A 53,012-nucleotide genomic window follows, 5' to 3' on the forward strand; every position below is an offset into this window, starting at 1 on the left:
GTCGTGACCCGAGTCCCGCAGGTCCCGCACCAGCGGAAGGAGCCTGGCCTGTTGGTTCAGCGGTTCACCGCCGGACACGACGATCAGGGGGACCCCGTAGGCGACCAGGCGGTCACGGACCTGCGGGTAGGGGACCGCTCTCAGCTCCTTCTTGGGGTCGTAGGCGACCTTGCCGTCCCCCAGACCGGTCCAGTCCCAGGTGTAGGGGGTGTCGCACCAACGGCAGGAGAGGTTGCACCCGCCCAGCCGTACGAAGGCGCAACGGCGCCCGAGTGAAGGCCCTTCTCCCTGGATGGTTCAAGTAGGACCGAATATCTCGTTCACTACAAGACTCGGCGTTCCCACGGCCTCACCTCCTTTCGCGTCGCATCCCGCAGCCCCGCTCGCGACCGACGCCCCGCCCCGCCGAGAGCCCGCCTGCGGCGGGAGGGCGCCGGTTCCGCGACGCACCCGTGGTCGTGCGGGCGGTGGGGCCGACGGGCGGGGTCGGGACGGTCGATGCGGTGACTCGTCGAGGGAGCGGACTGTTTCGGGATGTCCGGGGTCAATCGGTTGGCCCCCTTGCTCCCAGGTTCGCCCAGGCGCGCACGGAGCGCATCACGGTGGTCACCGAGAGATCCGGGATCAGGGTGCCGAGAAGCGTGTGACGCCGTCGAGGTACTCGGTGGGGTCGGGGAGGCCGGCCTCCTGGAAGGCCTCGCGGCGCTCGTAACAGGTCCCGCACGTACCGCAGTGGATGTCGCCTCCCTTGTAGCAGGACCAGCTGTGTTCCAGGGGCGCTCCGAGGCGCACGCCGTGCCGCGCGATGTCGGCCTTGGACCATGCCATGAAGGGGGCCTCGACGCGCGGCGCGGCGAACCCCTCGTTGGCCACCCCCACCAGGTGGCGCAGCGCGTCGACGAAGGCGGGACGGCAGTCCGGATACACGAAGTGATCGCCGGAGTGCATGCCCAGGGCCACGGTGCCCGCCCGTCTGGCCACCGCCACCGAAGCCGCGAGGTTGGCCAGCACGGCGTTCCGGTTCGGGACGACGGTGTCGCGCATGGACTCCTCCGCGTAGTGCCCGTCGGGCACGTCCACCCGGGCGTCGGTGAGGGCCGAGCCCCTGAGCAGGGGCCCGAACCCCGCGATGCCCAGGATGTGGTGTTCCGCGCCGTAGTGGCGGGCGACGGCCCGGGCGGCGTCGACCTCCTTCCCGTGCCGCTGCCCGTACTCCACCGTCACCGCGACCAGTCGGAACCGCAACGCGGCGAAGTGGGCGAGCAGTGTCGTGGAGTCCATCCCGCCGGAGAACACCACGACCACGGTGAAGGGGTCCCCCCCGATCTCGTCTCGCGGTGTGTCCTGTCCTCGCATCGGCGTCTCCGTCCACACATGGGGGCGATCCGGCAGCCGGGTGGTCCCCCGCCCGGGGCGCCCGTCCGGTGGTTCCACTCTCGGGCGCGCACGTCGGTGTGGCATCACGGACCGCGACCGAAGTGTTCGCGCGTCCCACCGCAGTCCCAGGCTCCGGCTCACTCCCCGCCGACGAGGATCTCCCACCTTCCGGGGCTGCCGAGGATCTTGCCGAACTCTCCCCTCCCGGAGATGCCCAGCTTGCGGTAGGCGCTCGACAGGTGCAGCTCCACCGTGCGGCGGGTGATGTGCCGACGTCCGGCGATCGTCTTGTTGGCCTGGCCCAGCAGCGCGTCGATGAGGATCTGCCGTTCGCGCGGGGTCAGTGCGAGAATGCCCCGCACGGAGACGTCGTGTGAGGCACGACACGCGTCCAAGGCCACCAGCTGGACCCGTACCCGGTCGGCGAGGTCACGCGCGCCCTGGCCGGCGGCCAGGCCGGCCGCACGGCTCAGGGCCGCCACGGCCTCCCCGTGGCGGCCCGTCCGCGCCAGCACCGTGCCCAGCTCCGCCGTGGTCCGTGCGGTTTCGAGGTCGTGTCCGGTGCCCTGGAGCAGGTCGACCGCCGCGCTCAGCGCCTCCGCCGAAGCGGGCTCCTCGGCGAGCGCGCCCCACACCCGCAGCGCGCGGGCCTGCTCCTGCGGCGAACCGGTCGCCTCCGCGAACTCCACCTGTCGGCGGGCGTCGCGCACCGCCTCGTCACGGGCGCCCGCCCTGGCCAGGAGGAGGGCGCCCTCGCTCCGCCAGCAGAGCGTGCCCGGCCCCCGGACCCCCGCCGCGTCGCGGCGTCGGATGACCTCCAACAGGTCCTCGACGCCGTGGGACAGGGCGCCCGCCTTGATCCTCAGCCGCGCTCGGGCGAGTGGCACGTCGGCGTCGTACCACGCGGTCGGCGGGTGGCCGTCGTGGTGGTGTCGGCGCAACAGCGCCTCCGCCGCGTCCGGGTCGCCCAGGTCCAGGTGGACGTTGGCCAGGAGGCCGACCAGGCGGGTCCGGAGACCGCTGTAGCCGTGACCACCGCGGGCGGGCAGTTCCGAGAGCTGCTTCGTGAGCGTGTGCCGGGCCGCGGACAGGTCGCCCGCGGCGTAGGATCCCGTCGCCTCGGTGAGCCGGACCGCCGTGCCCACCCAGCGGGGCAGCCGGTCCGGATCGGCGACGAGCGAGCGCCGACGCGTGGACGCCTCCGCCTGGAGACCACAACCGACCAGCACCGACAGGGCGGCGGGCAGGGCGGGCGGTTGGAGCAGGAGGTCGTCGAGGTCGTGGTCCAGGGCCTGCCTCACGTCCGCGAGCGCGACCGACGGCGGCCCGCCCAGGAGGTAGGAGGAGAAGGCGTCGATGGCCGTGACGGCGGGAGGGCGAGGCACGTCGTCGGGGACGGGAGCCCCTTCGACCGGACGGGCGGCCGTCGGCTCGGGCGTCAGGGACCGGCCGTGGGTGAGGAAGGTCCGCGGCCAGTCCTCCCGCTCCGTTCCGGCGACGGCCTCCCGCACCGTCCGCAGGACGGCGGACGCGTCGTCGCCGCGTTCGCCCTCGCAGAGCGTCGCGCCGATCAGGCCGAGCAGACGGCGACGGACCGCGACGTCGGTGGTGCGACCGAGCGCCTCCACCGTGGCGCGCAGGCCGCCCTGTCGGTCGAGTGCGATCCGGGCGGCCGCCAGTTCGGGGGCGACACCGGGCCACGCGCCCGTCCCCCCGGCCTGGACGGCCTGCTCCAGGTAGCGCACGCGGTCCCGCGCGGTCGTGTCGGGGAGCCGTGCGGCCGTGATCAGGGCGGTGGACGACCACGGGGCGTCCAGGGGCACCGTCGACTCCGCGAGGTGACGGGCCACCCGCCGCTCCGCGCCGGGTCTGCGGCGCAGGAAGGCTGCGGCGGCCAGGTGCGCCGCGTTGCGGCTCATCACGGTCATGGAGGCGAGCAGCGCGGTGTGGAGCGACGGGTGGCGCAGCGTCACCGCGTGGTCGTCGGTGACCAGGCGCATCCGAGCCAGGAGGTCGAGCGCGGCGAGTGTTTCCGCGAGCCGGGTTCCGCTGAGGTGCGCGACCAGAGCGGGGGCGGCCTCACCGGAGGCCGACGCGACGACGACCGCCTCGGCGACCGCCCGGGCCCGCGGGTCGAAGCGGTTCGCCCGGCCGATCATCGCGTCGGCCACGGAGGGGAGCGCGGCGCTTCGCAGCTCGGCCGGTGAGCGCACCGGGGACTGGCGGGCCCGGATCCAGTCGCACAGGGCCCGCGTCAGGAACGGGTTGCCGGCGGTGGTCTCGTGGGACGCCGTGACGAGGTCCGCGTCGAGCCGGCGGCCCAGCCGCTCGTGCATCAGCGCGCCGGTCTCCTTCTCCGACAGCCCGCGCAGGGTGATGGTGCGGGCGCCGGACAGCAGGTCGGCGAGTTCGGTCGGCGCCGCGGCCGGTTCTCCGCTCCGGATCGAGGCGACGAGCGTCACGGGAAGGTGGGCGACGTCCCGCAGGACGCCCCGCAACCGGACCAGGGACTCGGGCCCCGCCTGGTCGACGTCGTCCAGCGCGATCACCAGGGGGGCGTCCCGGGTCAGCACCTCCACCAGCTCCCGGGGGCCGGCCGGTCCGCCTCCCGCTCCCCGGGCGTGTGCGGTCCCGGCGCGGGCGCACGGGGACGCGGTGGTAGCCTCCTCCCCCTCCTCGGCGGGGTGTTCGTCGGCGGCCGGGGCCAGGGCGTCCGTGAGCGCGGTGACCAGGCGGTTCACGTGCCGGGAGCACGCGATGTGCACCGCGGGACCGGCGCGGGACGGTGTGGGGCGGCACACCAGGGAGAGCAGGGTGGTCCGCCCCACCCCGGGCTCTCCCGTCACCACGTGACAGGTGAGCCCCGTACGACGGCTGTGTTGACGGGCCGACAGCAGCCTCGTGAGCGGTTCGGTCCTGCCCACGATCCCGCCGCGCCGCGTCCGGGGCTCGGGCATCCTCATCCTCGCGTTCCGGGGGAACTGGGCTCGGAGACGGTCCGACCGCCCTGGGCGGCCGTCCGTCGGCGGACGTGCCGCGACGACCCGGTCACCGGGGTCGGGATCCCGGTCGGGCGACCAGGACCGCTGCCTGGTCGCCGATCGCGTGGGGCCTGAGGGCGAAGTGGCGGGCCAGGGCGGACTCCAGCGAGCTCCTGATCTCCTCGGCCCTCGGGTGCCGCTCATACCAGAACCCGGTCAGGACGGCCGCCGCGATCGCGGCCCGCTCGGCCGGTTCCTCCCCGTCGAACCGGATCGAGGACTCGGCACGGTGCAGGGAGAAGTCGTCGAAGCCCCGGGCGGCGAGCGCACGCGCGGCCTGTGACAACAGGTAACCGTGATGGTCGTAGGGCTCCTCGGCGATCGGCACGCAGACCTCGTTGACCAGCCTCATGAGCTCGTTGTCCGATCCGGCGGCGAACAGCACGATCTTGGACTCCGGGTCGCTCCGGTCGCAGACCCGGACCATCTCCGCGACGGCCCGCTCGACGTCGTTGACGTACTGAAGGACCCAGGCGCTGTAGACGGCGTCGAACGAGCCGTCGGGGAAGGGGATCTCCTCGGCGGTTCCGGGGTGGACGTCCACCACGCCGCGGGTGGTCTCGTCGCGGATCGCATCCACCAGCTGGGGGTGGGGCTCGATGGCCGTGCAGGAGCCCGTTCTCGCCGCGACGGTGCGCGCCATCTCCCCGATCCCGCCACCGACGTCGAGCACGCGGCGGTTGGCCGCGGTGAGGCTCCGTATGAGGGCGAGTTCCTCGCCGCGCTCCAGCCGGGTCGCGAATCCCATCCATCCGTCGCCGGTCACGCTTCGCGGCCCCCGGTACCGCGTGGGCAGGCGGTCCGCGGGCCCCAGGGCGTCATGCTCCAGGAGCTGGTCCAGGGTCAGCCGTGAAGGGTCCCCAGGCCCCTCGGACGCGTTGTCGGGTAGCGGTGCTCGGGTTCGTGCCTCTGCCATGTCTGACTCACCTCTCGTGGTCGTGATGAGGGGACGAGCGGGGTCCGCCGACGCCGGGGAGCCCTGGCGCGCTCCGTGTGGGGTCGGTGTCTCGGGGCGGGCTCCCGCCCGGAGGCGGGCGCGGCGGTGCTCGTCCCGGCCTGGCGTGTCGGCCGCCGCGGTCGGTGTGTGGGCGGTGCCGCACCGCGCGGGGGTCGAGGGGGACGCTCGGGACTCGGTACGCGTCGACGTTTTCCCGTCCGCCGGAGCCCGTGTCCTCCGGGCGCCTATGCGGACCGTGTCGGCTCCCGCCGGGCGGACGAAGCCACTCTCATGAACAACGGAACCTCTGGTCTTCCCGGAATTCACCCGCGAAAGGCTCGCCCCGGGAACATTACAGCGAAATCGCGAAGACGCCACCAGAGTACGTTCCCATGGAAATAATATCCACCCCTCCAGAGAAAACGAAAGACACCCGACGCCAGCCCGACACGGAATTCTCGAATCGCCACACAAACAGGGCATAAAACGGTGTTTTACGTATCATGTAACGCCATCCGGCATGACCCCGTGAAACGCGCACCGGCACACCCGGTTTCCCGCCGGCGCACACAGCCGCCTCCCGAGGACGGCCGGCCCCGGGGACACGGCCCCGACCGAGGCCGCTTCGACGTTTCTGCGCGACCACAACGGGGGGTTGCGCCCCTTGCGAAAACCGACGAAACAGCGCCCCCATCCCCTTCTCCGCGAAGGGAACACACCCTGCGGCGCCACCGTACCGCCGGTGGAGCGCGACCCGGGCGCCTCCGCCGACGCACGGCAGGATACATTCCTGACCTCGCGTTACACGCCCACAGGGCGACCGCGGAGCCACGTGGACCCCACCACACAAAACCGCACTTTTCTCCCGAATTGCCTTTCACACCCTTTTTCCTGACATGGTGATATTCGAAGAGGACGGGTGCGGGCCCCAGCGGAAAACCGATCCCCAACGCCCCTCCTGCGAAGCCGAATAATCAACTATGGTTTTCCTGGGAGCGACAAGGGGATGTCATCGTGTCAGTCGCCGGTGCGAAGGACCGAACCGAGACGGCACGAGCGTACGTGTCATGGGAATGGCCCGCCCACCGCCTTTCGGGCCGCCGTCGATCCCGGCCTCGCTCCGCCGTGCCCGAGCCGCCCGCCGTGCCGTCGGCCCCACTCGGCTGGAGCTGGACCCGCCGCCCGGGCGGCTCCGTGCGGTGCGGCCGGCGCTTCAGACGCCCGGCCCGGCGCCACGCCCTCTCGGACGCCGGGGCACCCGACCCGACCGCGTACGCGAAGGAGAGCTTCGATGACCCACCGGATCCGAGTCCGGCACAACTTCGAGACGGCGCACCGGCTGCCCCACCTGAGCGGCAAGTGCATGAACCTGCACGGCCACTCCTGGTGGGCCGAGGTCAGCGTGAGCGCCCCCGCCCTGAGCGAGGACGGCACCGTCGTGGAGTTCGGCGCCTTCAAGAAGGCGCTGCGCGCCTTCGTCGACACCCACCTCGACCACGGGGCCATGCTCGGCGCCGGGGACCCGCTGGCCGCGGTCCTGGCGGAGCACGGCAGCAAGGTCTACCGGTTCGGGGCGGCCTCGCCCGGCGACACCGAGCGCTACGCCCGCGACCTGCCCTATCCGACGGTCGAGGCCGTCGCCGTGATGCTGGGCCGGGTCGCCCAGGCCCTGCTCGACAGCGGGGAACGGGCGGCGGGCGCGCGGGTGACCGGTGTCGAGGTCACCGAGACCCACGTCAACACGGCGGCGTACCACCCCGTGGCCTCCTCCCAGGCCGGTGAGCGCCCCTTCGAACGGGTCCTGGCCGTCGACTGACCCGCGGCGCGGCCCCGGAGGCCGTAGCCGGGAGGGGCGACCGTCCGCGCGCGGGGCATGAGAACGACGAGGGGCGCCGGGGAGCCGGTCCGCTAGGACCGGTCCCCCGACGCCCCTTCTCCTTGTGTCCACGGCCCTCACGGGCCCCGCGGCGACCCCTAGTGGACCGGGGTGGGAGCGCCGCCCTCCGGGGCGGCGGCCTGCGAGCGCCGCACGAGGAAGGTCAGGGCGAAGGCCACGACGGAGACCACCGCGCCGACGAGGAAGGCCGCGTGGACGCCGCCCGCCTGGGCGTCGACCTCGGTGAGCCCGTCGGTGAGCAGGCCCGCCGACGTGGCGGACATGATCGCGATGAAGATCGCCGTACCGGCCGCGCCCGCGACCTGCTGCACGGTGCCGACCACGGCGCTGCCGTGCGAGTACAGCTCGGGCCGCAGCGACCCCAGCGCGCCGGTGAGCAGCGGGGTGAACATGAAGCCGAGGCCGATGCTGAGCGTCACGTGGGCGGCGATGACGAAGCCGACCGGCGTCTGGGCGTCGAGCAGGGTCATGCCCCACAGCACCAGGGACACCAGCGCCGAGCCCGGGATGACCAGGGGGCGCGGGCCGACGCGGTCGTAGAGGCGGCCCACCACCGGGGCGAGCAGACCCATGACCAGGCCGCCGGGCAGCAGGGACAGGCCGGTGACGAGCGTGTCGTGGCCCAGGACGTTCTGCATGTAGACCGGCAGCAGGATGAGGGTGCCGAACAGGGCCATGAAGCTGATCACGACCAGGCCGATCGAGACGCAGAACTGCCTGGAGCGGAACACCCGCAGGTCCAGCAGGGCGCGGTCGCGGCGCTGGAGGCGCAGCTGGCGCCACACGAACAGCACCAGCGCGACGGCACCGACCCCGATCGAGGCGAAGGGCGGGACCACGGCGGTGGCCTCGCCCTCGCCCAGGCCGGAGAAGCCGTAGACGAGCCCGCCGAAGGCCAGCGCCGACACCAGGAGCGAGAGGACGTCGATGCTGGCGGCGCGCGGCTCGGTGACGTTGCGGATGAAGAGGGCGCCCAGGACCAGGCCCAGGATCGCGATGGGCAGGACGAGCCCGAACATCCACCGCCAGTCGAGCACGCTGAGGATGAGGCCCGCCAGGGTCGGGCCGACGGCGGGCGCGACCGACATGACGATGGAGATGTTGCCCATGGTGCGGCCGCGGCGGTCCGACGGGACCAGGTTCAGCACGGTGGTCATGAGCAGCGGCATCATGATCGCCGTTCCCGCCGCCTGGACCACGCGGCCCACGAGCAGGAAGCCGAAGCCGGGGGCGAGGAAGCACAGCAGCGTGCCGATGCTGAACAGCGTCATCGCGGTGATGAACACCTGGCGCACGTGGAAGCGCTGGAGCAGGAACCCGGTGGCAGGGATCACCACGGCCATCACGAGCATGAAGGCCGAGGTCAGCCACTGTCCGGTGGAGACGGAGATGCCGAGGTCCCGGTTGAGCGCGGGCAGCGCCACGCCCATGATCGTCTCGTTCAGGATCACCACGAACGCCGAGACCAGGAGCAGCGGGATGATGAGGCGCCCCGCCCGCGCGCTCTTGTCGTCTTGTGGTGGGGCCGAAGCGGTCTCGGCCGTGGAAGGAGTGGGCTGCCCGGTCACAGATGTCCTCAGATTGTGGTGTTCGAAAGGGTTCGTCCAGAGGGTTCGCGGAACCTCCCCAGAGGTAACCCAACGCTCCGAACCATCCGCCCGTTCCCGGAACAGCGGTGTGTTCTGGACCATAACCGCGCCATCCGCGCAGCAAACCCGCCGTGGCGGCCCCGTGCCGGTCTCCGGGTGCGCGGCGGGTGGAGTGTGACCGGTGCCGATGCCGGATTCGACCCAACCGTAAACGGAGTGTGACCGGAGCGGTCGCTGGGGCCGGTTCGGCGCGGGGGAGGAAGGGGACCCGCAACGGACGCCGTGACCGGCCGGGCGTCACGCGGACCGCGACCGGAGCGGTCGCCCCTCAGCCGCGGGCGGAGCCGTCCGCGGGCAGCGCCCGGCAGGCGGTGCGCGCCAGGGCGAGCGCGCAGGCGTCCTCCACGACGCCGCCGATCCAGGCCGGGCGGCCCGTACCGCTCCAGTACCGCCGCCACCCCACCCCCGCCAGGGTGCCGACCGGCGCGGCCGCGGCGGCGAGGACGGCGGCCAAGGCGGGCGACGTGCCCGCTCCCCGGGCCAGGAGGGCGCCGCCGGTGCCCGCGCTCACCACCCTGGCCGTCATGCTCGGCGCGGCGGTGCGGCTGGGAATGCCGGGGAGCTTGTCCCCGGAGAACTCCCCGAGCGCGGCCAGCACCATGAGCGCGCGCTTGCCCTTCCCGGCGGAGTGCCACAGCGGCGCGCCCCCGAGCGTGCTCCGCGAACCCGCGGCCAGTCCCAGCAGCAGCGCGCGGGCCGCGCCCGATGATGCGCCCATGGTCGGTGTCCCTTCGTTCTTCGGCCGCCGCACGCGGCCGGGTGCTATCCCGGCTATCCCGTTCGGCCCCCGTGAAACCTCGCGGGCGCGGGGGCCGCGCCCGCTCGCGACCGCCGCAACCGCCGTACCGGCCGGGCCCGCGGGGGTGACCTCGGACGACGGCCGCGCGGACGTGTGCGCCTCTCCGGCGAGGCCATTCGGCCGTCGACCAGAAATGTTGACGGTGTGGCGTGAGGGGTTTTCGCTCCGGCGGCCTTCCGGTCCCCAACGGTGGTTTCGGCGCACAGCCGGTCCCGGGCCGACCGGACCGTCCCGCGGTGTCTCGTGCCGGCCTGGCGCAGCAGGGAGTCCAGAGCGGCCGGGGCTTCCACGGGTGGGGTGTGGGGGGTGTAGCCGTGCAGGTCCACGAACAGGTGGGCGCAGAACCATCCCTTCTCCCAGGCCGTCTGGGCGGCCTTGAGTACCAGCGCGGTCTTGCCCACCCCGCCCATCCCGGACAAGGCTGAGACCACCACCGCTCCCGGCCGATGTGCGGCGGCGGGGTTGAGTCGGGCGGTGACCTGCTCCAGGTCCTGGACCCGGCCAGTGAACCCGTCGGGCGGGCTCGGTACTTCGCGCCCTGGCTGTGACGGACAAGGGTTAAGGGCGTCGACTACGAACAGAGCTCCTAAGGGGGCGGAGTACCGGCCCGTCTCCCCCTTCGGCCACCCGGCCGATGGCCCCGGCGAAGGGACGTCCGCGCGGTTCGGGTCAGAGCAGCCCTCCCGTCACGCGCAGGTTCTGGCCGGTGATCCAGCGCGCGTCGGGGCCCGCGAGGAAGGCCACCGCATCGGCAATGTCGGCGGGCTGCCCGAGCCTGCCGAACGGGGTAGCGGCCGCTGCCTGCTCCAGGGCCTCCGGCGGATTCGCGTCTGTGAGCATGGCGGTCTCGACAGGCCCTGGCGAGACGGAGTTGACGGTGATGCGGCGATCCGCGAACTCACGGGCCGCCACCCTGGTGAACTGCTCCAGCGCCGCTTTGCTCGCTGAGTAGGCGGCCGCCCCGGACTCGGGCATCGCGGTGTTCAGAGAGGAGATGTTGACGATCCGCCCTCCCTCGCGGAGGCGACCCGCAGCCCAGCGCAGCGCGAACAGCGGCGCTTTGGCATTGACCGCCATGACCCGGTCGTACTCCGCCTCGGTGATGTCGGCGATGGCGCCGACGGCGCTGATCCCCGCGTTGTTGACCAGAATGTCCACCCCTCCGAACTCCTCGGCGGCGGCGAAGAGGCGGTCGAGGTCGGACAGGACCTCCAGGTCGACGCGTTCGGCCGAGGCTCGCCCTCCTGCGGCGCGTATCTCTGCCACGACCTCGTGGGCCGCGGCCGTGTCCTTGTTGTAGCTGATCACCACGGCGCTGCCGTCCCTGGCCAGTCTCAGGGCGATGGCGCGTCCGATGCCGCGTGACCCGCCGGTCACCACGGCGTTCCTTCCGGCCAGGGGGGTGGCCGGGGCGGCTTCGTCGGGTTCCTCGGAACCGTTCGTCGTGTCCGGCCTGATAGCGGTCACGGAGCCGGTCTCCTTCCTCTCGGTCGGAACTGTCAGGTGTAGAGTCCGGGCGCCGAGTAGACGGAGAAGCGTGGCCCCTTCCCCGGTCGTGCGGGCTCGTAGGCGATGAAGTTCTGGTTCCGCGTCTCGCTGAGCGGCCGGTCCGCGAGGGAGTCGAGGAAGGACGTGTACGGGCCCGGGTCCGCACCGACGCTCCGCATGAACGCCGCGGCGCGGTCGCGGGCCTCGGCGTCGTGGGCCAACGGCTGGACCATCGGTACGTACAGGGTGGCGGCCACCGGCAGGTCCTCCCCCTTCCGGAAGGCGAAACAGGTGACCGGCGGCTTGGCGAAGGGAGGGCCGACCCGGCCCAGGATCTCGCGCAGGGCGGTCGCGAACGTACCAGGGACGTGGCTCGGGGCGGCCTCGGCCTGCCGGTCGATGGCCTCCCCATCCAGGTCCGGATACTGGAGGTAGACCTTGGTTCGTGCCCTGGCGGGATTCTCCAGATCGAGGGAGAACGCCCCGATCCGACCCGGGCCGCCGTGTCCGTCGATGTGGGCGAGCGTGGCGTGCCACCCCTCCCTCATCCCCAGGCGCTCCATCGCCTCTTCGACCACGGCCGGAGCCCGCTCCGGCCCGTCGACGTGCGGGTCGAGGTAGACCTTGAACATCGGATCGGCGCCGGGAGGCCATTCGATCCCGTGCCCCATCCAGTAGTGCTCGCGGGGCGAGGAAGAGCGGAACAGGTCCTCCAACGCGAGGACGTGCTCCACGTGTGTTCCCGGACGCCCGGCGAGGCCGCGCAGGAGGTCCCACGCGAACTCCTGGTTGGCGGTCGGCTCTGGAGGGTCCGCCAGCGCCTCGATCGAGATCCGCACCTGCACGGTCCCGTCCCGCCAGGACAAGGAGAGTTCGAAGGGGGATCCGTCGACGGAGATGTAGCAGCACCAGAGCGGGTCACCGATCGCACGGCGGGCGGACGGCCCCCACACCTCGGCGAGGAGGAGAGCCGCGTCGGCTGCCTGTTCCCCGGACAGGCCCAACCCCTCGTGGCACCGCGCGAGCTTGTCCGCGGCGGCCTCGATCCGACTCGTGGCCGGCGGGTAGCGGTCGGAGGCCAGACGCAGCGGGCGGTCCCGAGGCAGCGGGCCGCTGATGACGAACGGGTCGCCTCCCAGAGACGGGTTGTCGATGCTCATGTTCCCGTGTTCCTCTCTTCCGTTGTCCTCTTTGCGGTTCACCAGTGCACCGGAAGGTGTTCGAGCATCCGCACCTGGATTCCCTTCCTGAACTCCATCTCCTCCGGAGGCACCGCGGGGCGCAGTCGGGGAAACCTCCGCAGGAGTGTGCCGAGCCCCTCCTCCACCTCGATCCTGGCCAGCGGCGCACCGAGGCAGCGGTGGATCCCGTAGCCGAAACCGAGATGGGGGTTGCGCTCGCGGTGCAGGTCGAGCCGGTCGGGTTCGTCGAAGACCGAGGCATCCCGGTTCGCGGAGGGCAGAACCGGGAGGACCGCCTCCCCCGCCCGGACCAGGGTCCCGCTGAGCTCGACGTCCTCTCGGGCGTAGCGCGCGAAGGCGACGTGCGCGTCGAGGGGCACGAAGCGGAGCAGCTCGTCCACGGCCTTCGGTATCCGGGAGGGGTCCTCGCGCAGTTCGGCGTATGCCGTGGGATGCGTGAACAGGACGTGGACGGAGTTCATGAGCTGGGCCGAAGTGGTTTCGTAGCCCGCGATCAGCAGGACGCTGACGAGTTCGACGACTTCCCGCTCGCTCACTTCCCCCTCGCCCTGGGCCCTCACCAGGACGCTGACGAGGTCATCCCGGGGCTCGCGGCGGCGCTGCTCGACCAGGGCGGCGATGTAGTCGTAGAGCGCCGAGGTGCGCGACTCGATCTCCGCGGCGCTCAACGCGGTAGTGCTGGAGAACGCGTCCAGCCACACCCGGAACCTCGGCCGGTCCTCGTGGGAGACTCCGAGGAGTTCGCAGATGACCAGGGCGGTGAGCGGGAGCGAGAAGTCCTCGACCAGGTCGCCGGGGCCGCCCCGCGACTCCATGTCGGCGAGCAGGTCCAGGCTCATCTGCCGCACGCGTGGGCGCAGGCCCTCGACCCTCTTCGAGGTGAACGTTCGGCTGAGCAGGCGCCGCAGCCTCGTGTGGTCGGGCGGATCGATGCCGAGGATGCTGGTGTTGACCGGTAGAGGGGTCAGGCGCGACTCGTCGTTCTCGGCGGTCAGCGCCCGGCTGAACCTGGGGTCTCCCAGCACGGTCTTGACGTCCTCGTGGCGGGTGACGAGCCACGCGTCGTCCCCGTAGGGCACCCGGACACGGAGCACGGGCCGGTGGTGGCGGAGCTCGGCGTAGACGGGGTCGACCTCCAGCCGGTCGTGGTCGCGAAAGGGGTAGTCGACCGGGTCCGCGTGGCCGACCGGGCAGATGTCGGTCCAGGACCGTTCGATGTAGCTCAGGCAACTGGCCCGGTCGGCCCGGTCGCGGCGTACCGTCCACCCCGGGGGGACGTCGGCGGAAGCGGGCCAGAGCGAGTGCTGGCCGAGGTTGTTGGCAAGGACGAGGTAGCGGCCGTCGGGGTCGTCGAACGGGTTGGTCACGAGGTTTCGCCCTTCGCTCGGGTCGGTGCGTGCTTCGGTGGCGGGAAGAAGCCGGATTCGGTGAAGTACGCGATGTAGCGCGCGAGGAGGGCCTCATCCACGACGGGGAAGCCGACGTCCGCGTCGACGAGGCCCGCGGTGGTGTTGCTCTGGTCGAAGTGCAGCCCGCCCAGGCCGATGGCGGTGGGCAGGAGTCCCTCGAGCAGGGCCGCCGCCTCCAGCCCGGCCTCCGTGTTCCGCTCCCGGGCGCGCCTCAGCCGTTCGCCCCACTCCGCGTCCGGCAGTACGGCCAGGTCGTGGCCCCTGCGGCGCAGCGCGTCGGTGAGCGCGGTGAACCGGACCGGTTGCCGGCAGGTCAGGTGGTGGGTCAGTCCCGCGGTCCCGGGCCGCAGGGAGAGGTGAACCATCATCCGCGCCACGTGGTCGACCGGGACGAGGTCGACGGTGGCGGCGGAGACGGAGGCGCTCTCGGGAACCGCGCCGAGCACGAGCATGGCCCGGACGAGGTGCCACAGAGTGTCGTCCGTCCCCCCGGAACCGGTGCCGGAGTGCCCACCGATCCGGCCGGGGCGGTGCACGGTGACGGGCAGGCCGCGTTCGGCCGCGGCGCGCACCAGCCCCTCCCCGACCCATTTGCTGGCCACGTAGCCGCTGGGCAGGACCTCCTCCGCGGGTACGCGACGGTCCTCGGTGATCACAGGCGGGTTGTCGGCGGCGGAGACCGCCACCGCCGCGGTGGACACGTAGTGCACCGGCACCGCACGCGAGCGTGCCGCCAACCGGATGGCCTCGCGTGTGCCGTACACGTTGGGATCTCGCAGGCGGGAGTAGGGTTCCACCGCGCTCACCCTCGCCCCGTTGTGGTAGACCGCGTCGACGAGGTCTGCGAGCCGGTCGAAGCGGTCCTCGGACAGGCCCAGGAGCGGCCGGGCGAGGTCACCGGGGACGGCCGCGATCCGGGTCGCCGCCTCGCCGTCGATCCGCAGTCCGCGGCTGTTCAGTGCGTTCCGGAGGCGTTCAGCGGCGGCGAACTCGTCGTCGGCGCGAACCAGGCAGTGCACGGTCGCCGACGTACGGGCCAGGAGTTCGCGCAACAGGGCGGTACCGAGGAATCCCGTCGCCCCGGTGAGCAGGATGTGTCGGGGGTCGGCGACACGGGCGGGATCCACGGCGCGGGTCGTGCGCGGGGCGATGCCCGGGTCGAGTTCGGCCTCGGCGGCGAGGTCGTGTGCTGCGGGGCGGGTGCCGACCCGGCGGGTTCCGGTCCCCTCGACCTCCCGGCCGAGCGCGGCTGCCGTCTGGAGTTCGAACAGACGGCGGACCGTGAGTTCCACACCCAGCCGGTCGCGTATCCCGCCGAGGAGCCGGGGGACGAGCAGCGAGTGCCCGCCGAGGTCGAAGAACCCGTCGTCCGCTCCGACTTGGGCCAGGGTCAGCCCCGTGACCTCGGCGAACAGCTCGCACAGGACGCGTTCCGCGCCTGTGCGCGGTGGGCGGCCGACGGCACCAGCCCCGTACCGGGGTGCGGGCAGCGCGGACCGGTCGACCTTCCCGCTGGGCAGTACGGGAAGCGTGTCGAGCGGGACGACGGCGGCCGGGACCAGGGCCGCGGGGAGGCGCCCGGCGGCGTACCGGCGCAGCTCGGCGCCGTCCAACGGGTCTGCGGCCGGAACCGCGTAGGCGATGAGGCGCCTGTCACCGGGAGTGTCCTCGCGCGCCACGGCCACGGCGCGGGCGACGCCCGGATGCTGTTCGAGGAGGGCAGCGACCTCGCCCGGCTCGACGCGGAACCCGCGGATCTTGAGCTGGTCGTCGGCCCGCCCCAGGAATTCCAGCTCCCCCGTTCTCCTCCAGCGGACCAGGTCGCCGGTGCGGTACATCCGCTCGCCCGGAACCCCGAACGGGTCGGCCACGAACCGCGTCGCGGTGAGGCCGGGACGCCCGAGGTAGCCCCGGGCGAGTCCAGGACCGGCGACATACAGTTCGCCCGGAACTCCGACGGGCACAGGGGCGAGCCTCTCGTCGAGCACACGGCAGCGCATGCCGACGGTGGGCTTCCCTATGGGCGGAGGCGTGCCGTCCCCCGCCAGAGGGCGGCTCAGCGTGGCGCACACCGTCGTCTCGGTCGGCCCGTAGCCGTTGACGAGCAGCCGTCCGGACGCCCACTTCCCGGCAAGGTGCGCCGGTAGTACGTCGCCCGAGGAGATCAGAGAGGAGACCCCGGGCAGGTCGGCCGGGTCCATGGCGGCGAGCACCCCCGGCGGCAGCGTGGCGTGCGTGATGCCGTGCCGCGCGACCAGCCCGGCCAGCGCAGGCCCCGGGGCGGTCTCCTCCGGAGACGCGGTGACCAGGGCCGCGCCCAGGGCCAGCGTTCCGAAGATCTCCCACACCGCGCCGTCGAACTCGATCGGGGCGAACTGGAGGACCCGGGAAGAACCGGTCACACCGAAGCGCTCGCGCTGGGCGGCTGCCAGGCCGGGAAGGCCGGTGTGGGTGACCACGACACCCTTGGGGCGTCCGGTGGACCCCGAGGTGTAGATGACGTAAGCCGGGTGGTGTGGGCGCAGCGCGGTGGTGCGCTCCGCGTCGGTGACATCGCTGTCGGGGTACTCCGCGGCCTCGGCCTCGATCCTGTCCAGCGCCACAGACACCCCTGCGGAGCGAAGGCCGCCGATGCCCAGATCGGCGCCGAGGACGAGGACCGGGCGCGCTTCGGCGAGCATCATGGCGAGACGCTCGCCGGGGTGGGCGGGGTCGAGCGGCAGGTATCCGGCACCCGATTTCATGACCGCGAGGAGCACGGCCACCAGGTCGGCGGAGCGGGGCAGGGCGACCGCGACGTAGCGTTCGGGGCCGGCGCCGCGGCGGATGAGTGCGCGGGCGAGCCGGTTCGCACGAGCGTTCAGATCACGGTAGGTCCGGACGGTGCCGCCGTGGATGACGGCCGGGGCGTCCGGGTTCCGGGCGACCCGGCGCTGGAAGAGCGCCGGGTAGGGTTCCGCCGGCAGGGTCCGCCGGCTGTCGTTCCAGGTGACCTGGACGCAGCGGCGCTCCTCGTCGTCAAGGACGTCCATGGCCCCGATCCGCTGGTCGGGGTCGGCGACCGCGCGGTCGAGCAGCCTGACCAGGGTGCGCGAGAGCGCCTCGACCGTCTCCTGATCGAACAGGTCCGTGTCGAACTCGACGATCCCGGTCAGCCCGAGGAGCTCGCCTTCTCCATCGAGCTGCTCGGTGAGGCTGAGCACCAGATCGAACCGGCACGTCCCCGTTCCCACCAGGTCCACCTCGGCGGTGGCTCCCGGCAGCCGGACCTCGGCCACAGGCGCGTTCTGCAGGGCCAGCATGACCTGGAAGAGGGGGTGGTGCGAGAGGGAGCGTGTGGGCCCGAGCTCCTCGACGAGCCGTTCGAAGGGCAGGTCCTGGTGGGCGTGTGCGGCGAGGTCGGTCTCCCGGACCCGGGCAAGCAGGTCGAGGAACCGCGGATCGCCGGAGGTGTCGGCGCGCAGCACGAGCGTGTTGACGAAGAACCCCACGAGGTCCTCCAGCGCGTCGTCGCCACGGCCCGCGATCGGACTGCCGACGGGGATGTCGGTGCCGGCGCCCATGCGGGTGAGCAGCGCGGCGAACCCCGCGTGCAGCACCATGAACAGAGTGGCGCCGTGCCGGTGGGCCAGGGCGGCCAGCCCCCGGTGCAGCGGCGCGGGGATGTCGAGGCGAACGGTGCCGCCACGGTGCCGCGCCACGGGCGGGCGCGGTCGGTCGGTGGGCAGGGCCAGCCGGTCGGGCAGCCCCGCGAGGGCGTTCCGCCAGTAGGCCAGCTGCCGCTCGGCGAGCCCGTCGGAACCGAGGAGGTCGCGCTGCCAGAGCGTGTAGTCGGCGTAGTGCGCGCGGAGCCGGGGCCAGACGGGGGCGCGGCCGTCCAGGCGGGCCGTGTAGGCGGTGGACAGGTCCCGCCACAGCGGGGCGAGCGACCATCCGTCGCACGCGATGTGGTGCAGGACGACCAGCAGCACATGTTCCTCTTCCGAGAGACGGAACAGTGTGGCGCGGATCGGGACCTCGGAGTCGAGAGCGAACCCGCGGCGCGCTGCCGCGGCCACCCGCTCCTCGATCTGCTCGGGATCGGCGCGGACCACGCCGAACTCCGGCCGCGCGTCGTCCAGCACCACCTGGTGGGGGACCCCTTCGTGCTCACCGATGACCGTGCGCAGGATCTCGTGGCGGCGCACGACGTCGGTGAACGCGGTGTGCAGCGCCTCGGGGTCCAGGCGTCCGGTCAACCGGATCCGCATCGGCACGTTGTAGAGGGCAGAGGTCCCTTCCAACCGGTGCAGGAACCACAGCCTCGACTGGGCGGGGGACAGCGGAACCCGGTCGGGGCGCTGCCGCGGCCCGACCTCGGGCCGCCTCCCACTCCGGTCGAGGCGTCTCACCAGATCGCACACGCGGGGCGCCTCGAACACGTCCCGAACCGAGAGCTCGGCGCCCAGTGCGCTCCGGATCCGGCTGGTGAACCGGGTCGCCGACAGCGAGTGCCCGCCGAGGGAGAAGAAGTCGTCGTCGATGGTCACCCGCTCCACGCCCAGAACCTCGGCGCAGAGCGCGCACAGACGCTCCTCCATCGGAGTGCGGGGCGCCCGGCCGTCGGCACCGCCGAGGTCCGGCGCGGGAAGGGCCGCGCGGTCGAGTTTGCCGTTGGGGGTCAGGGGCAGCCGCTCCAGCACCACGAGGTGCTCAGGAACCATGTGGTCGGGCAGGTGGGCGCGCAAGTGCGAGCGCACCCGCTCCAACAGGGCGCCGGCCCGGCGGGACAGCCCCGGGCTGTTGGTGTGGCGCGGGAGTTGCGCGGCGCCGGAGTCGTGTGCACGGTACAAGAACGCGGGTGCGGTCGGTCGTTCCCCCCGGTAGTCGAAGAAGTGCGCGTCGAGACCGCCGTCGCTGCTGTCCGCGGCCCAGGTGACTACCGCTTCGCGGCCCGCACGGCGTGCGGCCTCGTGCAGCTCCTCGGGGTCGGGGATCTCCTGGGAGGTGTCCTCCAGGCACAGCCTGGCCTGGGCCGCATCGCCGTCCTGCAACGCCTGCCAGGCGCGCGCGGCGGAGGCCACGCGCCGGTTGGGCACACCGAGCAGTCGGACATGGGGGGTGTCCCGCCGGGCCGCCAGGACGGCTGCCAGCTGGTCGGTGTCGGCGATGTCGACGCCCCATACCAGGTCGAGCGGCGTGCGGTCCCCGCTTCCCGGTGCGGGTGGTGCGGTGCGCAGCACGACGTCGTAGCGGTACCGCGACATCTCGTTGCCGTACCGTCCCCGCTTGACCCGCACGTCGACGCCGGTGATCCGGGGGACGTCTTGAGGGAGCGCGGTGAAGTAGTCGGGCGCGACCATGAGCTCCTGTTCGGCAGCGGCTCGCCGTTCGGCGGCCGCGCGTACCTCGGCCGCGTCGGCGGCAGGGTCCGCGCGGCGCAGGGCGACCTCCGCGTGAAAGATCCCGGCAAGCCGCAGGTCACGCACGTCACCCACGAAGATCGCGCCCCCGGGGGCAAGCAGTTCGGCCGCTCCTCTCAGGACATCGGTGAGGTAGCCGCCATGGGGGAAGTACTGGGTGACGGAGTTGATCACGACGGTGTCGAAGCAGCCCGAGGGCAGGCCGCCCAGGTCGTCCGCCCGTCCGACCCTCAGTTCCACACGGTCGGCGAGAAGCGGATCCGCGTCCACCCGGCGGCGCAGCGCGTCGATGACCGGCGCCGAGAAGTCGGTGCCCCAGTACGCCTCGCACCCGGGGGCCAGACCCGCCAGCAGCAGGCCGGTACCGACACCGATCTCCAGCACGCGCCGCGGGCCCAGCGAGCGGACGCGTTCGACGGTGGCGTCGCGCCACTCGTACATGTGCTCGGGCTGGATGGGGCGTCCGTCGTAGCTGCTGTTCCACCCGGAGAAGTCAGTGCCAAGCCCCGCCGGGCCCTCCTCCGCCGCGGAACCGTACAACCGGTCATAGACGCCGCGCCATTCGCCGACCTGGTGGTCGTCGGCCTCCTCGGCGGCTCGGCCGTCGGGGTCGGAGGCCACCGCGTAGCCCACGAGCCGACGCTCACCGGGCCGGTCCTCCCGCGCCATCACCACGGCCTGGGCCACCTCGGGGTGGTCGCGCAGCACCGCCTCGACCTCTCCGGGTTCGATCCGGAAACCCCGGATCTTCACCTGGTCGTCGGTACGGCCCAGGAACTCGATCGCGCCGTCCCCGTTCCGGCGCACCGCGTCACCGGTGCGGTACATGCGCGTGCCGGGCAGCCCGAAGGGGTCGGCGACGAACCGCTCGGCGGTGAGGCCGGGCGCATGCAGGTAGCCGTGCGAGAGCCCGGCTCCCGCCAGGTACAGCTCCCCCTGCTCACCGGGCCGGACCGGCTTGAGACAGGCGTCGAGGACGTAGCAGTGCGTGTCGTCCATCGGAAGACCGATCGGCACCGGTTCGGTGATCCGGCCGCCGGACAGCGGATGGCAGACGGCGAAGGTCGTGCACTCGGTCGGTCCGTACCCGTTCACCAGCGCCAGGTCCGGGCAGCGGTCGAGGACCCGGAGGCACGCCTTCGCCGAGACCTGCTCTCCTCCGACCCAGACCTCCCGCATTCCCGCGAAGCATGCGGGGGACTCGTCGGCGATGACGCTGAACAGCGCGCTGGTGACGAACATGCCTGTGACACCGCCGTCGGCGACGACGCGCCCCAATTCGGCCATGTCGAGGCGGCCCTCCGGAGCGACCACCACGCACCCGCCGCCCAGCAGCGGGACCCACATCTCGTAGGTGGAGGCGTCGAAGGTGTGCGGAGAGTGCAGCAGGACCCGTTCGTGCGCGCCGTTGCGCCACCGGCTGTCGGCGGCCAGGGACACCACCGCGCGGTGCGGAACGGCCACGCCCTTGGGACGGCCGGTGGATCCGGACGTGTACATGACGTAGGCGAGGTCCTCGACGTTCACCGGCACGTCTGGAGCCCCCGGGTCGCCGTCAGGACCGGCTCCGTCCACGGTGAGCACGTCGGTTCCGGCGGCGAAGAGCGGGGCGGGGGTGTCGGAGACGACGATTCGCGCGCGGGTCTCCGCCAGGAGGACGCTCAGCCGCGAGGCGGGGTGGCGGACGTCCAGCGGAAGGTATGCCGCACCCGCTTTGACCACCCCGAGGACGGCGGCGACAAGGTCGATCGAGCGGGGCAGGGCCACGCCCACGATGTCGCCGGGCCGGCATCCACTTCCGACGAGGCGGCGGGCGATCCGGTTGGCGCGTGCTTCGAGTCCGGCGTAGCTCAGCCTGTCCCCGCCGCACACCACGGCGACGGCTTCGGGGGACTGCTCGGCCTGGTCCTGGAAAAGGCGGTGCAGGAGCGGGGACGTGAGCGGTCGCCCACTGGAATTCCGGTCGCTCGGCACGGCGCGTCACTCCTCAAGAAAAGCAGGAAGAAGGGATGTCGGGCAGAGCTCGACAAGAGACCCTGGGCAGCAATTTCGTAGCACATCGGGACCTTCGGAAAAAACGGCCACAACCACGCATGAAAAAGAAATGGAGCCCATATCGAACAGTCGAGACGTCCAACATGCTGTGGACGACGATACCCTCCCTGTTGAAACTGGAGGCCGGACTGGGTGGAACTTTGCGAACGCACAAGAAAAACGAAGAAGAGAATTCGGTACAAACTAGCAGAAAAGGCAAAGGAATTGGTCGGGTTTTTTCCTGGTTTCGGTACCCAGGACCCCGGGGTTCTCGCGTTTCAGATCCATACAGGCCGACCTCGGCTGATGCCGTGGAGTTCGAGAGCTTTTGCCGGATCGGTGTGGGCTCTGCGCCCGGACGCGAGGTTCTTCCACCCCGCGACGGCCAACGCCTGGCGGACGATGTCGGTCGCACACCCCAGCACGACCGGGGCCGCCCCGGTACGGGTGCGGCGCGCGTCCTCTTTGAAGGTCACGCCCCGCACGTAATGCACTCGGTTCTCCATCGTCCAATGCCCGCGGGCATGAGCGGCCAGCTCCGCCGGTGAGACCTGGTGGGCGTCCAGGTCGGTGACGGCGAAGACCACCTCGCGGCTGCCCTTGACGGTGCCGTGCCTGCGGCGGTGACGCTCGATGCGCACCTGGGGCTGTTGCATGAGTTGGGGCGAGAGCAAGCTGTAGCCGCCCTCCTAAAACGCGTCCTCGCCACCCGCACCGACTTCACCAGCCCAGCAAGCATCGCCTTTTCACTGAGGATGCTGCGTAGAACGGGGTTGAAGAAAGCGGCGGTACAGCTCATGGCTCACATCGCCAACCACGTTGATCTCTCGGACCCCGACTATGCCCTCGTTGTGATGAGGCAGCTGTAGGAGATGCCCCAAGCAGGAAGCGCGCTGTCGGCAAGGGCTCTGGCAACTGGCATTGTTGCCCAAGCCGACCCCAGCATCCCACTGGGAGCTGGCCCACTTTCGGAAGAGCTTCACCGGGCGGGGCAGAAGCAAGCAGCGGCGATGTGGGAGCACAGGGTCATGAACGCTGGCCAACTCCGTACGTTGCCTTCGTCCCTGCTGCCCTACGGCCGTAAGCTCGACGGCTCCCCCGCACAGCCGTGGTCCTGGGACGAACTGGATCTGTGACCCGCCTGCGGCTGTTGCTGCACTGGACGGGCACCTCATGGTCGGTGGTTCGTTACCTACGTACACGCCGGGTGGGGGCGTCCAATGTCGCCGACCAAGGGGGGCGCGCCTGGGCCAGGTTGTACCACGGGCGGACCAAAACGGTCCGAGCTGCACGTGCTGGATGAACTCGCGGTGCAGGAACGCACAGAGCCTGGCTCGATCCAGAGATCAGCAGCCCGGTGCGCGGTCCACCTCGTACCAAGGCCGCACCACTCACCGGGCCACAGTCAGCGCTCTCACCGTCAACCCATCGAATGCGACCTTTCGTGCTTCATCATCTCTTACTCCTTACCCTCGTTCGCTGACCTTGCCATGATGGCGCGCGCCCACCGACGCGACTTACCGAAACGTTCGGCAAGCCTTCTCTCCGAAAGCGGACTGCCGATACGCACGCTTTCGTGATAGACCTCCACTGCCTGTTGGTCGATGTCGCTTACCTCGCTAGCAACCTCACGGGCCGGTCGGTTATCGGAGCGAACCAGCCACATCAACATCTCGTAGCACCCGACCAGAGCCACGGCTGGCCAGGCCGCGACGATGGAACCCACCAGGCCGTTTCGCCATCCATGGGCGACATTTGCCGCCAGAGTGGCGGTTATTCCCACCCACAAAAGGAGCCCAGCCAACCAGGGAGTTTTGGTTCCAGCCCGGGCAGAGTGCAGAATCACCATGGACGCGGCGTACACCAGACCGTCGATGGTCAAGGGAATCATCATCGCCGTGATCCCACTCTCCCCGTATTCGGTCACCACCGCATAGGCATGGCGGTAGGACACGATCGCAGCGATGACCGCCACACCACAGACAACGAGTTTGGTCGTCCCTCTGATGAACCGATCGGTAGTGTGCTCTTCTGTGCTGTCGTCTGCTTTCAGGAGCCACCTCGCCTTCTTCCCTGTCAAGGGCAAGAAGCTGGGCGGGGCGGTCGTGACAGCAGAGGACACAATCAGCGCAGTAGCCGTGAAAACGGCGGATGGTTAGACCTCGAGGGTGTGACCGCGTACAGGTTCCCGCAGGCTTCTGCACGACGTCCAGACCCGACCAGCCGAGACGGGTTCCGCGGGCCACACACAAGGCTGCTGTCACGGCGGGCCTCAAACGGAATGAGTCCGCCAAGACCCAGCAGGGGTAAGAGGGTCCTGTAGCTTTTGCGTTTCCGCGCAGCACCGTGGTCTACAAGCCCCCACCAGCAGGCAAACATCCTCGGCGAGAATGACAGGGCCTACCACCGGTGCGTGCGGCGAAGACCTTCCCGGGCGGTTACGTCCACCCCATGGTCTTTTCCACCCTAGAGCGCATGGATCGCACGCCCCTGGCTTGCCTCGGTTAACCGAGGCAAGCCGACGATTCCCCCCAGAGCGTGTACAGACCGCTGTAGGTTCCCCTGCCGAGTAGAAGGCCCGACCTCGGCCTTGCTCAGCACTACGGCAACCAGACAGCTGCCCAGGCCAAAAGCGGCCACAGCACAACGCAGACCCAAGCCCACACGAACAGGACGCCACTGTGGTGGTGCATGCGCAGCGGGGCGGCCTCTGTTATCACACTGCGCAACCAAGGAGGAGAGTCTTTTTCAGGTCTGTTCGTCCCGGTAGTGAACGGTTCGAGCCCAGGCGCAAGACCCTTCATCAGGCTGACTGGAAGACTGCCGTCTCCCACCCAGGAGTGGGAGATTTTTGGGAGACGGGAACCTCCCACGCCGTCCTGGAACCGCGCTGAAGAGCGTCTGACACTACCCTCAGCCGTGTTCCCGGAAGCCGGGAGAGAGGCCGGAGCGGACCGCCCAGGTCCGCCGGGAACTGGGAAGGGTCGTGGCTGCGCTGCACACCGTCACCGGTGACGGGTTCGGCTGCCCGGGGCGGGACGGACTGCGCGCGGGCACGCGCCGGACGAGGCGGCCCGAACCAGGGCGTTCCTGGCCGGGCACCTGGAGGCCGACCTGGCCCGGCTGGCCGGGCCGCTGGACTGAACCCGGCCGACCGGACCGGCCCGACGCGCGAAAGCGGCGCCCGGCCCGGCGGACGGGTGCCGCCGCCCCGGACCGAAGGCCCGGTCCCGCGAGCGGTCAGTGGGCCCCGGGAGCCTGCGGTTCCCCGAGCCCGGCCTCGCGGCGGGCGCGGCGGCCCACCGCCTCCACCGCGCGCAGGGCGTCGCGCACGTCCCGGGCCGAGGGCGTGAACGCCAGGTTGTGGATGGTCTCCTCCGGCGCGGTCGCCGCGGCCACGACCCGGTCGAGCACCTCGTCGTCCGCGTCCCCCAGCCCCGCCTCGGTCAGGGTGGTCGGCAGGCCCACGCGGGCCGTGAACCGCGCGAAGTCGTCCACCTCCGAGGCCGGGGCGCCCTCCAGCAGCAGCTGGGTGAGCGAGCCGATGTTGACCTTCTCCCCGTGGGCGAGGTGGTGCGTCTCGTCCACCGCCGTCAGCCCGTCGTGCACCGCGTGCGCGGCGGCCAGACCGCCCGACTCGAAGCCCAGGCCGGACAGCAGCGTGGTCGCCTCCACGACGGCCTCCACGTCCGGGGTCACCAGGCCGCGGTCCACCGCCTCCAGCGCGGGCAGGGACGACTCCCACAGGATGTCCCAGGACAGGCGCGCCAGGGTCGTGCCCGCCCGGGTCGGCAGGCCCTCCACCATGTTCGTGCTGTGCGCCCGCTCCACCGCGCGCGCCTCGATCCAGGTGGCGAGGGCGTCGCCGACCCCGGCAGCCAGGAACCGGGTGGGCGCCTCGGCCACGAACTGCGTGTCGACCACCACCAGCGCCGGGTTGCGGTCGTAGAAGCGGTAGGACTCGAACGCCCCGGACTCGGTGTAGACCACCGACAGCGCCGACGTGGGCGCGTCGGTCGAGGCCACCGTGGCCGCGCTGACCCACGGGATCCCCGTGTTGTCCCCCGCGGCCTTGGCGGTGTCGATCGCGGCCCCGCCGCCCAGGCCGATGACCACGTCGTGGCCCCCGTCCCGGATCGTCCCGGAGACGCGTTCGGCCTCGGCCCTGGTCGGAACGCCGCCGAAGCCTTCGAAGACCAGGGGCAGGTCCGCCTCGCGGAAGGAGGCGGTGAGGACGTCCTCGGTCAGTCCGCGGACGACGTCGTCGACCAGGACGAGCGGGCGGGAGCCGTGGTCGGAGACGAGCGGACCCAGCCGGGCCAGGGCGCCCCGCCCCTGGACGTAGCGCCCCGGCGAGGCGAAGACGCGCGGCCGGGTTCCTCGGGTGTGCTCTGCCATGGGGTGGAACCTCCTCCTCGGTGGATTGCCCTCCCCCTCCCCGCTGGCCGCGCACCCACCTGCCCAAACGTGCTGTGGCGAGGCATGGGCCACTTTTGGGCGCGAGGAGGGCGGGGTCGCGCCCCCACGGCCGTGTCGCGGCCACCGTTCCCCCGCTCCCCGGGACAACGGAAACGGGACCGCCCCCGAGGAGGCGGTCCCGTCGTCGTGTGCGGGGAAGGGCTAGCGCGGCAGGCGCTCGGCCAGCCAGGCCTCGACCTCGGCGGAGGAGCGCGGCAGACCGGCCGACATGACCGTGCGGCCCTCCTCGGTGACCAGCACGTCGTCCTCGATGCGCACGCCGATGCCGCGCAGCTCCTCGGGGACGGTCAGGTCGTCGGGCTGGAAGTACAGGCCCGGCTCGACGGTGAGCACCATGCCCGGCTTCAGGTCCCCGTACAGGTGGACCTCCTGGCGCGAGACCGCGCAGTCGTGCACGTCCATGCCCAGCATGTGGCCGGTGCCGTGCAGGGTGTACCGGCGCTGCAGGCCCAGCTCCAGGACGCGCTCGACCGGGCCCTCCAGCAGGCCCCACTCGACGAGGCCCTCGGCGAGCACCCGCTGGGAGGCCTCGTGGAAGGCCGTGAACGGCCTGCCCGGGGCGACGGCGGCGATACCGGCCTCCTGGGCGGCGTACACCAGGTCGTAGACGCGGCGCTGCACGTCGGTGAAGGTGCCCGACACCGGCATGGTGCGGGTGACGTCGGCGGTGTACAGCGTGGTGGTCTCCACGCCCGCGTCCAGCAGCAGCAGGTCGCCCTCGCGCACCGGGCCGTCGTTGCGGGTCCAGTGCAGGGTGGTGGCGTTGGCGCCGGAGGCCGCGATGGTTCCGTAGCCGACGTCGTTGCCCTCCACCCGGGCGCGGAGGAAGAACGTGCCCTCGATGAACCGCTCGGAGGTGTCCTTGGCCTGCGGCAGCGCCTCGACGACGTCGCCGAAGCCGCGCACGGTGGCGTCCACGGCCAGTTGGAGCTGGGCGATCTCCCACTCGTCCTTGACCAGGCGGTGGTCGGCCAGCGTGACGGAGAGGTCCTCGTCGAGCTGGGCGTACTTGGCCCGGGCCTCCTCGTCGGCGTCGGAGCGCAGACCGTCGACGATCGCGTCGAGCTCGGCGTCGTGGCCGCGCACGATGCGGGTGGTCGCGCCGCCCGCGCGCAGCACGCCGGACAGCGTGGTCACGTCGGCGGTGGCCACGCCCAGCAGGTCGGCGGCCTCGGAGAGGCTGTTGCGGCGGCCGGTCCACAGCTCGCCGTAGCCGCCCAGCCAGAACTCGCCGTTGTCGCGGTTGGAGCGGGGCTTGAGGTAGAGGACCACGTCGTGCCCGCCCTCGGCGCGGGGCGTGAACACCAGGCAGCCGCCGTCGGAGGTGTCGCCGGTGAGGTAGGCGTAGTCGGTGGCCGCCCGGAACGGGTACTCGGTGTCGTTGGAGCGGGTGAGCAGCTGCCCGGCCGGGACGACCAGGCGGTCACCGGGGAAGGCCGCGCTGAGCGCGGCGCGGCGGCGGGCGGTGTGCCCGGCCTGCTCGACGGGCTCCAGGTCGCGACGCTCGGTGTCGGCCCACCCGGTGGTCATCCACGCGGCGAGCTCGTCGGAGACCGACTGCGCCTGCCCGTTCTTGCGGGGACTGAACACGGGGGCGTTCGTCTCGTCCTGGGGGCGCTGCTGCTCGCTCACGTCGTGCGTCTCCTCGCGGGTCGGGCGTCGTGGCCGCTTGTGGCGGCCCTGGCCACCCATCGTACGGGGAGGCCCCGGGGTGCGGCCGTCGCGCGGACATACCGGAAGCCATAACGCGTCCGGCCCCTCCGGCGGCGGCGCGGCGGGCCGCACCGGCCGCGACCCCGGGCGCCGCCTCAGGGGAGGCCTCTCCGGTCCCGGGACGGCCGCCTCCTCACACGAGGTCGTGGGCGAAGGGGATGGCCGTGCGGTGGGGCAGCTCGTCGATGTCGGCCGGGTCGACCGGCCGGTAGCCGATCCGCGTGTAGAAGGCGACCGCCTCGGGCTGGGCGGGACCGGTGAACAGCAGGACCCGGGTGTAGCCGAGGTCGCGGGCGGCCTCCTCCAGGGCGGTCATCACCCGGCTGGCCAGTCCGAGGCGGCGGTGGCGCCCCGAGGTCCAGACGCGTTTGAACTCGGCGGTGTCGGCCATGGCCGCCCGGTCCTTCTTGTAGGGGCGCACGGCCCCTCCGGCGACGATCTCCCCGTCCAGTTCGGCCAGTACGAGACGGCCGTGGGGAGCGGCGAACTCGGTCACCGGGTAGCGCGCGAGCTCGTCGGCCGCGCCCTCGGCGCCGTAGCGCTCGGTGTACTCCTCCAGAAGACCGTCGAGCAGCCCCCGCACGCGCGGGTCGTCGTGGCGCACGCGTAGCATGCGGACCGCGCTGGTCCGCGGGTCCGCCGCGACGCCTTCGGCACTGGTGTCTGTCACGCGTTCCTCCCCGTGGCCGGCGGGGCCTCCCCGCCGCCGTGTCGGCGTGCGGTGCCCGGTTCCGCCGGAATACTACGCGTCGGATCATCGGACCTGCGACGCGGGCCGTGCGCCCCGCCGGGTCGACGGAGCGGTCAGTCGGCGTTGGGCCCGTACCTGTTGTCGCGGTCCTCCGGGTCGTCGGGGTCGGCGGTGTTGCCCAGGGCCGCGGCCACCGGAGGCAGGACGGCCGCCACCGCGCACATGGCCACCGCCCATCCCGCGCCGAAGAGGTAGTAGACGGGCAGCGCACCGGCGAACAGGACCAGGCACGCTCCCATGACGAGGCTGTACCGGCGTACACGGCGCTTCATCGCGGCCCCCTTGGTCCATGGGAACCCCTCCACGCTACCCGGGGCGCTGTCCCGGCCCGGGCCGCCGGCCCCGCGAAGGCGCGACCGTCCGTGCCGTGGCCGGGCGCGGCCCCCTGCGCGCACGGACCGCGAGCCCGCCTTCAGGCCCCCGCGGCGGCCCGGTGGTCCGCGGACGGCGGGGAGGGCTCCCCCGCGGGCGCCGACGGTGCCCGGAAGAGGGTGCGGGCGCGCATCGACCGGAACCCGTTCTCGATCTCGTACCCGGCCTCCAGCAGCCGCTGCCTGGCCTCCTCGGCGCTGCGCACGGTGGCCTCGTCGAAGAGGAGGTTGTAGTAGCGCTCGGGCACCCGGTTGAGCAGCGCCCTCAGAGCTCGCAGCGACGCGGTGGCCGCCGCGTCCCCGCCGGGGGTCTCGGGCAGGATCCCGTAGGCGCGGCGCGCCCACGCGGGCAGGGTGGCGTAGGACAGGGCGCCGACCGGGGCCCACAGGGGCTTGAGCGGGGCCAGCCAGGACAGGCGCTCGGGCACCTTGGGCCACAGCAGGAAGCGCACCGCCTGCCGGGCCTCGGGGGTGGCGCGCAGAACGGGCCGGACCGAGGCCAGGTAGCGGCGCAGGTCGGTGACCGAACGCGGCACGTCCTCGCGCGACAGGCCCACGTAGGCGGCCGTGTGCGACTGCTCGTCGAGGTAGCGGTCCGCGTCGCGGGCGGTCAGCGCGACGCCCGCGCGCACGGCGTTCTCCAGGTAGGAGGAGACCTCGGCGCAGTGCACCCACACCAGCAGGTCGTGCTGGTCCACCCGGTGCGTGCGGCCGGTGGCCGGGTCGGTGAAGGACAGCGCGCGGTGCACCCGGCGGACGCGCTCGCCGAGCGCGTCCGCCTCGGCGGGGCTGCCATAGGTGGTGACGGCCACGAAGTGGGCGGTGCGCATCAGGCGGCCGGTGGGGTCGGAGCGAAAGTCCGAGCGCTGCCACACCCCCTGCATGGCCACGGGGTGCAGGGCCTGGAGCATGAGGGCGCGCACGCCCGCCACCCACATCGACCGGTCCAGGTGGATCTTCCAGGTGACGCTCTCGGGGGCGGCGACGGTCGGCTGCATCCGGTCTCCTACGGGCTGAGGGGGGAGTTCGCACCGTGACGGCTCTGCACCTCCACGATAGGTCCGGTGCTCCCCCGGCTCCCGGCGGGTCCACGACGCGGCCGACTCGTGACCGGGCCTTGGGCGAACCGGGAGGTGGCCCGGGGGCAGTCTGGGTAGTGGGACCGCCCGGTCCGCGGGCGGTCACCGGGAGCCGAGGAGGCGAGCCATGTCCGCCCCACCCCAGGCCCACCCGTCCTTCGACACCGACCGGTACGTCCGTGCCGTGGAGTCGGCCGACGCCGAGGCGATGGCGGCCCAGTACAGCGACGACGCCCGAATGGAGATGATCGACCGGCGGACCCCTCCCAGCGCCCCGACGGTCCTGCGCGGCAGGGAGGAGATCGGGCAGGCCCTGCGGGACGTCTGTTCGCGCGAGATGACCCATGAGGTGCTCCAGTGCGTGTCCGACGGCGAGCACGTCGCCATCACCGAGCGGTGCACCTACCCCGACGGCGGCAAGGTCATGAGCATGGCCATGCTGGACCTGCGGGACGGGCGCATCGTGCACGAGTCCGTGGTCCAGGCCTGGGACGAGGGGTCCGTGGACACCCCCCAGGGGGCCCGGTTCGACGGGGCCGAGCAGACCCAGGAGTTCGAGCGGGGGCGTATGGAGGTCGTCCGCGTCGGCGGACGGGCGGTCACGCGTCTGACGCTGATGCCCGGCTGGCGCTGGTCCGAGCACCTGCGGCCCCTCCAGGGCACGGACAGCTGCATGAGGACCCACTGCGGCTACATGGTCTCGGGCGCCCTGGCCTGCCGCATGGACGACGGAACCGAGCGCGAGTTCGGGCGGGGCGACGTCGTCTTCATCCCGCCCGGGCACGACGGCTGGGTCGTGGGCGGGGAGACCGCCGTCATGGTCGACTGGTGCGCGGCCGAGTCCTGACGAACGCCCGGCACCGTCGGTGACCGTGCCGGCCGGCGCGGTCACCGAGGGCGCCTTCCCCCGCCGTGCGGGGGACGGCCCCGGCTCAGGCGGGGCGGCCGCGCAGGTAGGCCAGGACCGCCTGGACGCGGCGGTGCACCCCGTCGTCCGGGGGCAGGTCGAGCTTGGCCAGGATGTTGCCCACGTGCTTGCCGACGGCGGCGTCGCTGACCACCAGGTGGCGGGCGATCGCCCCGTTGGAGCGGCCCTCGGCCATCAGGGCGAGGACCTCGCGCTCACGCGGGGTCAGGCGCTCCAGCGGGTCGGCGCGGCGGCGCAGCAGCTGGCGGACCACCTCGGGGTCGACGAAGGTCTCGCCGTCCACCACCCGGCGCAGCACGGAGGCGAACTCGCGGACGTCGCCCACCCTCTGCTTGAGCAGGTAGCCCACGCCCTGACCGCTGCCGGAGTCGAGCAGGTCGGTGGCGTAGCTCAGCTCCACGTACTGGCTCAGCGCGACCACCGCCAGGCCCGGGCGCTCACGGCGCAGCCGGACGGCGGCCCGCAGCCCCTCGTCGGTGAAGCCGGGCGGCATGCGGATGTCGGTGACCACGAGGCCGGGTCCGTGCTCGGCGACGGCCGACACCAGCGCCTCGGCGTCGCCGACCGAGGCCACGACGGGGAAGCCGAAGCGTTCCAGGATTCCGGACAGCCCCTCTCTGAGCAGCACGCCGTCCTCGGCCAGGACGGTGGGCACCGGGGGCGCGTCGGGGGTCACGCCAGCGGTGTCGGGGGAACGGGTCCGCACGGAAGCTCCACTCGGATTCGGGTAGGTCCGCCCTCGGGGCTGGACAGCTCCATTGTGCCGCCCATGACCGCGACGCGGTCCCTGAGCCCGGTGATCCCGGACCCGCGTGCGGGGTCGGCGCCGCCCGCGCCGTGGTCGGTGACCTCCACCAGCAGGGTGTCGGGGCGGCCCGGCGCGCCGGGGGCCGTGCTGGCGTGCACGGTGGCGGCGTCGGCCCCGGCGTGCTTGCAGACGTTGGTCAGGGCCTCGGCGACCACGAAGTAGGCCGTGCCCTCCACGTGCGCGGGCAGGCGCCCGCCGATCCGCGCGTGCACCGTCACGGGCACGGGGCAGCGGTCGGCCAGCTCCTCCAGGGCGGCGGACAGGCCCCGGTCGGTGAGGACCCGGGGGTGGATGCCGCGCACCAGTTCGCGCAGCTCGGTGATGAGCTCGTCGGCCTTGGCCTGGGCGGCGACCACGCGCTGGTCGGCCTCGCTGCCCTCCTCCAGGTCCAGGCGGGCCACGCCCAGGTCCATGGACAGGGCGACCAGGCGCTGCTGGGCGCCGTCGTGCAGGTCGCGTTCGATGCGCCTGCGCTCGTACTCGAAGGCGTTGACCAGGCGGGCCCGCGACTCGGTGACCTGGTTGAGTTCGGCGTGCAGGACCCCCTTGGGCGGGCCGACCAGCAGGGTGCGGGCCAGCAGGGAGTGCAGGCACGCCATGGCCGCCGACGTGTAGAGCAGGACGACCAGCAGCGGCGGGGCCAGGAGGGTGTAGGGCACCGCCTCGGCGCTGGAGGTGAGCGTCACGAGGCCGAGGTTGACGACGGAGCCGGGGCTGTCGTCCAGCAGGAGCGGACCGGAGGCCAGGACGATCACGAGCAGCAGCAGGAAGCCGGTGAGCATGGCGTTGACCCCCGCCAGGGGGAGCATCAGCCCCGCGTAGGCCACCTCCCGCCACGTGGCGGCCTCGGTGTAGCGGGTGCGCACCCACCCCCACAGCCCGGGGACCGGTTCGCGGTGCCCGCTCTCGCGGGGACCGCCCCCGACCAGGCCCAGGCGCCAGCGCTCCAGCGCGCCCAGGGGGATGGCGACCAGCGGGCCGAACAGGAACGTGAACGCCAGGCACAGGGCCAGCACCAGCACGATGCCGCCGTAGTCGAAGGCCTCGATCCCTCCGGTCCAGGCCATGAACAGCGCCGCCCAGGGGGCCAGGACGGGCGAGGCGACGAAGAACAGGACGGAGGCCACCAGGACGGTGCCGCCGCTGTAGGCGAGACCGCGCCAGGGCCAGGAGGTGAGCAGGAAACGCCTCGTCGTGAGCGCCTGGAACAGGGCGCGCGGCGGGTTCGGGGACTCCGCGGGAGTGGTCATGGGCCAACGTTAGGCAGGTCCGGCGCGGGCCGGAATCGGCTGAGCCACCGGGTCGGGGGTGGGGCTGGCCCTACCCTCCGGGCCCCGGATCCGGGCGTTCGCCGGCCGACCTCCGTCGCCGCCGTTGCGGGCCGGGTGCCTTCGGGGGGAGTGGCCGCGCGTGCGCCGCAGCTCAGGACGATAGGGTCGGACGACGTGAGTGCGAAACCGCTGATCCCTGATGTCCTGGCTGCCCGCTACGCGTCCGCGGAGCTGACCCGGCTGTGGTCCCCCGAGTACAAGGTGGTCGCCGAGCGGCGGCTGTGGCTGGCCGTGCTGCGCGCCCAGGCGCGTCTGGGCGTGGACGTCCCGGTCGGTGTGGTCGAGGACTACGAGAAGGTCCTGGAGCAGGTGGACCTGGCCTCCATCGCCGAACGCGAGCGGGTCACCCGCCACGACGTCAAGGCCCGCATCGAGGAGTTCAACGCCCTCGCCGGGCACGAGCACGTGCACAAGGGCATGACCTCGCGCGACCTGACCGAGAACGTCGAGCAGCTCCAGGTGCGCGACAGCCTGCTGCTGGCCCGCGACCGGGTGGTGGCGCTGCTGGCGCGGCTGGGGAGGCTGTCGGCCGAGTACGGCGAGACGGTGATGGCGGGCCGCTCCCACAACGTGGCGGCGCAGGCCACGACGCTCGGCAAGCGGTTCGCGTCGATCGCCGACGAGGTGCTGGTCGCCCACGGGCGGCTGGAGGAGCTGATCTCCCGCTACCCGCTGCGCGGGATCAAGGGCCCGGTGGGCACCGCGCAGGACATGCTCGACCTGCTGGGCGGGGACCGCGCCGCGCTCAGCGCGCTGGAGGACGAGGTGGCCTCCCACCTCGGGTTCGAGCGGCGCTTCACCAGCGTGGGCCAGGTCTACCCGCGCTCGCTGGACTTCGAGGTGCTGACCGCGCTGGTACAGCTGGCCGCCGGTCCCTCGTCGCTGGCCAAGACGATCCGCCTGATGGCCGGGCACGAGCTGGTCACCGAGGGGTTCGCCGAGGGCCAGGTGGGCTCCTCGGCCATGCCGCACAAGATGAACACGCGCTCGTGCGAGCGGGTCAACGGGCTGACCGTGATCCTGCGCGGGTACGCGTCCATGGCCGGTGAACTGGCCGGGGACCAGTGGAACGAGGGCGACGTGTCCTGCTCGGTGGTGCGCCGGGTGGCCCTGCCGGACGCGTTCTTCGCCTTCGACGGGCTGGTGGAGACGATGCTGACGGTGCTGGACGAGTTCGGGGCCTTCCCCGCGGTGGTCTCCGCCGAGCTCGACCGCTACCTGCCGTTCCTGGCCACGACCAAGATGCTCATGGCCGCGGTGCGCGCCGGGGTGGGCCGCGAGACCGCCCACGAGCTGATCAAGGAGCACGCGGTGGGCTCGGCCCTGGCCATGCGCCAGGAGGGTGCGGGCAACCGGCTGCTGGACCGTCTGGCCGAGGACGGGCGCTTCCCCCTCGGCAGGGAGGAGCTGGACGCGCTGCTGGCCGACCGGATCACCTTCACCGGCGCCGCCGCCGACCAGGTGGCCGCCGTGGTGGGACAGATCGACGCGATCGTGGCCGCGCACCCGGAGGCGGCCGCCTACTCCCCCGGTTCGATCCTGTAGGGGAATCCGGGTTCGCCTGGCGGGGCCCGGGACGGCGTCGCGGCGCCGTCCCGGGCCCCTCGCCGTGTGCGCGGCGGGCGGGCGGTGGCGTGCGTATGACCCAGTTCACCGCCGCTGGCACTCGGCCCGAAAGTTAACACCTATTACGGTTGGGCTGTCGGCACGTCCAACCCCCGATCCCCTCGGAGCACCCATGATCGACCCCGATTCCTTCGGTACCGCGCTGTGGACCGTGCTGATCGTCGCCGCGGTCGTCATCGCCTTCGGGCTGGCCGCGCTGTCGGACATGGCCATGCGCCGCCGCGAGGACCGTGCCGCGCGCGCCACCGGACGCGACAACCCCGTGGCGGCGCGTGCGGGCGAGCGGCAGCGCGTGAACGGGAGCGGGCCCGCCGGCGGCGGGGGCTCCCGGGCCTGAGACCGCGGCGCCGCCCGCGCGGGACGGCGCCCCCCGACCTGCGGCGGAGGGCCTGCGCCCGGCCGTCCGCGCGGCTCACGCCACCAGGCGGGCGAACAGCTCCGGGTCGGCGTTGCCCCCCGAGACGACCGCGACCGTCTCCTGGGGGCGGCCGGGCGCGGTGGGCACCCGGCCCGCCAGGACCGCGGCGGCGGCCAGGGCCCCGCTGGGCTCGGCGACCAGGCGCGCCCCGTGGGCGAGGGCGGCGACGGCGCGGGCGATCTCCTCCTCGGTCACGGTGACGACCTCGTCCAGGCGGGCGCGCAGGTGGGCGAAGGTCAGCTCGGACAGGCACACGCGCACCCCGTCGGCCATGGTGCGGTGGGTGCGCTCGGGCGGCCAGGTGACCAGGCTTCCGGTGCGCAGGCTCTCGGCGGCGTCGGCGGCCAGTTCGGGCTCCACCCCCACTACGCGGACCCGGCGCGGGCCCGCGGCGGCCAGCGCGGCGGTGGCCACCCCCGAGGCGAGTCCGCCTCCGCCCACGGGCACGACGACGGTCGCGACCTCGGGCGACTGCTCCAGGATCTCCAGGCCGACCGTGCCCTGGCCCGCGATGACGCGCGGGTCGTCGAAGGGCGGGACGAGGGCGAGCCCCTCCTCGTCCCGGAGCCTCCGGGCGGTAGCCTCCCGCTCCCGGGGGGCGACCATGACGATGCGGGCTCCCAGGGCGCGCATGCGGTCGACCTTCACCCCGGGCGCGCCCTCGGGGACGACGACGGTGCAGGGCACCCCGTGCCGGGCGGCGGCGTGGGCGAGCGCCTGGCCGTGGTTGCCCGAGGAGTGGGTCACCACACCGCTTCGGCGCTGGTCGGGGTCGAGCAGGGCGACGGCGTTGGTGGCGCCGCGCAGCTTGAAGGCCCCGGTGGGCTGGAGGCTCTCGGGTTTGAGCAGGAACGGCGGCCCTCCGGCGGGGCCCGCCGTCAGCGGGGTGCGCACCGCCTCCCCGCGCAGGCGTTCCCGGGCGGCGCGGACGTCCTCCACCGTGATCAGTTCCATGCGCCCTCTATGCCCGGTCCCGGTCCGGCCACGCATCCGGACGGTGCCCCGCCCAACCCGGGTGCGGCGGCCGTGCGGGGCTCCCGCGCCGCCGGGGACGCCTTCCCGGTCAGGCGGCTCGCGGAGGTCCGGCCGTCGGCCGGGAGGGGAGCGGGTCTCGCGGAAGGGACCCGCGTGCACTACCGTGGCCGGTTGACTGTCAGCACAAGTCCATATCGTCGACGTCGCAGTGCACGGGAAGCCGGTGGAAGTCCGGCGCGGTCCTCGCCACTGTGACCGGAGGGCGCCTCCCGCACGCCACTGGGCCGGACACGGCTCGGGAAGGGTGGGGGCGCGGGGCCAGAGCCCGACTCCGGGAGCCAGGAGACCGGCTGCGACCGTCCGCGTCATCAGACCACGAAGGATGGTTTGTTCGATGAAGCCCACCGGGGCACGCGCGGTCCGGTACCGCCTGCCCGCCTGCGCCGCCCTCGCCCTGCTCCTGGCCACGACCGCCTGCGGCGGGGGCTCCGCCGCCCCCTCCCCCGAGGCCGCCGGGGAGACGATCCGCAACTGCGGCGTCGACGTGTCCGCGGACAGCCCGCCGGAACGGGTGTTCGCCGCCTACCAGCCCGCCATCGAGACCGCCCACGCGCTGGGCCTCAGCGACCGTCTGGTGGGGACGGCGTTCCTGGACGCCGCCGTCCTGGAGGAGTACGCCGACGCCCAGGCCGGACAGGAGTACTACCCCAACCTGCCCAGCCGGGAGGAACTGCTCAGCCACGGGCCCGACTTCGTGCTCGCCGGGTTCAACGACGTGTTCACCGACGAGAACCTCGGTACGCGGGCCTCCCTGCGCGAGCTGGGCATCGGCAGCTGGATCCCGGCTCCGCTGTGCCCTAGCGGGGACGGCCGCACCGACGCGACCATCGACCCGGCCTCGGTGACGATGGACAACGTCTACGCCGACCTGCGGGATCTGGGCGCCCTGTTCGACGCCCGCGAGCGCGCCGAAGAGGTCATCGCGGACATGGAGGGCGCGATAGGCGGGGTCACCGAGGCCCTGGAGGGCGGCGTGCCTGAGGAGGACCGGCCCTCGGTGATGGTCGGCCGCCCCAGCGACCAGGGGTTCCGGGTGGCCGGCGGGCAGGACTTCTCCACCGAGATCATCCGGCTGGCCGGAGGCGTCAACGCCTTCGCCGACCTGGACGGCGGGCGCAACCACGACGTGGCCGTCGAGGACGTGATCGCGCGCGACCCCGACTTCATCCTGGTCGACGTGTGCTGCGACGCGGAGATGACCGCCGCCGACGCCGCCCCGGACGTGGAGCGGATCACGGCCGATCCCGTGCTGGCCAACCTGACCGCGGTCACCGAGGGGCAGGTCGAGGAGTTCACCTTCGCCGACCGTTCCGCGGGTGTGCGCAGCGCGGCCGCGGTGGAGACGGTCGCCCGGATCCTGCACCCCGACCTGTTCGGGTAGGCGGTCCGATGGCCCCCCATGTGGCCGAGAGGCCCGTGACGACCGTTCCCTCGGGAGTCCGGCGCCGGCTGCGGGCCGCGGCCGACGGTTCCGGGGTTCTCATCAGTGCCCGCGCCCGCGTCACCGGGTTGGCGGTGGCGCTGCTGGTCCTGGCCGCGACCCTGCTGGCGTCGGTCCTGGTCGGTTACGAACGGCTGTCCGTGGCCGACGTGTACCTCGCCTACGCCGGTTTCACCGGTTCGGACACCGACCTGGTCGTGCGGCACCTGCGTGTGCCGCGTACCCTGGCCGGGCTGGCGGTCGGCGCGGCCCTGGGCGTGTCCGGGGTCCTGGCGCAGGGGGTGACCCGCAACCCCCTCGGTGACCCCGGCGTCCTCGGCGTCAACGCGGGCGCCTCCCTGGCGGCGGTCCTCGCTATCAGCGTGTTCGGGGTGTCCGCGCTCCTGGGCTACGTCGGCTTCGCCTTCGCGGGCGCGGCGGTCGCCGCCTGCGTGGTCCACGCCGTGGGGTCGCTGGGTCCGGAGGGGGCCAGCCCGGTCAAGCTCACGCTCGCCGGAGCCGCGGTCTCGGCCCTGCTGGGTTCGCTGACCTCGGCGATCGTCCTGCGCGACCGCGCGAGCCTGGACGAGTACCGGTTCTGGGTGGTGGGCTCGCTGGCGGGTGCCGACGGCGCGGCGCTGCTCCAGGCGCTGCCGTTCCTGGCCGCCGGGCTGGTGACGGCGGTGGCGGTGGCCCGCTCCCTGAACGCGGTGGCGCTCGGCGACGAGCTGGCCCGCTCCCTGGGGACACGGCTGTGGCTGGTGCGCGGGACGAGCGCCCTGGCGGTGGTGCTCCTGGCGGGGACGGCGACGGCCGTGGCGGGCCCGATCGGCTTCGTCGGGGTCGCCGTGCCGCACGTGGCGCGGGTCCTGGTCGGCCCCGACCACCGATGGGTGCTGCCCTGGTCGGCGGTGCTGGCGCCCGTCCTGTTGTTGGCGGCCGACGTCGCGGGCCGGGTGGTGGCGCGTCCCGAGGAGTTGCAGGTCGGCATCCTCACCGCTCTCATCGGTGCGCCGTTCTTCGTCCTCGTGGTGCGCGGGCGAAGGGTGGCGGGACCGTGACGGCGCGCTCCGGGGTCCTGGGTCCCCGGACGGGGGTGGCCCGCCTGGGCGGACTGTCGGTGCGGGTGTACTGGCCCGCGGTACTGCTCGGCGGCCTGCTCACCGCCCTGGCCGCGGCGGCGGCCCTGGTCTCGCTGACCCTGGGGGACTTCGAGCTGGGCGTGGGCGAGGTGGTGGACGCGCTCACCGGCCGTGCCGGGGTGATGGTGACGCACGTGGTGGTGGAGATGCGGCTGCCGCGTGTGCTCACCGCGCTGGGTGTGGGCGCCGCACTGGCGCTCTCCGGGGCGCTGCTGCAACGGCTGGCGCGCAACCCGCTGGTCAGCCCGGACGTCATCGGGGTCAGCGCGGGCGCGACGACCGCGGCGGTGCTCGCCATCGTCGTCTTCGGCGGCACGGCGACGGCGATCGCGGCCAGCGCGCTGGCGGGGGCCGTGGCCACCGCGTTCCTGCTGTACCTGCTCGCCTACCGGCGGGGTGTCAGCGGGCAGCGGCTGGTCCTGGTGGGGATCGCGGTCACCGCGATGCTGGGCGCGGTGACGTCGTACCTGCTCACCCGCACGGAGCTCACCACGGCGCAGCGCGCCATGCTCTGGCTCACCGGCAGCCTGGCCAACCGGGACTGGTCTCACGTGGTGACGGTGGCGTTGGCGTTGGCCGTCCTGGCGCCGACCACGTTCCTGCTGGCCCGGCCGCTGTCCCTGCTCCAGCTCGGGGAGGACGCGGCGACCGCCCTGGGCGGCCGGGTGCGGCTCGCCCGGGGCGCCCTGCTGTTCACCTCCGCCGCGCTCGCGGCCACGGCCACCGCCGTCGCCGGTCCCGTCGCGTTCGTCGCCCTGGTGGCCCCGCAGACCGTGCGGCGGCTGCTGGGCGGACGCGCCCTCGGGCTGCTGCCCTGCGCCGCCTGCGGAGCGCTCCTGACGGCCGGTGCGGACCTGGTCGCGCGCACCGCCTTCGGGGGGAGCGAACTGCCGGTCGGGGTGGTCACCGGAGTGCTGGGCGCCCCCTTCCTGCTGTACCTGCTGGCGCGCGGCGACAGGGCGGGACGGGACCGGTGAACGCCCGGGGCGCCGCCCCGGCAGGCCGCCGGGGGCGCCTTCCCGGTCAGGCGGCTCGCGGGGCCGGGGCCCCGCGGCCCCCCATGGCGAAGTGGCGCGAACCGGGGGCGAGCGCCGCGGCCCCCGGGGCCAGGAAGCACAGGGCGGCGCACACGACCAGGACCGCCTCCGTGCCGAAGGCCTGGGTGGCCGGGGCGATCAGCGCGAGCCCGACCGGAGCCAGGCCGTAGGAGAACAGGAAGTCCAGGGAGGAGACGCGGGCGAGCTTGTCGGGCGCGACCTCGCGCTGGGCGGCGGTGAACCACGGGACGTTGAACAGTTCGATCCCGACCCCCGCCAGGGCGTAGGCGGCGAACACCGTCCACGGGCCCACGGGGAGGAGCAGGCTCAGCGGCGCGAGCCCGTACAGGGCCAGGCCCGCCAGCGCCACCCACCCCTGGGAGGAGGGGCGCCAGCGCCCGATCAGCAGCGCCCCGGCCAGTGCGCCGCCGGTGTAGGCGGTCAGCGCGCCCGCCAGCACCGCCTCGGTGCCGTAGGTGTCGCGGCTGACCACGGGGAGCAGCACGCCCGTGGCGGAGTACCCGGTGGCGATCACCGCCGTCAGGGCGCCCAGCCCCGCGAGGAACCACGTGTGGCGCCGGGCCTCGCGCAGCCCGTCGCGGAAGTCGGCGACCAGGGAGAAGCCGCGCGCGGGCACCGCTCCCGGGGCGGGCGCGCTCCGGCCCCGGGGCGGGGCCAGGGCGGCGACCGCCCAGAGCGCGGCGGTGACCAGGAGGAGGGCGTGCACGCCCAGGGCCGTGGAGAGCAGCGCCGTCGCCCCCGGGGCGACCAGGGTGGTGACCCGCACGGAGATGGTGAGCGCCGCGTTGGCGCGCTGGCGCCGCGGCTCGTCCACGACCTCGGCGGTCAGCGCCTGGAAGGCGGGTCTACAGGCTCCCTGGCCCGCGCCCACGGCCGCCGCGGACACGGCCGCGAGCGCCAGGGCGCCGGTCGCCACGCCAGCGGCGACCAGCGGAGTGGCCGCCGCCGCGAGGACCCCGGCCCACAGCACCACCGCGCGGCGGGAGAGCCGGTCGGCCAGCAGGCCGCCGAGCGGCAGGGCGAGGAGGAACCCGCCGGTACGGGTGGCCAGGAGCAGGCCGAGCCCCATGGCGGTGAGCGATCCGTCCAGCACGGCCAGGCCGAGGATGAACGGCATGGCCCACGTGGCCAGTCCCGAGGCGGTGCTCCCCGACCACAGGCGGAGGAAGGCGGGGTCCGAGAACACGTGCGCGCGCGGTGGGGCCGTGGGCACAGTGCCGGTCTGCTGGGGGTGGGCCACGTCTTTCCACGTCCTCTCCGCGGATGGTCACCGGCGGGGCGCGCTGGCGCCGCCCGGGCGCGTCCGTCGCGGGCCGTCCGCCGCGCGGCGCCCGGGTCCATGGAACACACCCCCGGGAACGCGAACTCCGACCCCACTAATGACAATGGTTATCGTTTTATCTACAATAGCGCGCGGACTCCGGTACTCAGAACATCCGGCGCTCCTCGTTGGTGTCCCGTGTTACTCCCGACCCCCTTTGGAAGGACGACCGTGGACCGCTCCCTCGTGGACCAACTGCCCCCACCGCTGCCCGCCGAACAGATCCTCGCCGTCAACCCGCCGCGAAAGGACCTGCACACCACCCGCTCCTACACCTGGAACGGCTGGGGGTTCGAGGTACCGCCCGGCGTCTTCCTCCCAGGCGGGACCAGCAGGATGATCCACCAGCGCATCCTGGACGACGACATCGACGTGCGCGGACGGCGCTACGCCGCCATGGGCGTGGGCCTGGGTGTGGAGGCCGTCGCCGCCGGAGCGCGCGGCGCCCGCCGGGTCCACGCCGCCGACGTCCACGCCCCCAGCGTCGAGGCCGCCGCCCGCAACTTCACGCGCCTGCTCGGGGACCGCACCGCCACCGAACTCGTCCCCGTGACCGGCGACATGTTCGAAGGCTTCCCGGACGGGACCGCGCTCGACGTGGTCACCTTCAACCCGCCCGCGGTCAGCCAGACGGTCAGCACCGACCCCGACGTCGTGCGCAACGTGTGCGTGGGCGCGGCGATCACGGAGAAGTTCTTCACCCAGCTGGCCGAGCGCCCTCTGCTGGCCCCCGGCGCGGAGGTCTTCCTCATCGCCTCCAACACCGCCGACCTGCGCCGCATCGTCGCCCACGCGGAGGCCACCGGCTTCCGGGCCGGGGTGCACCACCGGCACGACTGGGGCGACGGGGTCCTGACCTACCTGTTCCGCTTCCAGGAGGCCGGGAGATGACCCTCGACGACCTCCTGCGCGACGCCGTCGGCCGGGTCGGCGACACCGTGGCCACCAGCGTCTTCTGGCTCCACCACGGCACCCGCCTGGCCGGGGGCGACACCACCTACCTCAACCACTACGTCGCCGTGCGCGTCGGCGGCGCCTTCGGGGCCTGCGCCTTCGAGGACGGGCAGATCGCGCCGGAGCTGTGCCGCGAGGCCTCGGGCGCCCCGCTGGCCGAACTGCTCGCCCAGGGGCCCCTCCCCCTGCGGGTGGCCGCCCTGGACGCCCACCTCGCCCACACCTCGCCGCACCGCGAGGACCCCCGGGCCGAACCGGTCACCCTGCCCGCCGGAACGCCCGAACAGCGCGCGCAAGCCAGGGACGCCGCCGTCGCCGGTCTCGTCCCCATCACCGAGGGCGCGCGGATCGCGCTGATCGGCGTCGTCAACCCCCTCGTGGCCGCCATCCGCGAACGCGGCGGCGAGTGCCTGCCCTGCGACCTCAACCTGCGCACCACCCGCTGGGGCGACCCCGTCTCGGAATCCATGGAGGAGGTGGTCGACGCGGCCGACGCCGTCGTGGCCACCGGCATGACCCTCGGCAACGGCACCTTCGACCCGCTCCTGGCACGGTGCCGCGGGCGCGGCGTCCCCCTGTACGTCTACGCCCAGAGCGCGAGCGCGGTGGCGCGCGCCTTCCTCGGCCGCGGAGTCGACGGAGTCTCCGCCGAGCCCTTCCCCTTCTCCCAGTTCAGCGCCGACCCCACGCGGCTCTACCGCTACCGGGCGACCCCGGCGGCCTGAACACCCACGCCCTCCTCCCGGGCGGGCGCGTGCACCTTCGCGTTCCGGCGCACGCGCCCGCCCCAGCCACCAGTAAGGAGAACGACCGTGGACGAGCACGTCTCCGAAGCGATCGGCCGCCCCGACCTCATCGACCTGGGCGGCGGACTGCTGTGCCTGCGGTTCGAGACCCTCAAGGCCCTCTCGGCCCTGGCCGCCGTCCGCCACCTCGTCGAGAGCGGCGCCGTCCGCCCCGGCGACACCGTGGTGGACAGCTCCAGCGGCGTCTACGCGCACGCGCTGGCGCTGGCCTGCCACCGGTACGGCCTGCGATGTCACATCATCGGCTCCACCACCGTGGACCGCACCCTGCGCGTACAGCTGGAGGTGCTGGGCGTACACCTGGAACAGATGGAGTCCACCGACGACCTGCGCCTGGACCAGAGCCGCCGGGTGCGCCGGGTCCGGGAGGTCCTGGCCGCCCACCCGGACCACCACTGGATGCGCCAGTACCACGACCCCCTCCACTACCTGGGCTACCGCGAGGTCGCCGAGACGCTCCGCCGGGAGACGGCGGGCGCGGACCTCACGCTCGTGGGCGGTGTGGGAACGGGCGTGTCCACCGGCGCGCTGGGCACCTACCTGCGCGAGGCCGACCCGGGCACCCGCCTGGTGGGGGTGCAGCCGTTCGGCAGCGTCACCTTCGCCAGCGACGGCGTGCCCGACAAGGACATCATCATCGCGGGGATCGGCAGCGCCATCCCCTTCGGCAACGTCGACCACACCCTCTACGACACCGTGCACTGGACCGGTTTCACCGCGGCCCTGGCCGGGACGGTCGACCTGCTGCGGCGGCACGCCGTGTTCGCGGGGCTCTCCAGCGGCGCCGCCTACCTGGCCGCCCGGTGGGAACTCGGGCTCTCCCCCGGCCGGACGGTGGTGTTCGTCGCCGCCGACACCGGCCACCGCTACACCGAGTCGGTGTTCGCCCGCCACCGGGAGGCCGAGGCGGTGGAGGACCTCAAGCCGCTGGACGTCACCGGCACCTCCGAACTGCGCCTGCCCTGGGCGCGCATGGAGTGGCGCCGGGCCGGGGCGCCGCGGCAGGCGGAGTTCGACCGCACGGCCTGAAGCCGGACGCGCGGGCGCGGGGCGGCGGTGGCCGCGCCCGCGCCTGCGGCGCTGCGGCTCCCCGCGCTCCCCCAGTCCCGGGAGCGCCCGGAAACCCGGTGTTCCCGTCGCCCCCGCGGCCTCGGACGACCCGCCCGGACCACGATCACAGCAGGAGGAGCACGAAGACAACGCAGGTGGCGATGGTGACCAGCCAGCTGTGGGTGTTCAGCCAGTCCCGGGCGGTGGGCATGGCGTTTCGCGCACGCCTGCCCGCGGTCACGAGCACGAGCAGGGGCAGCGCTGCTATCAGCACGGTCAGAACGACGAATCCGAGCGCTGCCGCGAAGCCCTCTCCCCCATGGGCCAGGTGCGCTCCCACCGTGAGCATGACGACGATGTCCGAGGGCATCACCAGGATCACCAGCAGTCCCGTCGCGAACGCACGCGCGGTCCCGGCCTCCATGAGCCCCGTGAGCCACCCGGGGGGTGTGGACGTCTCCCGGCGGACGAAGGCCCTGATCGCGGCGGCGATGAGCAGCGCCACCAGTGCGAACTGGATCAGGTTGCCCACCGAACCGGTGTCGGAGGGGTCCCCCAGGGGGACCACCCCGCCGAGCAGGGCGAGGACGGCGTGGGCGAGGATCACGCCGGCGCCCGTGGCCAGGGCCACGCCTGCCAGGAACGCCAGGGACACGCGCACGGCCTGTCGGCTGGTGACCAGTACCATCGCCGCGATGATCTGGGGTCCGGCCATCATGGTGACCGCCAGCGGAAGGATCTTGAGGTCCATGCCTTCTCACCGCCAGAGCTGCCCGGTGCGTTCGCTCTTCGTCCGAGGCCGGGGGAAGACCGCCGCGGGATGTCCGCGCTGACGCTCTCGCCCGCCTACAGGTGGTTCTGCCCACCACCCGTGCGGCTGACCCCCGCCCGCCGGTTCGTTCGCTCCGCGCCGCGCCGTCCGGGGGTTCGGCCCGCTCGACGCGGGGCGGGATAATCGATGCCGATGCGTACCGAATGGACACCGCAAGACCTGCCCGGACGAGCGTTCTACCAGCTGATGACGGCCGTGATCCTGCCGCGCCCGATCGCGTGGGTCTCCACCACGTCGGCGGCGGGCGTGGACAACCTGGCGCCGCACTCCTTCTTCACCGTCGCGTGCACCCAGCCGCCGATCGTGCAGTTCACCTCGGTACGGCGCAAGGACTCGCTGCGCAACGTGGAGGAGACCGGCGAGTTCGTGGTCAACCTGGCCCCGGAGCCGATGCAGGAACAGGTCAACGCCAGCGGCACCTCCTACCCGCCGGAGGTGAGCGAGTTCGAGGCCCTGGGGATCGGGCGCGAGCCCAGCGCGTCGGTGCGCCCGCCCCGGGTGGCCGACTCCCCCGTGGCGCTGGAGTGCGTGCTGCACTCGACGGTGGGCCTGGGCGACTCGACGGTGGTGTTCGGCCGGGTGGTGCGGGCGGCCGTGGACGAGTCGGTGCTGGTGGACGGGCACCCCGAGGCGACCCTGCTGCGCCCGCTGGCGCGGCTGGGCCGCGACGAGTGGTCCACGCTGGGCGAGGTGCGGGCCCTCCCGCGGATCCCGTACCGGCCCTGACCTGCGGCTCCCGGCGATGACCCCGGTGGGCGGCTCCGACCGCCGCCGTCAGACGGCCGATCCGGCGTGCGGAGAGTCCGTCCCGATCGGCGGAGGCCGTCCGGACCGCCGCTTCCGACCCACCTGACCGGGGGCGGCGGGTACGGGTCCCGCACGGGGGATCCGGGCACGCCCGTCGTCCCCCGGTCAGACCCGCAGGTCGGTCTCCGGGAAGGGGAAGGCCGACAGGCGGTACAGGACGTCGGTGGGGTCGCCGCTCCAGTCCATGGCGCGTATCTGGGCGGCGCTGCGGCGGCCGGTGGCGGCGCGCACCAGCTCGAAGGCCGTGTCCGACCACTCCAGGTCGGCCCGCTCCCCGAAGGCCCACTCCTGGCCGGTGTCCGTGGCCGCCACGCGCACCCCGGGCAGCTCGGGGGACCACGCGCGGGCCGTCGCGCCCAGGACGAAGGCGGCCAGTTCGTCGGCGTGCTCGGGCTGGGCGGGCATCCCCAGCGCGCCCCGGACGTCGTTCTCGTGGTGCCACACGTCGATCGCGGGCAGCGAGTAGCGGGCCCGGGTCCGGGTGGCGAAGACCTCCAGCAGGGCCGGGGTGTCCGCGCGCCAGGCCGCGCAGAGCGCGGCGATGTCCAGGTGCTCGCGCTCGGCCACCTGGCGGGCGGTGACGGCGTCGTCGGCCGGGGGCGTGACCCGTTCTGCGGGCACGTCGGCGCAGAGCCCGGCCAGGTGCGCGTAGGTCTGCCGGACGGTCCACGCGGGCAGGGCGGGAACGGGCGTGGCGAGCTGCTCCGCGCTCAGGTCGTCGGCGAGCGCGAGCATGCGCTCCTGGCAGGAGGTGTAGATCTTCACGGTGTTCATGGCGCCACGGTACCGAACGCTGTTCGGTACCGTGGCGCCGGGACCGCGCGGGCCTTCACGGCCCTCGTGTGGGGGGTACGGTCCCTCCGGGATGGTCAGGTCACGGCTCCTGGCAGGTCACCCGCGGCTCGATGTTCACGTTCCCCGAGGTGGCGGTGAACCCGAAGCTGGCGCTCTCCCCCGCCGCGAGCGAGCCGTTGTGCGCGGCGTTCCTGGCCTCGAAGTGGGCGCCGTGGTTGACGAGCGAGGCGTTCCAGGCGCTGCTGACCGCCTGGCCGTTGGCGAACACCCAGTCCACCATCCAGCCGTCGGTCCCGTTCTCGCCCGCGGTGACCTCGACCTCGGCCTGGAAGCCGCCCTGCCACTGGTTGAGGACCGTGTACTCGGCCGTGCAGTACTCACCCGCCGGCGGGTCCGTGGGCTCCGGCTCGGGCTCGGGTTCCGGCTCGGGTTCCGGCTCGGGCTCGGGCTCCGGTTCGGGGTCCGGGTTGCCGCCCGAGCCCCCTTCGAAGACCACGTCGGAGCAGTTGTAGAACGCCTCGGGGCTGTCGGAGCGCTCCCACACCACGTAGATGACGTGCTGGCCCTCCTTGTCGGGCAGGTCCACGTCCCAGTAGTACTCGGCTCCGGCGACGCCGCCGCTGCGCAGCGGCGGGTCGGTGACCTCGTCGATGAGCTCCAGGGAGTCCCAGGTCAGCGCGTCAGTCGCGGGGTCGAACCCGTCCTCGGTGACGTAGGTGTAGAAGGTGCCCGGGTGCGCGGCCCAGGCGTTGTGGTGGAACTCCACCGTCGTGTTGGCGGGCAGCGCGGTGGTCGGCCAGTCGGCGCGGACCGCGTTGAAGGCGGAGAAGCTGTCGGTGGGTCCGCACAGCTCGCCGTCGGCCACGAACTCCTGGTGCCGCCCGTCGGAGTTGCTGATGAGGTTGCCGAACCAGTTCCAGAACGGGTAGTTGCCGCCCTCGGCCAGCGCGTCGGCGCAGGCGTCGTTGGTCGGCGCGAGCGCGCCGCCGCTGCTGCCGCCGGTGGCGTCCTGGAAGCAGGCGTAGGTGCGGCTGGCCGGGTAGGTGAACGCGCCGTGGGCCTGGGCCGTGTCGGGCAGCGCGACGACGGTGGTGCCGACGGCGAGGCCGCCGAGCGCCAAGGCCATGGCGAGGGTGCTGCGTGACCGCATGGGCCACTCCAATCTCTGTGGGGGGTGCCCGGCCGCACCGGGGCGGTGCGGCCGGGGCGGGTGGTCTGTTCCCTCAGCGGGATCAGCGGGTGTGTCGGGTCGGGTGGTCACCGGGTTACGGGGACTCCGGGCTGTGGGGGTACTGGGTCACGGGGATTCCGGGTTGTCTGGGCTCTGGGTCGCAGGAGCACTGTGTTGCAGGAGCACTGTGTTGCAGGGGTGCTGTGTTGCAGGGGTACTGGGTCGTAGGAGCACAGAGAGAGCAGGGTGCGGACGGGTCAGGAAGCGCTGCACGTCAGCTCGGGCGTGGAGACACCGCCGCTGGAGTTGCCGACGAACCCGAACGAGGTCGACTGCCCCACCGCCAGAGCGCCGTTGTAACCCACGTTCGTCGCGGTCACACGGCCACCGCTCCCCGACACCGACGCGTTCCAGGCGTGCGAGACACTCTCACCACTGCCGAAGGTCCACTCCACGGTCCACCCCGACAGAGCCGCACCCGCCGTCACCGTCACCTGAGCCTGGAAACCCCCCTGCCACTGGTTCGTCACCGAGTACACCGCCTCACACTCACCCGACGGCGGGTCGGTCGGATCCGGATCCGGGTCGGGGCCGGGGTCGCCTCCGAGCGCCTCGTGGATCGACCAGTAGGCGGGCTTGGGATCGTAGTTCTCGTCGATGGGCAGCGCCGCGCCCTGGCCCGGGAAGGTCCCGGGAACCCAGGAGTGGGCGTCGGTGACGCCCCACACGATCACACCCGAGCACCCGTCGACCGCGTAGCAGGCGTTGACCACCTGCTCGTAGTCCCTGGCCTGCTGCTCCAGCTTCTGCTGGGTGGCGGGCATCTGGATGCGGATGTCCAGCTCGGTGATCATCACCTCCAGGCCCAGGTCCACGAAGCGCTGGATGTTCTGCTGGACGCTGGAGGGGACCTGTCCCGCGATGAGGTGGCCCTGGAAGCCGATGCCGTCGATCGGCACGCCCTGCGCCAGCAGGTCCCGGACCAGGTCGTAGTAGGCGTCGCTCTTGGCGTTGATCCCGTCGATGTTGTAGTCGTTGATGAACAGGCGGGCGTCGGGGTCGGCCCGGTCGGCCATCCGGAAGGCCTCCGCGATGAAGTCCTCCCCCAGCGTCCGGTAGAAGACCGAGTCGCGGAACCGGGCGTCGTCCCCGATGGGCTCGTTGACCACGTCCCAGGTGGCGATGTCGTCGCGGTAGCGCCCCACGGTGGTGCTGATGTGGGTGTCCATGACGTCCAGCAGCTGGTCCTCGGTGAAGGTGCCGTCCCTCACCCACGAGGGCAGCTGGCTGTGCCACACCAGCGTGTGGCCGTGGATCAGCTGGTCGTTCTGCTGGGCGAAGTCCACGATGCGGTCGGCGTTGGTCCAGTTGAACTGTCCGGGCTGGGGCTGGACGGTCTCCCATTTGAGGTCGTTCTCGTGGGTGACGGAGTTGAACTCGGTCGCGGCGGTCTGCGCGTAGGCCGCCTGGTTCAGGTGCTGCGGCGCGACCGCGGTGCCCATGCGCAGCCCGCGCTGGTCGGCGAGTTCGCGCAGGGTGGCCTGCTGGGCCCGGGCCGCCTCCTGCGCCGTGAGCGCGGTGTCCTCGGCGTGGGCGGCGGCGGTCAGACCGCCCGTGACCAGGCTGAGGGCGAGGGCGACCGCGGCCGCGGCCCCTCCCCGGAGCCGTCTTCGCCCCTTGGTGACCAACATGGTGTTCCTTTCTTCTGTGGAGGTCGGGGGCGGGCGCCGTCGGCGCCCGCCCCCGTGCGGCTACGGCCGGTCAGGCGCCGTCGCCGAACAACTCGCCGTGGGTGGCGAGGGCTGTGGCCACGTCCACCTGCGCCCAGAAGCGGTGGTAGGTGAACTCGGGCACCGGTCCCCCGTCGAGGTACTCCTCGACCTGGGGCCAGTTCGGGTCGTCCTCGTAGAAGGACCGGATGGACAGGAACGTGGAGTCGGAGTCGACCGGGTCCCCGTTGGGCATCTGGCCGGTCCATCCCTGGGGGATGTAGAGGCCGCCGTCGGGGGCGCCGAACTCGTCGTCGAAGCGGGCGTAGTCGGCCCGCGTCTCGGGAACGGCGACGCCCAGGTCGTCCTGGTTGGCCAGGAGGGCGTCGAGCAGGCCCTCGGCCGTCGCGCGGGACTCGGCGTCACCGGTGGCGGCGGCGTAGTGCATGAGGGTCTTGGCCAGGCCCGCGGCGATGCCGACGTCCTGCCCGTGCGAGACGACCTCGACGCTCAGGTCGGGGTTGCCCGTGGACTCGCCCGTCCAGGTGTCGGGCTGGCCGCTCCACTCCATGTCGGCGGGGATGGCGAACTCGCCGTTCTCTCCGACGGTGGTGTTGGCGATCGCCCAGGGCACCCAGTCGTCCAGGATGTCCCCGGCGCGCTCGTCACCGGTGATGCGGTAGTACTCGGCCACCCGTTCCATGTCCCAGACCTGGAAGCCGAACCAGCGGTTGGACGGCGGGTCGTGCCAGACGGGCTTCTCGTCGTAGAACATGCCGTAGAAGGTGGGCGTGCCCGAGGGAGGCTGGGCGTAGGTGCCCTCCCAGCTGTTGGTCGCGCCGCCCGCGATGGCGCCGTCGGAGGACTGGAGCCACTCCAGGAACTCCAGCTGCCGGTCGAGGCTGGTGCCCCAGTCATCGGTGCCCGTGGCCGACTCCGGCTGGAGCGCGGACACCTCCGAGAGCGCGTAGGCCGCCATCACGTTCTGGTAGCCCTGGTGGGCGGAGGATCCGCCGATGCGCCAGGCCCAGGGGTACTGGGCGCTCTCCAGCGCGCCGCCCCAGGAGTAGTACCAGGCCATGAGGTAGTGCGCGGAGTCCTTGCCCGATCCGGGCGGGCAGGACTGGGGGTCGACGCAGTCGCCGATCTCCTTGAAGTACTTGTCGAACATGGCGTAGCGCAGGTAGTCGCCCATCATCGCCGCGTTGGAGACGTTCTCGGCGATCGCGCCCTCGTTGCCCTGCTCCGAGGCCCACTCGTGCGCCAGGTAGGCCACCTGCACGGCGCGCGCGTCGGCGTCGGGGGCGTTGGTGTAGCGCCACTGCTCGGAGTAGTTGTCGTCGTCGGTGAACAGGTCGAGGAACCCGTTCTCGCCGCCGTGCTGGAAGGTCTCGCAGGACGGGTGCGGCACGGTCTCCCAGACCGACTCGTTGGAGCCGCGCTGGAAGGTGTTGATGTAGGCGGGGGCCTCGTCGGTGCCGTCGCCGCAGAACCCGTAGCCGTAGGTGTTGTCCACGTCCAGCAGCCAGTGCATGCCGTAGACCTCGTCGGTGCCGTAGGTGCTGCTCAGCTCCTGGGCGAGCGGGTCCTGCCCCGCCTCGACCGAGTCGTCCAGCGGCATCGGGTAGTCGCTCGGGTCGAGCGACTCGGGGATGTAGGTCGCCGGGGACGACGGGTCGTAGGAGCCGTTCGTGGGCTGGTCGGCCGTGCCCGGGATGATGAAGGCCTCCATGGACTCCCACGCGGAGTTGAAGGGCTCCCAGTCACCGGTGATCCTGCCGTAGGTCGCCTCCAGCCACAGGTAGTAGCTGTAGGCCTCGGAGGTGGTGGCGTGGCCGTGGTCGGGCGCCTCCACGATCAGGGTCTCCACCGAGTGGTACGGCACGAGGAGGCCGTCGAACTCGCGGAAGTAGCCGCTGTCGGGGTCCTTGATCTTGTCGTACTGGGTGAGGAACTCCTCCTCGTAGGCGTTGGAGGCGCCGGAGAGTTCGCGCGCGGTGACGACCACGGGGTCGTAGCCCTCGGCGGAGACGGTGAACTCGGCCTGGGCGGGGTCGCCCGAGCCGTCGCCGGAGGAGGCGACCGTCACCTCCTGCGGGGTGTCCCAGTCGGCTTCGCCGAAGGTCAGCGAGGCACCCGAGGCCACCGACAGGGTCGGGCTGCCGGAGGTGCGCTCCACGCTGACGGCCACGTCCTCGGCGGGCGCCTCGGACAGGGCCACGTCGAAGGCGGTCTCGCCGCCGGGCGCCAGGGTGACCGAGTCGGGGTCCACGACCAGGGTCGGGTCCTCGGGCTCGGGCTCCTCGTCCTCGCCCGCGCAGTCCAGGCCGTTGAGGGTGAAGTCGGCGGGTGCCTCGTTGGCGCCGCTGTAGGTGGCCTGGAAGCCGAACGTGGCGGTCTGGCCGGAGGCGAGGCCGGGCGCCCAGGAGGGGCCGCTGGCGGTCACGGAGCTGCCGCTCTGGGAGACCTGCGCGCTCCAGCTGTTGCTGATGCGCTGGTTGCCGGAGAACTCCCAGCCCAGCGTCCAGTTGGAGACGGACTCGGCCTCGTTGGTGACCGAGACCTCGGCCGTGAAACCCGAGCCCCAGTCGTTGAGTTGGTAGTCGACGGAGCAAATCGGTGCGGCCTGCGCGGGCGCGGCCGGAAGGAGGGCGGCTAGGAGCACCGCTCCGAGGAGCGCGGGCGCGGGTCTGCGCCAGCGCGCCGTGCGGCGCGGGCCGGGGCGGGGGGTGGTCACGTGTCCTCCTCGGACAGGTTCTCCGTTCCCCTCCGCGGTCCCGCGCGCCGGAGGACGGCGCCGGGGCGGAGCTCTCCGATGGGGGGAGGCGGCGGGGTCGGAGTGCGGGTGTGGGGGGAGGGAGCCGGGTACGACGCTGTGACCTGCGGCTCGTTGCCCGGGTCGGGCCGGTGCGCGTCCGGTGGTTTTCCGGAATTTCAGACGCCCGTTTCGCGCACACCTTGCGGGAGCGCTCCCAGGCATCGTGGGGCGAAGTTAACATCCACGACACACGGAGACAACGGGTGCAAACATGGTGACTGCTCGTTAAGTTCCCGGGGCCCCGGGGCGGGCCGGACCGCCCCGGGGAGCCTCGGAGCGCAGTGCGGAGCGGAGGTGCCCGCCCGTGTCGGACGGGCACCCCTCGTACCACCGCACCGGCGGGCGGTCGCCGTTCCTACTGGATGGGCGGGTAGGCGTTGGCCAAAAGCTCCTGGAACTGCGCGGAGAACCAGTGCCCCGAGATCGGCGCGTCGGGCAGCGCACCACTCATGTTGTAGTTGTTGCGCGGGTTGCCCTCATAGGTCGGGTCGCACATCCGGTCGAACCCCTTGCCCTCGGGGTTCTCGATGAACTCACTGGACCCGTCGGACTCACCCGGCGGCTTCATCCACACATAGGCGTCGATCCCCGCCTCCGGAGCGGCCTGGGGGCGCTCACCCAGCCCCGCACCGGACTGGTTGCACCAGTTCCCCGACTGGAGACGGCGGTCGTAGCGGCCCCCGTCCACGTAGGCGTTCACATCCGTGCTCGGCCCCGGCCCGTCCGGACGGTCCGGTCCACCCCACCCGTTACGGGAGGTGTCGATGAGCATCCCGATCCCCGAATCGAACCCCTGGCCCACCAGCTCCTCACGCAACGCCTGGGCGAAGGACAGCTCGTCGGTGAACTGGTTCCAGTCCACCCAGTCCGACTGGCGCACCGGCGTGCCCGCGATGGTCTGGTCGATGGAGAAGTTGTCCTCCACCAGAGCCGAGTAGTTCGCGGTGTTGGCGATGAACCCGTGCACATCGGCCGGAGTGGCCCCGGCGGCGTTGGCCGCCTCGAAGAACAGCTCCGCCGAAGCGGTGAAGTTGTCCTGCCACCCGATCCACCCGTGGTGGCCGGCGTCGACGTAGTTGTAGACGTTGTCGATCGCGCCCAGCTGCGCCAGCGCGTAGCCCACCCCCTCGACGTAGTTGCCGTTGGCCAGCATCTCGTCGCAGTTCTCGGTCGCGGTCTCACGCGGGGAGACGTTGGTGACCAGGTTGGGCAGCGAGTCGATCTCGACCGTGGTCACCACCCGCAGCTCGGTGTCCTCGTAATCGGCCAGGATCTGGGCGATGGGGTCGATGTAGTCGTTCTTGTACCGGTCGATCTCGTCCGGGCCCAGCTCGCCGTTGGAGGCCAAAGCGGCG

General features: G+C 72.6%; 39 protein-coding genes and 1 riboswitch (1 of these 40 only partly in view). Of the genes, 11 read left to right on the forward strand and 28 right to left on the reverse strand.

The features are described 5' to 3' along the window. From G011_RS0124015 to G011_RS0124030, 4 genes are all read right to left on the reverse strand, one after another. Window positions 1-294: the start of a 7-carboxy-7-deazaguanine synthase QueE gene (locus G011_RS0124015; RefSeq protein WP_026338605.1), read on the reverse strand. The gene continues 375 nt to the left of window position 1, outside the view; the window shows 294 of its 669 coding nt (coding positions 1-294); the start codon lies at window positions 292-294; its stop codon lies off the left edge, out of view. A gap of 330 nt (window positions 295-624) precedes the next feature. Next, entirely contained in the window at window positions 625-1,356 is a 732-nt protein-coding gene (queC, locus tag G011_RS0124020) for a 7-cyano-7-deazaguanine synthase QueC (protein ID WP_019610692.1), read from the reverse strand. 158 nt (window positions 1,357-1,514) lie between these two features. After that, a complete protein-coding gene (locus G011_RS0124025) occupies window positions 1,515-4,334 on the reverse strand; it encodes an AAA family ATPase (protein WP_026338607.1) in 2,820 nt (939 codons plus the stop codon). A 91-nt stretch (window positions 4,335-4,425) separates the two neighbouring features. Next, on the reverse strand, window positions 4,426-5,334 hold the full coding sequence (locus G011_RS0124030; RefSeq protein ID WP_026338608.1) for a class I SAM-dependent methyltransferase: 909 nt from the start codon (window positions 5,332-5,334) through the stop codon (window positions 4,426-4,428). A 1,312-nt stretch (window positions 5,335-6,646) separates the two neighbouring features. Between G011_RS0124030 and G011_RS0124035 the strand changes: the two genes are divergently transcribed. Next, a complete protein-coding gene (locus G011_RS0124035; RefSeq protein ID WP_019610695.1) occupies window positions 6,647-7,171 on the forward strand; it encodes a 6-carboxytetrahydropterin synthase in 525 nt (174 codons plus the stop codon). Between the two features lie 158 nt (window positions 7,172-7,329). Here G011_RS0124035 and G011_RS0124040 read toward each other — a convergent pair whose 3' ends face one another. The 14 genes from G011_RS0124040 to G011_RS0124105 form a co-directional block, all read right to left on the reverse strand. After that, the gene (locus G011_RS0124040) at window positions 7,330-8,820 is read right to left on the reverse strand and encodes an MDR family MFS transporter (protein ID WP_019610696.1); all 1,491 of its coding nucleotides are present in this window, start codon (window positions 8,818-8,820) and stop codon (window positions 7,330-7,332) included. Window positions 8,821-9,169: 349 nt separating this feature from the next. After that, a complete protein-coding gene (locus G011_RS0124045; protein WP_019610697.1) occupies window positions 9,170-9,619 on the reverse strand; it encodes a hypothetical protein in 450 nt (149 codons plus the stop codon). 53 nt (window positions 9,620-9,672) lie between these two features. Next, the gene (locus tag G011_RS31890; protein WP_155979831.1) at window positions 9,673-10,281 is read right to left on the reverse strand and encodes an ATP-binding protein; all 609 of its coding nucleotides are present in this window, start codon (window positions 10,279-10,281) and stop codon (window positions 9,673-9,675) included. A gap of 88 nt (window positions 10,282-10,369) precedes the next feature. Continuing rightward, window positions 10,370-11,167, reverse strand: a complete 798-nt coding sequence (locus G011_RS0124050) for a glucose 1-dehydrogenase (protein ID WP_019610698.1) — start codon at window positions 11,165-11,167, stop codon at window positions 10,370-10,372. Window positions 11,168-11,199: 32 nt separating this feature from the next. After that, window positions 11,200-12,348, reverse strand: coding sequence for a tryptophan dimethylallyltransferase family protein (locus tag G011_RS0124055; RefSeq protein ID WP_019610699.1), 1,149 nt, complete (start codon window positions 12,346-12,348; stop codon window positions 11,200-11,202). 38 nt (window positions 12,349-12,386) lie between these two features. Continuing rightward, on the reverse strand, window positions 12,387-13,757 hold the full coding sequence (locus G011_RS32670; RefSeq protein ID WP_019610700.1) for a cytochrome P450: 1,371 nt from the start codon (window positions 13,755-13,757) through the stop codon (window positions 12,387-12,389). After that, the gene (locus G011_RS30220) at window positions 13,754-21,175 is read right to left on the reverse strand and encodes a non-ribosomal peptide synthetase (protein WP_019610701.1); all 7,422 of its coding nucleotides are present in this window, start codon (window positions 21,173-21,175) and stop codon (window positions 13,754-13,756) included. Before G011_RS30220 ends, G011_RS32670 begins: the two co-directional genes overlap by 4 nt. A 338-nt stretch (window positions 21,176-21,513) precedes the next feature. Further along, window positions 21,514-21,891, reverse strand: a complete 378-nt coding sequence (locus G011_RS33045; RefSeq protein WP_155979830.1) for a hypothetical protein — start codon at window positions 21,889-21,891, stop codon at window positions 21,514-21,516. An 803-nt stretch (window positions 21,892-22,694) separates the two neighbouring features. Further along, the gene (locus G011_RS0124080; RefSeq protein ID WP_231391575.1) at window positions 22,695-23,315 is read right to left on the reverse strand and encodes a DUF2637 domain-containing protein; all 621 of its coding nucleotides are present in this window, start codon (window positions 23,313-23,315) and stop codon (window positions 22,695-22,697) included. A 1,160-nt stretch (window positions 23,316-24,475) separates the two neighbouring features. Continuing rightward, window positions 24,476-25,633, reverse strand: a complete 1,158-nt coding sequence (locus G011_RS0124085) for a glycerol dehydrogenase (RefSeq protein WP_019610705.1) — start codon at window positions 25,631-25,633, stop codon at window positions 24,476-24,478. Between the two features lie 222 nt (window positions 25,634-25,855). Further along, window positions 25,856-27,346 carry an aminopeptidase P family protein gene (locus tag G011_RS0124090; protein ID WP_019610706.1) on the reverse strand — a complete coding sequence of 497 codons (1,491 nt, stop codon included), beginning with the start codon at window positions 27,344-27,346 and terminating at the stop codon, window positions 25,856-25,858. 214 nt (window positions 27,347-27,560) lie between these two features. Beyond that, window positions 27,561-28,097 carry a GNAT family N-acetyltransferase gene (locus G011_RS0124095; RefSeq protein ID WP_019610707.1) on the reverse strand — a complete coding sequence of 179 codons (537 nt, stop codon included), beginning with the start codon at window positions 28,095-28,097 and terminating at the stop codon, window positions 27,561-27,563. A gap of 134 nt (window positions 28,098-28,231) precedes the next feature. Beyond that, on the reverse strand, window positions 28,232-28,450 hold the full coding sequence (locus tag G011_RS0124100; RefSeq protein ID WP_019610708.1) for a DUF3099 domain-containing protein: 219 nt from the start codon (window positions 28,448-28,450) through the stop codon (window positions 28,232-28,234). A 140-nt stretch (window positions 28,451-28,590) separates the two neighbouring features. Further along, window positions 28,591-29,547, reverse strand: coding sequence for an oxygenase MpaB family protein (locus G011_RS0124105; RefSeq protein ID WP_019610709.1), 957 nt, complete (start codon window positions 29,545-29,547; stop codon window positions 28,591-28,593). Between the two features lie 208 nt (window positions 29,548-29,755). On the opposite strand from G011_RS0124105, the gene G011_RS0124110 reads away from it, so the two are divergent. After that, a complete protein-coding gene (locus tag G011_RS0124110; RefSeq protein ID WP_019610710.1) occupies window positions 29,756-30,475 on the forward strand; it encodes a nuclear transport factor 2 family protein in 720 nt (239 codons plus the stop codon). Between the two features lie 85 nt (window positions 30,476-30,560). Here G011_RS0124110 and G011_RS0124115 read toward each other — a convergent pair whose 3' ends face one another. Further along, entirely contained in the window at window positions 30,561-31,262 is a 702-nt protein-coding gene (locus G011_RS0124115) for a response regulator transcription factor (RefSeq protein ID WP_019610711.1), read from the reverse strand. After that, complete coding sequence (locus G011_RS0124120) at window positions 31,229-32,614, reverse strand: sensor histidine kinase (RefSeq protein ID WP_019610712.1); 1,386 nt, start codon at window positions 32,612-32,614, stop codon at window positions 31,229-31,231. Before G011_RS0124120 ends, G011_RS0124115 begins: the two co-directional genes overlap by 34 nt. 195 nt (window positions 32,615-32,809) lie before the next feature. On the opposite strand from G011_RS0124120, the gene purB reads away from it, so the two are divergent. Both purB and G011_RS0124130 read left to right on the forward strand, forming a co-directional pair. Continuing rightward, complete coding sequence (gene purB / locus G011_RS0124125; RefSeq protein WP_019610713.1) at window positions 32,810-34,240, forward strand: adenylosuccinate lyase; 1,431 nt, start codon at window positions 32,810-32,812, stop codon at window positions 34,238-34,240. A gap of 193 nt (window positions 34,241-34,433) precedes the next feature. After that, window positions 34,434-34,658, forward strand: coding sequence for a hypothetical protein (locus tag G011_RS0124130; RefSeq protein WP_019610714.1), 225 nt, complete (start codon window positions 34,434-34,436; stop codon window positions 34,656-34,658). Window positions 34,659-34,733: 75 nt separating this feature from the next. Here G011_RS0124130 and G011_RS0124135 read toward each other — a convergent pair whose 3' ends face one another. Continuing rightward, window positions 34,734-35,693: a threonine/serine dehydratase gene (locus G011_RS0124135; RefSeq protein WP_019610715.1), complete on the reverse strand. Its 960-nt coding sequence runs from the start codon at window positions 35,691-35,693 to the stop codon at window positions 34,734-34,736. Window positions 35,694-35,903: 210 nt separating this feature from the next. After that, window positions 35,904-36,084: riboswitch (cobalamin riboswitch) on the forward strand. 24 nt (window positions 36,085-36,108) lie between these two features. Here G011_RS0124135 and G011_RS0124140 point away from each other — a divergent pair. The 3 genes from G011_RS0124140 to G011_RS0124150 are packed head-to-tail and all read left to right on the forward strand — an operon-like array spanning window position 36,109 to window position 39,313. Beyond that, on the forward strand, window positions 36,109-37,155 hold the full coding sequence (locus G011_RS0124140; protein ID WP_019610716.1) for an ABC transporter substrate-binding protein: 1,047 nt from the start codon (window positions 36,109-36,111) through the stop codon (window positions 37,153-37,155). Window positions 37,156-37,163: 8 nt separating this feature from the next. Continuing rightward, window positions 37,164-38,255, forward strand: a complete 1,092-nt coding sequence (locus G011_RS0124145; protein ID WP_026338611.1) for an iron ABC transporter permease — start codon at window positions 37,164-37,166, stop codon at window positions 38,253-38,255. Further along, window positions 38,252-39,313: an iron chelate uptake ABC transporter family permease subunit gene (locus tag G011_RS0124150; RefSeq protein WP_019610718.1), complete on the forward strand. Its 1,062-nt coding sequence runs from the start codon at window positions 38,252-38,254 to the stop codon at window positions 39,311-39,313. The genes G011_RS0124145 and G011_RS0124150 overlap by 4 nt, the downstream gene beginning before the upstream one ends. Window positions 39,314-39,359: 46 nt before the next feature. On the opposite strand, the gene G011_RS0124155 is transcribed toward G011_RS0124150, so the two are convergent. Next, a complete protein-coding gene (locus G011_RS0124155) occupies window positions 39,360-40,634 on the reverse strand; it encodes an MFS transporter (RefSeq protein ID WP_019610719.1) in 1,275 nt (424 codons plus the stop codon). A 252-nt stretch (window positions 40,635-40,886) separates the two neighbouring features. Between G011_RS0124155 and G011_RS0124160 the strand changes: the two genes are divergently transcribed. The 3 genes from G011_RS0124160 to G011_RS0124170 all read left to right on the forward strand — a co-directional run bounded on the left by G011_RS0124160 (window position 40,887) and on the right by G011_RS0124170 (window position 43,504). Then, window positions 40,887-41,606, forward strand: coding sequence for a methyltransferase (locus tag G011_RS0124160; RefSeq protein WP_019610720.1), 720 nt, complete (start codon window positions 40,887-40,889; stop codon window positions 41,604-41,606). After that, window positions 41,603-42,394 (forward strand): Rossmann-like domain-containing protein, encoded by a 792-nt coding sequence (locus G011_RS0124165; protein ID WP_019610721.1) that lies wholly within the window; start codon window positions 41,603-41,605, stop codon window positions 42,392-42,394. The genes G011_RS0124160 and G011_RS0124165 overlap by 4 nt, the downstream gene beginning before the upstream one ends. A gap of 87 nt (window positions 42,395-42,481) precedes the next feature. Continuing rightward, complete coding sequence (locus G011_RS0124170; protein ID WP_019610722.1) at window positions 42,482-43,504, forward strand: pyridoxal-phosphate dependent enzyme; 1,023 nt, start codon at window positions 42,482-42,484, stop codon at window positions 43,502-43,504. 145 nt (window positions 43,505-43,649) lie between these two features. On the opposite strand, the gene G011_RS0124175 is transcribed toward G011_RS0124170, so the two are convergent. Continuing rightward, complete coding sequence (locus G011_RS0124175) at window positions 43,650-44,276, reverse strand: GAP family protein (protein WP_019610723.1); 627 nt, start codon at window positions 44,274-44,276, stop codon at window positions 43,650-43,652. A gap of 213 nt (window positions 44,277-44,489) precedes the next feature. On the opposite strand from G011_RS0124175, the gene G011_RS0124180 reads away from it, so the two are divergent. After that, window positions 44,490-45,083, forward strand: coding sequence for a flavin reductase family protein (locus G011_RS0124180; protein ID WP_026338612.1), 594 nt, complete (start codon window positions 44,490-44,492; stop codon window positions 45,081-45,083). Between the two features lie 186 nt (window positions 45,084-45,269). Here G011_RS0124180 and G011_RS0124185 read toward each other — a convergent pair whose 3' ends face one another. From G011_RS0124185 to G011_RS30225, 5 genes are all read right to left on the reverse strand, one after another. Beyond that, window positions 45,270-45,938, reverse strand: coding sequence for a maleylpyruvate isomerase family mycothiol-dependent enzyme (locus G011_RS0124185; protein WP_019610725.1), 669 nt, complete (start codon window positions 45,936-45,938; stop codon window positions 45,270-45,272). 100 nt (window positions 45,939-46,038) lie between these two features. Then, the gene (locus tag G011_RS0124190; RefSeq protein WP_019610726.1) at window positions 46,039-47,109 is read right to left on the reverse strand and encodes a lytic polysaccharide monooxygenase; all 1,071 of its coding nucleotides are present in this window, start codon (window positions 47,107-47,109) and stop codon (window positions 46,039-46,041) included. Between the two features lie 278 nt (window positions 47,110-47,387). Beyond that, window positions 47,388-48,821 carry an endo-1,4-beta-xylanase gene (locus tag G011_RS0124195; protein ID WP_019610727.1) on the reverse strand — a complete coding sequence of 478 codons (1,434 nt, stop codon included), beginning with the start codon at window positions 48,819-48,821 and terminating at the stop codon, window positions 47,388-47,390. 70 nt (window positions 48,822-48,891) lie between these two features. Then, on the reverse strand, window positions 48,892-51,576 hold the full coding sequence (locus G011_RS0124200; RefSeq protein ID WP_019610728.1) for a glycoside hydrolase family 48 protein: 2,685 nt from the start codon (window positions 51,574-51,576) through the stop codon (window positions 48,892-48,894). Between the two features lie 436 nt (window positions 51,577-52,012). Next, window positions 52,013-53,012: glycoside hydrolase family 6 protein (locus G011_RS30225; RefSeq protein ID WP_036553048.1), on the reverse strand; the 1,000-nt coding region annotated here is incomplete at its 5' end.

The sequence above is a fragment of the Nocardiopsis sp. CNS-639 genome, from assembly GCF_000381685.1.
GTDB lineage: Bacteria > Actinomycetota > Actinomycetes > Streptosporangiales > Streptosporangiaceae > Nocardiopsis > Nocardiopsis dassonvillei.

Coding starts and splice junctions, on each gene's coding strand:
- queC (WP_019610692.1), bottom strand. CDS start 1,356: ATGCGAGGACAGGACACACCGCGAGACGAGATCGGGGGGGACCCCTTC.
- G011_RS0124025 (WP_026338607.1), bottom strand. CDS start 4,334: ATGCCCGAGCCCCGGACGCGGCGCGGCGGGATCGTGGGCAGGACCGAA.
- G011_RS0124030 (WP_026338608.1), bottom strand. CDS start 5,334: ATGGCAGAGGCACGAACCCGAGCACCGCTACCCGACAACGCGTCCGAG.
- G011_RS0124035 (WP_019610695.1), top strand. CDS start 6,647: ATGACCCACCGGATCCGAGTCCGGCACAACTTCGAGACGGCGCACCGG.
- G011_RS0124045 (WP_019610697.1), bottom strand. CDS start 9,619: ATGGGCGCATCATCGGGCGCGGCCCGCGCGCTGCTGCTGGGACTGGCC.
- G011_RS0124055 (WP_019610699.1), bottom strand. CDS start 12,348: ATGAGCATCGACAACCCGTCTCTGGGAGGCGACCCGTTCGTCATCAGC.
- G011_RS33045 (WP_155979830.1), bottom strand. CDS start 21,891: ATGCAACAGCCCCAGGTGCGCATCGAGCGTCACCGCCGCAGGCACGGC.
- G011_RS0124085 (WP_019610705.1), bottom strand. CDS start 25,633: ATGGCAGAGCACACCCGAGGAACCCGGCCGCGCGTCTTCGCCTCGCCG.
- G011_RS0124100 (WP_019610708.1), bottom strand. CDS start 28,450: ATGAAGCGCCGTGTACGCCGGTACAGCCTCGTCATGGGAGCGTGCCTG.
- G011_RS0124105 (WP_019610709.1), bottom strand. CDS start 29,547: ATGCAGCCGACCGTCGCCGCCCCCGAGAGCGTCACCTGGAAGATCCAC.
- G011_RS0124110 (WP_019610710.1), top strand. CDS start 29,756: ATGTCCGCCCCACCCCAGGCCCACCCGTCCTTCGACACCGACCGGTAC.
- G011_RS0124120 (WP_019610712.1), bottom strand. CDS start 32,614: ATGACCACTCCCGCGGAGTCCCCGAACCCGCCGCGCGCCCTGTTCCAG.
- G011_RS0124130 (WP_019610714.1), top strand. CDS start 34,434: ATGATCGACCCCGATTCCTTCGGTACCGCGCTGTGGACCGTGCTGATC.
- G011_RS0124135 (WP_019610715.1), bottom strand. CDS start 35,693: ATGGAACTGATCACGGTGGAGGACGTCCGCGCCGCCCGGGAACGCCTG.
- G011_RS0124140 (WP_019610716.1), top strand. CDS start 36,109: ATGAAGCCCACCGGGGCACGCGCGGTCCGGTACCGCCTGCCCGCCTGC.
- G011_RS0124145 (WP_026338611.1), top strand. CDS start 37,164: ATGGCCCCCCATGTGGCCGAGAGGCCCGTGACGACCGTTCCCTCGGGA.
- G011_RS0124165 (WP_019610721.1), top strand. CDS start 41,603: ATGACCCTCGACGACCTCCTGCGCGACGCCGTCGGCCGGGTCGGCGAC.
- G011_RS0124175 (WP_019610723.1), bottom strand. CDS start 44,276: ATGGACCTCAAGATCCTTCCGCTGGCGGTCACCATGATGGCCGGACCC.
- G011_RS0124180 (WP_026338612.1), top strand. CDS start 44,490: ATGCGTACCGAATGGACACCGCAAGACCTGCCCGGACGAGCGTTCTAC.
- G011_RS0124185 (WP_019610725.1), bottom strand. CDS start 45,938: ATGAACACCGTGAAGATCTACACCTCCTGCCAGGAGCGCATGCTCGCG.
- G011_RS0124190 (WP_019610726.1), bottom strand. CDS start 47,109: ATGCGGTCACGCAGCACCCTCGCCATGGCCTTGGCGCTCGGCGGCCTC.
- G011_RS0124195 (WP_019610727.1), bottom strand. CDS start 48,821: ATGTTGGTCACCAAGGGGCGAAGACGGCTCCGGGGAGGGGCCGCGGCC.